Origin of the sequence: Bacillus sp. SG20033 (assembly GCF_044570195.1) — a bacterium.
Classification (GTDB): Bacteria; Bacillota; Bacilli; order Bacillales; family Bacillaceae; genus Bacillus; species Bacillus subtilis.
This window is the reverse complement of the sequence record NZ_CP172606.1, coordinates 2,530,880-2,587,481: the sequence shown is the minus strand read 5'-3', so window position 1 is coordinate 2,587,481 and position 56,602 is coordinate 2,530,880. Positions and strand designations below refer to the sequence as shown.

The window sequence follows — 56,602 nt, the reverse complement described above, 5'->3', positions numbered from 1 at the left end:
GTATTGGATGCTCGGCATACCGATTCCTTTATATACGCCGATCTTTTTCAGCGCGAGAACGTCCGGTTTATGCGCCCATGTGATCGAACAGCATGCCAATAATCGGCTCTTCCGTCCCCGTGTCAGTTACATGGGCCCGCGATATCAAACAAAACCATGAAAGGAACTGGTAGAATGCCGAAAACAAATCGTGTTATCGAAGAAATCACAGACTATGTGCTTGAGAAAGAGATTACTAGTGCCGAAGCGTATACAACAGCGGGGCATGTATTGCTGGATACCCTGGGCTGCGGGATCTTGGCGCTACGGTATCCGGAATGCACAAAGCTGCTTGGCCCGATTGTTCCAGGAACGACTGTGCCGAATGGAAGCAAAGTGCCGGGAACGTCATATGTTCTCGATCCTGTGAGGGCAGCGTTTAATATCGGCTGCATGATTCGCTGGCTCGATTACAACGATACGTGGCTGGCGGCGGAGTGGGGGCATCCATCCGATAACTTGGGAGGAATCCTTGCCGCTGCTGATTATGTATCAAGAGTCAGGCTGTCTGAAGGAAAAGAGCCGTTAACGGTACGCGACGTACTTGAGATGATGATCAAAGCACACGAGATCCAAGGTGTGCTGGCGTTAGAAAACAGCTTAAATCGAGTTGGCCTTGACCATGTGCTGTTTGTCAAAGTTGCGACAACCGCTGTTGCGGCAAAGCTTTTGGGCGGCGGAAGAGAAGAAATCAAAAATGCGCTTTCGAATGCATGGATTGACAATGCAGCATTGAGGACATACCGCCATTCACCAAATACAGGCTCGCGTAAATCATGGGCGGCAGGAGATGCAACGAGCAGAGGTGTTCATTTGGCGCTGATGTCGTTAAAAGGGGAAATGGGTTATCCGACAGCCTTGAGTGCACCGGGTTGGGGGTTCCAAGACGTTTTATTCAATAAGAAAGAGATCAAGCTTGCCCGTCCGCTCGACGCTTATGTCATGGAAAATGTGTTATTTAAAGTGTCTTATCCTGCGGAATTTCACGCCCAGACAGCGGCGGAGTGCGCCGTCATTCTTCACCCGCAGGTAAAGAACCGGATTGATGAGATTGACCGAGTTGTCATCAGAACGCATGAATCCGCTATCCGAATCATTGATAAAAAAGGCCCGCTCCACAATCCGGCAGACCGTGATCACTGCCTCCAATACATTACAGCAATTGGTTTGCTTTTTGGTGATATCACGGCACAGCATTATGAAGCTGAAACAGCGAGTGATCCGAGAATAGATAAACTTCGTGATAAAATGGAAGTGACTGAAAATAAAACATATACCGAGGATTATTTGAAACCTGATAAACGTTCCATCTCAAATGCAGTTCAGGTTCATTTTAAAGACGGAACGAGCACGGAAATGGTGGAATGTGAGTTTCCCCTCGGCCATCGTTTTCGAAGAGAGGAAGCAGTGCCGAAACTGCTGGAAAAGTTTTCTGACAATCTCAAAACCCATTTTCCTGATAAACAGCACAAACACATTTATGAGCGCTGTACCAGCTATGAGACATTACAAACGATGCGCGTAAATGAATTCGTAGACATGTTCTGCATGTAAAAGGGGGATTTGTTTCATGTCGTGGATCGTCAATAAGCAATCGTCACAAGAGGAGCTTGCCGGGCGTTTCCGCAAGCTGATGTCAGCACCGGACATTCTTCAAATTCCCGGCGCCCATGACGGGATGGCCGCTTTGCTTGCGAAAGAAGCCGGTTTTTCTGCTATTTATTTGTCCGGTGCTGCCTATACAGCCAGCAGGGGGCTGCCTGATTTAGGGATCATCACATCGGCAGAGATAGCTGAACGGGCCAAAGATCTTGTGCGTGCAGCTGATCTGCCTTTACTTGTGGATATCGATACGGGATTTGGCGGTGTCTTAAATGCCGCCCGAACAGCCCGGGAGATGCTTGAAGCCAGGGTAGCAGCCGTTCAAATAGAAGACCAGCAGCTCCCAAAAAAATGCGGACATTTAAATGGCAAACAGCTAGTTCCGATAAAGGAAATGGCGCAAAAAATAAAAGCCATTAAACAAGCGGCACCCTCCCTTATTGTTGTTGCCCGTACTGATGCCAGGGCGCAGGAAGGGCTTGATGCCGCAATAAAACGTTCAGAGGCTTACATTGAGGCGGGAGCGGACGCAATTTTCCCGGAAGCGCTACAGGCGGAGAATGAATTCCGCCAGTTTGCTGATCGTATCCCCGTTCCGCTCCTTGCGAATATGACTGAATTTGGGAAAACGCCATATTATCGTGCCGATGAATTCGAAGATATGGGGTTTCACATGGTGATATATCCTGTCACCTCGCTTCGAGCGGCGGCAAAAGCTTGTGAGCGGATGTTTGGTTTGATGAAGGAGCACGGCTCACAAAAAGAAGGACTTCATGATATGCAGACACGAAAAGAACTGTACGATACGATTTCTTATTATGATTATGAAGCGTTAGACAAAACGATTGCCAAGACCGTTTTGCCTGACGAATAGTGCAACAAAAAAAGCCGGAGCATTCTCCGGCTTTTTTGCAGCTATCGTTTTCTGAATCGCGGGCTGACTTGATTGCGTTTTCTGTCTCTGTATAAAATGAACCCGGCCAGCACATAGAGGCCGATCGCAAAAAAGATGAATCCTGACAACCCTTGGAGCCAAAGAGCTGAAAATGGCTTGATTGTATGGCCGAAAAGTGTATCTCTCATCAGTTTAATGCCTAAAGCAGAAATAGCCCCGGGGATGACTAATATTAAAAGCGCAAGAAGTCGGCTCATCTTCAGAAAACCCCTTTATCTTTTCATTTCCTTTATTGTCCAGCGGAAAAAATATTTTGTCAAGAGAAGAAAACGTGGTAACATAGGGTTGTGCAAATTATTGCAACGGAATAAATAGGTGTGCAAATTTTTTCATACAAAGGGGTATCGGGATGCAAAAGGTACTGATAGTAGGTGCCGGCAAAAGGGGAACGGCGTTATTACATATTCTGATTAAAACAGCCATCATAGATATCATTGCCGTAGTTGACAAAGACCCCGAGGCGCCGGGATTGAAAGAAGCAGAACAGTATGGGATTGCCGTATCATCTGATTGGAAACCTTACATACAACAAAAACCGGATATCGTCATTCATACCACCGGCGATCAAGCCGTGTTTGACGAGCTCCTTCAAAGAAAGCATGAAGATACCATTGTCATGCCGGGAAAAATGGCATACATCGTTTTTCAGCTGATGGAAGAAAAGCAGCACCTGATTCAAATGCTAAAAGAGCAAACCTATAAATATGACAGAATTTTTAATTCCACCCATGATGGAATGATTTTTATTGATATCAATGAAGAAATCATTCTCTTTAACCATATGGCCGAAAAAATGGTCGGAAAAAAACGTGAGGAAGTCATTGGGCGCCCAATAAAAGAAGTGATTCCGAGCACTAAGATGCCGCGGATTTTAAAAACAAGAGTGCCTGAATACAACCAGAAGCAACTGTTAGGCGATCATTTGCAAATTGTGACCACAAGACTGCCGATTATTGATGAAGGCGGACGTCTGCTCGGGGCTCTTTGTGTGTTTAAAGATATCACTGATGCGGTCGAGCTGGCAGAGGAAGTGACCAACTTAAAGCAGGTCCGTACGATGCTGGAGGCGATTATTCAATCCTCCGATGAGGCGATTTCTGTCGTTGATGAAAACGGCATCGGCCTGCTAATCAATAAAGCGTATACGAAAATGACGGGGCTTTCTGAAAAAGAAGTCATCGGCAAGCCTGCAAACACTGATATTTCCGAAGGCGAAAGCATGCATTTAAAGGTGCTTGAAACAAGACGTCCTGTCCGCGGTGTCAGAATGAAGGTCGGCCCGAATGAAAAAGAAGTGATCGTTAATGTAGCACCGGTGATTGTGGACGGGATTTTGAAAGGCAGCGTCGGCGTGATTCACGATGTTTCCGAAATTAAAATGCTGACAGCGGAGCTTAATCGCGCCAGACAAATTATTCGCACGCTTGAAGCGAAATACACGTTTGACGACATTATCGGCAAAAGCGAGCAAATGCTGGTTGCGCTTGAGCAGGCGAAGCTCGGTGCGAAAACACCGGCAACCATCTTGCTGCGCGGGGAATCAGGAACAGGAAAAGAACTGTTCGCCCATGCCATCCATAACGAAAGTGACCGGAAATACAATAAATTTATTCGCGTGAATTGTGCAGCCCTTTCTGAAAACCTGCTCGAATCAGAATTGTTCGGCTATGAGGATGGTGCGTTTTCAGGAGCGAAGCGCGGCGGTAAAAAGGGTTTATTTGAGGAAGCAAATAACGGCAGTATTTTCTTAGATGAAATCGGTGAGCTGACACAAAATATGCAGGCCAAATTGCTACGCGTCCTTCAAGAAAAGGAAATCGTCAGAGTGGGCGGCACGAAAGCGATCCCTGTCAACGTCAGAGTGATCGCGGCGACAAATGTAAATATTGAAAAGGCGATGGCGGACGGAACATTCCGGGAAGACCTGTATTACCGGATCAATCGCTATCCGATCTCCATCCCGCCTTTGCGGCAGCGGTTGGAGGACATTGAAGCATTGAGCGTCAGACTTATCCAAAAGATCAACCGGGATTACGGCAGGAATGTAAAAGGGCTCTCACAGCAAGCCTTGCGCGCCTTATCTGCCTACCATTGGCCTGGGAATGTCCGGGAGCTTGAAAATGTCCTTGGACGAGCCATGATTTTTCTGAATCCGCATATGGAATGGATTGAAAAAGATCACTTGCCTGTATTCGAACTTGAGCAAAAAGAAAATGACACAGACCAGGGAACAGGTTTTGACTTTCCGGATATTGAAGGCGAAAAGCTGTCTGTCGCAGTAGAAAAATTTGAAGCACATTTGATCCAGCAAACGCTTGAAAAGCATCATTTTAACCGGACAAAAACAGCAAAAGCTCTCGGTGTCAGCATTCGGAACTTATATTACAAAATGGATAAATATGGCCTTGCAAATGAAGGCATGCAATAATTTGCAGAATAAACGCAAACATCTGCACGAATGTTTCGATATATCTGGTATGACAGCACCCTTAAGAGCTGGCATGGAACTTGCATAATAAAAGGCGGAGTCGAAACAAGAAAGGTGGTAACAGATGAAGCTGAAAGATTTAATCGGCAAAGCGTCGATACACAAAAATAAGACCATTGCGGTTGCTCATGCTGAGGATGAGGAAGTGATCCGGGCTGTAAAGCTGGCAGCCGAGCACCTATCCGCCCGTTTCTTGTTAACGGGCGACAGCACAAAACTGAACGAGCTGACATCATCCATGCAAGGGCATCAAGTGGAAATCGTCCATGCTGATACTCCTGAGGAATCGGCGAAATTAGCGGTTCGTGCTGTGCATCATAAAACAGCGGACGTTTTAATGAAAGGCAATGTGCCGACTTCTGTTTTGCTTAAAGCGGTATTGAACAGACAGGAGGGGCTTCGATCAGCAAGTGTCCTTTCCCACGTGGCTGTCTTCGATATACCGGATTTTGACCGGCTGATGTTTGTGACAGATTCGGCAATGAATATTGCTCCTTCGCTGGAAGAGCTCCGGCAGATTTTGCAAAATGCCGTTCATGTGGCCCATGCAGTAGGGAACAATATGCCAAAAGCAGCTGCCCTTGCAGCGGTCGAAACGGTGAACCCAAAAATGGAAGCAACCGTGAATGCAGCTGCTCTAGCTCAAATGTACAAAAGGGGCCAGATCAAAGGCTGCATTGTTGATGGACCGCTTGCTTTGGATAACGCAGTTTCACAAATTGCCGCGGCCCAGAAAAAAATTTCGGGAGACGTAGCGGGCAACGCAGATATCCTTCTCGTCCCAACAATTGAGGCCGGTAATATTTTATATAAATCACTGATTTATTTTGCCAAGGCCAGCGTGGCGGCTGTCATTACAGGAGCAAAAGCACCGATTGCCTTAACAAGCAGAGCGGACTCTGCTGAAAATAAACTGTATTCCATTGCGCTGGCAATATGCGCATCTGAAGAATACACACATTAGGAGGAACGAACATGGAACTTTTTAAATATATGGAGAAATACGATTACGAACAATTGGTATTCTGCCAGGATGAACAATCTGGATTAAAAGCGATTATCGCCATTCATGATACAACGCTTGGTCCGGCGCTTGGCGGAACGAGAATGTGGACATATGAAAATGAAGAAGCGGCAATTGAAGATGCGCTCAGATTGGCTAGGGGCATGACCTATAAGAACGCGGCGGCCGGCTTAAACCTTGGCGGCGGAAAAACAGTCATTATCGGCGATCCGCGCAAAGACAAAAATGAAGAAATGTTCCGCGCGTTTGGCCGCTATATTCAAGGGCTGAACGGCAGATACATCACGGCTGAAGATGTGGGCACAACGGTCGAGGATATGGATATCATTCATGATGAGACAGACTATGTCACAGGGATTTCTCCTGCTTTCGGCTCTTCTGGAAATCCGTCCCCAGTCACAGCGTACGGGGTGTACAGAGGAATGAAGGCAGCAGCTAAAGCTGCTTTTGGAACCGACTCTCTTGAAGGAAAAACCATTGCTGTACAGGGTGTTGGGAACGTAGCCTATAACCTTTGCCGCCACCTGCATGAAGAAGGAGCAAACTTAATCGTTACGGATATCAACAAACAATCTGTACAGCGTGCAGTTGAAGATTTTGGCGCCCGTGCTGTAGATCCTGATGACATTTATTCACAAGACTGCGATATTTATGCGCCGTGTGCCCTTGGTGCAACTATTAACGACGACACCATTAAACAGCTGAAGGCGAAAGTGATCGCAGGTGCGGCTAACAACCAATTAAAAGAGACACGCCATGGTGATCAAATTCACGAAATGGGCATCGTTTATGCACCGGATTACGTGATTAACGCGGGCGGTGTTATCAACGTGGCAGATGAGCTTTACGGCTATAATGCAGAACGTGCATTGAAAAAAGTTGAAGGCATTTACGGCAATATCGAGCGTGTACTAGAGATTTCTCAGCGTGACGGCATTCCTGCATATTTAGCGGCTGACCGCTTGGCAGAGGAACGAATTGAACGCATGCGCCGCTCAAGAAGCCAGTTTTTGCAAAACGGCCACAGTGTATTAAGCAGACGTTAAGAAATTGATCTGGAGGTTATGAAAGTGCTACATGACGAAAAACGCATTCTCACAATTAATCCAGGCTCAACTTCAACGAAAATCGGTGTTTTTCATAACGAAAGAAGCATTTTTGAAAAAACATTGAGACACAACATAGAAGAGCTGCAGCGATTTGACCGAATTATTGATCAGTATGAATTTCGTAAAAACCATATTCTCGAAACGCTTCATGAACAGGGAATCAATATCTCAAAGTTTGATGCAGTCTGCGCAAGAGGCGGCCTTCTCCGGCCAATTGAAGGCGGGACCTACGTGGTGAATGATGAGATGATTGAGGATTTGAAAAGCGGCTACGCCGGTCAGCATGCTTCTAATCTCGGCGGCATTATCGCGCGGGAAATCGCTGATGGCCTGAATATCCCTTCGTATATCGTCGACCCTGTTGTCGTAGACGAAATGTCAGTGCTTGCGAAAGTTTCAGGCATGCCTGAAATTGAACGGAAAAGCATTTTCCATGCGTTAAACCAAAAAGCTGTCGCTCGTAAAGCGGCAGCCTCTCTTGGCAAACGATATGAGAACATGAAAATGATTATTACCCATATGGGCGGAGGTATTACAATTGGCGTCCATGACCGCGGGCGAGTGGTAGATGTCAATAACGGCCTGCACGGCGAGGGACCATTCAGTCCTGAACGAGCAGGAACAGTGCCTGCGGGAGATCTTGTTGATCTATGTTTTTCAGGGGAATATACAAAAGAAGAAATCATGAAAAAGCTTGTTGGCACCGGCGGACTTTTAGGCTATCTCGGTACAAATGATGCAGTAAAAGTAGAACAGATGATTCAAGGGGGCGATGAAAAAGCCCGCTTCATTTATGATGCCATGGCATATCAGGTAGCAAAGGAAATCGGGGCAGCCAGCGCGGCGTTAAAAGGCGAAGTTGAAGCGATTGTGCTGACGGGAGGCCTTGCGTACGGCAAAAGCTTTGTTTCTGCTATCAGATCATACATAGATTGGATTTCAGACGTTTTAGTCTATCCGGGTGAAAATGAACTGCAGTCTCTTGCCCAAGGGGCGCTCAGAGTATTGCAGGGCGAAGAGCAATCCAAACAATATCGTATTGAATAGACAGACAGGAGTGAGTCACCATGGCAACTGAGTATGACGTAGTCATTCTGGGCGGCGGTACCGGCGGTTATGTTGCGGCCATCAGAGCCGCTCAGCTCGGCTTAAAAACAGCCGTTGTGGAAAAGGAAAAACTCGGAGGAACATGTCTGCATAAAGGCTGTATCCCGAGTAAAGCGCTGCTTAGAAGCGCAGAGGTATACCGGACAGCTCGTGAAGCCGATCAATTCGGGGTGGAAACGGCTGGCGTGTCCCTCAACTTTGAAAAAGTGCAGCAGCGTAAGCAAGCCGTTGTTGATAAGCTTGCAGCGGGTGTAAATCATTTAATGAAAAAAGGAAAAATTGACGTGTACACCGGATATGGACGTATCCTTGGACCGTCAATCTTCTCTCCGCTGCCGGGAACAATTTCTGTTGAGCGGGGAAATGGCGAAGAAAATGACATGCTGATCCCGAAACAAGTGATCATTGCAACAGGATCAAGACCGAGAATGCTTCCGGGTCTTGAAGCGGACGGTAAGTCTGTACTGACTTCAGATGAGGCGCTCCAAATGGAGGAGCTGCCACAATCAATCATCATTGTCGGCGGAGGGGTTATCGGTATCGAATGGGCGTCTATGCTTCATGATTTTGGTGTGAAGGTAACGGTTATTGAATACGCGGATCGCATATTGCCGACTGAAGATCTAGAGATTTCAAAAGAAATGGAAAGTCTTCTTAAGAAAAAAGGCATCCAGTTCATAACAGGGGCAAAAGTGCTGCCTGACACAATGACAAAAACATCAGATGATATCAGCATACAAGCGGAAAAAGACGGAGAAACCGTTACCTACTCTGCTGAGAAAATGCTTGTTTCCATCGGCAGACAGGCAAATATCGAAGGCATTGGCCTAGAGAACACCGATATTGTTACTGAAAATGGCATGATTTCAGTCAATGAAAGCTGCCAAACGAAGGAATCTCATATTTATGCAATTGGAGACGTAATCGGTGGCCTGCAGTTAGCTCACGTTGCTTCACATGAGGGAATTATTGCTGTTGAGCATTTTGCAGGTCTCAATCCGCATCCGCTTGATCCGACGCTTGTGCCGAAGTGCATTTACTCAAGCCCTGAAGCTGCCAGTGTCGGCTTAACCGAAGACGAAGCAAAGGCGAACGGGCATAATGTCAAAATCGGCAAGTTCCCATTTATGGCGATTGGAAAAGCGCTTGTATACGGTGAAAGCGACGGTTTTGTCAAAATCGTAGCGGACCGAGATACAGATGATATTCTCGGCGTTCATATGATCGGCCCGCATGTCACCGACATGATTTCTGAAGCGGGTCTTGCCAAAGTGCTGGACGCAACGCCGTGGGAGATCGGGCAAACGATTCACCCGCATCCAACGCTTTCTGAAGCAATTGGGGAAGCAGCGCTTGCCGCAGATGGCAAAGCCATTCATTTTTAAAAGCATAAAGGAGGGGCTTGAATGAGTACAAACCGACATCAAGCACTAGGGCTGACTGATCAGGAAGCCGTTGATATGTATAGAACCATGCTGTTAGCAAGAAAAATCGATGAAAGAATGTGGCTGTTAAACCGTTCTGGCAAAATTCCATTTGTAATCTCTTGTCAAGGACAGGAAGCAGCACAGGTAGGAGCGGCTTTCGCACTTGACCGTGAAATGGATTATGTATTGCCGTACTACAGAGACATGGGTGTCGTGCTCGCGTTTGGCATGACAGCAAAGGACTTAATGATGTCCGGGTTTGCAAAAGCAGCAGATCCGAACTCAGGAGGCCGCCAGATGCCGGGACATTTCGGACAAAAGAAAAACCGCATTGTGACGGGATCATCTCCGGTTACAACGCAAGTGCCGCACGCAGTCGGTATTGCGCTTGCGGGACGTATGGAGAAAAAGGATATCGCAGCCTTTGTTACATTCGGGGAAGGGTCTTCAAACCAAGGCGATTTCCACGAAGGGGCAAACTTTGCCGCTGTCCATAAGCTGCCGGTTATTTTCATGTGTGAAAACAACAAATACGCAATCTCAGTGCCTTACGATAAGCAAGTCGCATGTGAGAACATTTCCGACCGTGCCATAGGCTATGGGATGCCTGGCGTAACTGTGAATGGAAATGATCCGCTGGAAGTTTATCAAGCGGTCAAAGAAGCGCGCGAAAGGGCACGCAGAGGAGAAGGCCCGACATTAATTGAAACGATTTCTTACCGCCTTACACCACATTCCAGTGATGACGATGACAGCAGCTACAGAGGCCGTGAAGAAGTAGAGGAAGCGAAAAAAAGTGATCCTATGCTTACTTATCAAGCTTACTTAAAGGAAACAGGCCTGCTGTCCGATGAGATAGAACAAACCATGCTGGATGAAATTATGGCAATCGTAAATGAAGCGACGGATGAAGCGGAGAACGCCCCTTATGCAGCTCCTGAGTCAGCGCTTGATTATGTGTATGCGAAGTAGGGAGGAAGAACAAATGTCAGTAATGTCATATATTGATGCAATCAATTTGGCGATGAAAGAAGAAATGGAACGAGATTCTCGCGTTTTCGTCCTTGGGGAAGATGTAGGAAGAAAAGGCGGTGTGTTTAAAGCGACAGCCGGACTCTATGAACAATTTGGGGAAGAGCGCGTTATGGATACGCCGCTTGCTGAATCTGCGATCGCAGGAGTCGGTATCGGAGCGGCAATGTACGGAATGAGACCGATTGCTGAAATGCAGTTTGCTGATTTCATTATGCCGGCAGTCAACCAAATTATTTCTGAAGCAGCTAAAATCCGCTACCGCAGCAACAATGACTGGAGCTGTCCGATTGTCGTCAGAGCGCCATACGGCGGAGGCGTGCACGGAGCCCTGTATCATTCTCAATCAGTCGAAGCAATTTTCGCCAACCAGCCCGGACTGAAAATTGTCATGCCATCAACACCATATGACGCCAAGGGTCTATTAAAAGCCGCAGTTCGTGACGAAGACCCAGTGCTGTTTTTTGAGCACAAGCGGGCGTACCGTCTGATAAAGGGAGAGGTTCCGGCTGATGATTATGTACTGCCAATCGGCAAGGCGGACGTAAAACGGGAAGGCGACGACATCACAGTGATCACATACGGCCTGTGTGTCCACTTCGCCTTACAAGCTGCAGAACGTCTCGAAAAAGATGGCATTTCAGCGCATGTGGTGGATTTAAGAACAGTTTACCCGCTTGATAAAGAAGCCATCATCGAAGCTGCGTCCAAAACTGGAAAGGTTCTTTTGGTCACAGAAGATACAAAAGAAGGCAGCATCATGAGCGAAGTAGCCGCAATTATATCCGAGCATTGTCTGTTCGACTTAGACGCGCCAATCAAACGGCTTGCAGGTCCTGATATTCCGGCTATGCCTTATGCGCCGACAATGGAAAAATACTTTATGGTCAACCCTGATAAAGTGGAAGCGGCGATGAGAGAATTAGCGGAGTTTTAAAGACGTAAGGGAGGATACAATCATGGCAATTGAACAAATGACGATGCCGCAGCTTGGAGAAAGCGTAACAGAGGGGACGATCAGCAAATGGCTTGTCGCCCCCGGTGATAAAGTGAACAAATACGATCCGATCGCGGAAGTCATGACAGATAAGGTAAATGCAGAGGTTCCGTCTTCTTTTACTGGTACGATAACAGAGCTTGTGGGAGAAGAAGGCCAAACCCTGCAAGTCGGAGAAGTGATTTGCAAAATTGAAACAGAAGGCGCGAATCCGGCTGAACAAAAACAAGAACAGCCAGCTGCTTCAAAAGCCACTGAGACGCCTGCTGCAAAAAGTGCCGAAGCAGCTGATCAGCCCAATAAAAAGCGCTACTCGCCAGCTGTACTCCGTTTGGCCGGAGAGCACGGCATTGATGTTGAACAAGTAACAGGAACAGGTGCCGGCGGGCGTATCACACGAAAAGATATTCAGCGCTTAATTGAAACAGGCGGCGTACAAGAACAGAAGGCTGAGGAGCCGAAAACAGCAGCTCCTGCACCGAAGTCTGCATCAAAACCTGAGCCAAAAGAAGAGACGTCATATCCTGCGTCTGCAGCTGGTGATAAAGAAATTCCTGTCACCGGTGTAAGAAAAGCAATTGCTTCCAATATGAAGCGAAGCAAAACAGAAATTCCGCATGCTTGGACGATGATGGAAGTCGACGTCACAAATATGGTTGCATATCGCAACAGTATAAAAGATTCCTTTAAGAAGACAGAAGGCTTTAATTTAACGTTCTTCGCCTTTTTTGTAAAAGCGGTCGCTCAGGCGTTAAAAGAATTCCCGCAAATGAATAGCATGTGGGCGGGGGACAAAATTATTCAGAAAAAGGATATCAATATTTCAATTGCAGTTGCCACAGAGGATTCTTTATTTGTTCCGGTGATTAAAAACGCTGATGAAAAAACAATTAAAGGCATTGCGAAAGAAATTACCGGCCTAGCTAAAAAAGTAAGAGACGGAAAACTCACTGCAGATGACATGCAGGGAGGCACGTTTACCGTCAACAACACAGGTTCGTTCGGCTCTGTTCAGTCGATGGGCATTATCAACTACCCTCAGGCTGCGATACTTCAAGTAGAATCCATCGTCAAACGCCCGGTTGTCATGGACAATGGCATGATTGCTGTCAGAGACATGGTTAATCTGTGTCTGTCCTTAGATCACAGAGTGCTTGACGGTCTCGTGTGCGGACGATTCCTGGGACGTGTGAAACAAATTTTAGAATCGATTGACGAGAAGACATCTGTTTACTAAATAAGCAAAAAGAGCATTTTTTGAAGTTTTGTTTCAAAAAATGCTCTTTTTCTATTATTCAGCGATTCGTATTTTCATTTCGACACGATATTCTTCTTGTTTTTTCGGGGAGTAATGAATCGGTATGATTAACTCGTATACATCACTGACAACTGTTAATTGGCGGTCTGCGATATACTTGATAAGCTTCTGTAAGTTGAGAAAATAATGTTCAGGCGAAAAATTATACGCGATACACGCATACCTCCCTTTAGGGATTGTTGTGATTTCCATATCCGGCGTAATTGATGAAATCTGTTTATTCGTCAATACAGGCGTGAAAATATGACGGTAAGTCATTTCATCAATGCTGTTGTAGGGCTGAAAAGAGAAAGTAGCGCCGTAGCTATTGTTCGTAAATCCATCTGCTGACTCGATAAATTTTTTTAATTTGCTGTAGGAGGCGTTGAGCACGTTTTCAGGCCCGATTCCTTCTGCCTCTGTCTGAATAATCCGTATTTCTTCTTCATCTAAAACAAAAACCTCACCGAGCGCGGGATATTCCATCTGCCGTTTCATCCGCTTTTTCACCAATGAAATGGTTTGCTCCAGTGCTGATAAAAAGTCTAATTTCTCCCTGATTTGCCTCTCCTGCTCTGTATAAAAAGCAAACAGTTCTTCCATCTCTAAGTCCTGTGCTTTTTTCATCTCTTCTAAAGGTGTGCCGATATATTTCAATGATTTGATCAAATCCAGATGAATGAGCTGAGAATCTGTATAATAGCGGTAGCTGGTATCCGGGTCGACGTAGGCGGGTTTAAATAAATCAATTTTATCGTAATAACGGAGCGCTTTAATCGATACATTTGCCAGTTTTGAAACTTCCCCAATTGAGTAATACGATTCCTTCATGCCATCACTCCTTCTATCATCAGTATAAAGAAGAAGCGCATTCTTTACAGTACACAAAGAATACGCTTCTTATCACGTGCTGGCTTTAAGATGTGCAGGCGCTTTCCAAGCAATGGTCAGTGCAATCCCTATAGCCAAGGTGACCGTTGCAAAGTAGAAAGGATAGTTTACATCTATATCGAACAGCATTCCGCCGATAATAGGCCCGAATACATTGCCGATACTTGTAAACATTGAATTCATACCGCCGGCAAACCCCTGTTCATTTCCCGCAATCTTTGACAGGTAAGTCGTTACCGCAGGCCGCATGAGATCAAATCCGACAAATACGGTGACTGTCACCAGCAGAATCGCAACATATGAATGTACCGTTGTCAGCAAGAATACCAGACTCGTCGAGAGAATTAAGCTGTACCGAATTAAATGGATTTCACCAAACCATCTTGTGAAGCGGTCGAATAAGACGACTTGCGTAATGGCGCCAACAATCGCTCCTCCTGTAATCATAATGGCAATGTCGCTGGCCGTAAATCCGAATTTATGATCTACGAATAATGCAAATAAAGATTCAAATGATGCTAAACCAAAAGACGAAATTAAGATAATGAGAAAAGCTATGAAATACATGGGGGCAAAAATTCGTTTAAAGCCTGTCTTCTGCCCTTTTATTTCCTGATTTTCAGGGTTTCGTTCCGGCTCGCGCAGCGTGAGGATTGATAAAATGGCTGCTAACAGTGCAAAAGCTGCCGCAAAGAAAAAAGGCAGCCGGGAATGGACTTCTGCTAAAAATCCCCCGATGCCAGGGCCGATAATAAATCCTGTTGAAATAGCGGCTGACATATAACCGAGCGCTTTTGGCCGTGTTTTAATGGTCGTGATATCTGCGATAAAAGCCGTGACCCCAGGCATAATGAAGGCTGCGCTGATACCGCCCAGCATACGGGAGATAAATAACATCTCAACTGTTTTTCCAATGCCGAATAAAAACTCCGACACACTAAAGAACAATAGGCCGATCACGATCATGATCTTGCGTCCGAAGCGATCAACCCATCGTCCGGCTATTGGTGAGACAATGAGCTGTGTAATAGCGAAGCAGGCAACCATATAGCCGACCGCAGTCCCTGATAAATGCAATTCATTCATAATGGTCGGCGTTACTGGAATCACAAGCCCGATCCCCAAAAAAGCAATAAATAAATTGGTTAATAATATCGTTAAGGTAATATTTTTCTTCTCCATATGACTTCCCCTTTTTCAAGTGTGTATCCCTTATACTGTAAGACCTCCTCCTAGGGGAGAGTCAACGGATTTGCAAAATCTTTCTAAAGCCTTATGACAGTTATTCATTTGCGGGAACAAGCATGTCGATATGCTGCGGCAGGACCTGAATGACTGCGGGTGTATGTGTATAAACTTCTCCATCCATATCCGCCTTTTTGGCAGTGTCTGTTTCAATCTCGATACGGGAGGCCTGGACATAGGACAACTCTCCGGTAAAACGATCAATTGAGCCTTGTTCCATGCTCATCAGCTCCCGCAACGCGGTGAGGTTGGTGTTGCGGCATATGAGAACATCAAGTAAGCCGTCTTCAATACTGGCATCGGGGAGAGGAATTCGATTCGTTCCAATATATTGACCATTCATCACAAGCAGCATAACGGCTTCTTCTTTAATTTCTTCTCCATCAATTTTTAATGTCATCGGAAACGATGCAGCGGATGAGACGGTTCGCAAGGCACTTGTAAAATAGCTGATTTTTCCCAATAATGCTTTTTCCGTTTCGTTGATTTGATTCGACGTTTCTGCAATTAAGCCGATCCCCCAGAAATTCAAAAAATAACGGTCATTCATCTGACATACGTCTACGCTGGTTTTTTTTCCTGACATAAGTGCTTCCGCTGCCTTTGCAAGATTTTGAGGGATGCCAAGCACTCTTGAAAAGTCATTGCACGTGCCTCCGGGCAAAATTCCGACCGCGGGTTTTCTTTCTAGAGCGCTGATAGCATTTATGCATTGATGGATCGTGCCGTCGCCGCCGAGAATGAAGACGGTGTCGACAGAATCATCAATGGATCGGCAAAAATGATACGCATCATCCTTTTTCTTTGTCTGTTTAATAATCACCTCATCTAAATGGTGAGATAAAACCGGCACGACAGCACCAAGTGCTTTTTCTATATTTTTGTTGCCGGCATTTCCGTTATGAATCAGTAACGCTTTCCGGTGGCTCATATACAACTGCTCCTTTATTTTACTTCTGGTTATATAATCCCCTTTTTCTGTAAGCAGTAAACGAAGAGCAAAAAAAGTGCACGGCGAAGCAAAGTCATTTGCCGATATGGACGTTTCCTTGCTATCATAAGAACAGATGATGAAAAAGGAGAGGTCTTCATTGAATATGGACTTTAATTTATTTATGAATGATATTGTCCGCCAAGCGAGACAAGAAATAACAGCTGCCGGATACACTGAGCTGAAAACAGCTGAAGAGGTGGATGAGGCACTTACGAAAAAAGGAACGACGCTTGTCATGGTAAACTCTGTTTGCGGATGCGCCGGAGGAATTGCAAGACCGGCAGCCTACCATTCCGTTCACTATGATAAAAGACCTGATCAGCTCGTCACCGTTTTTGCCGGACAGGATAAAGAAGCGACAGCGCGTGCGCGTGACTATTTTGAAGGTTATCCGCCATCTTCTCCGTCCTTTGCGATTTTGAAAGACGGAAAGATCATGAAAATGGTAGAGCGTCATGAAATTGAAGGCCATGAGCCGATGGCCGTAGTGGCAAAGCTGCAGGAAGCCTTTGAAGAATATTGTGAAGAAGTATAAGACGAACAACCCGGATGCTCAAAGCGGCCCGGGTTTTTTTGTGCATAAATTTCCAAGAGTATATGAATAAATATTAAGGGATTATTCAATCGGATTGTACAGTGATTTTATTTTTATCTAGTAATATCAAAAAGAGATCACTGGAAAGATAAGCTTGAAGATAATTTTTAAAAATAGTATTGCATAAAAATAAGAAACTGTTTAAAATACAAATTAACGAATAAATATTCAAATACACCAAAAGTAATGAATATGGGGGAAATGGATCATGAAAAAATGGCTCTTATTACTTGTAGCTGCCTGCATTACCTTTGCATTATCTGCTTGCGGCTCAAGCAATTCAGGTTCAGAAGGTGGCAAGAAAAAATTAATTATGGGTACTTCGGCGGATTACAAACCGTTTGAATATAAAGAAGGCGATAATATTGTCGGCTTTGATGTAGAGCTGGCAAAAGCTCTGGCGAAGAAGGCAGGCTATGAAATTGAAGTGCAGGATATGGACTTCAACAGCTTAATTACAGCGCTTAAATCAAAACAGGTGGATCTCGTTCTGTCAGGAATGACACCAACGCCTGAGCGTAAAAAACAAGTTGATTTTTCAGATGTGTATTACACAGCGAACCATATGATTGTCAGCAAAAAAGACAGCGGCATTCAATCTTTGAAAGACCTGAAAGGAAAAACAGTTGGCGTTCAGCTTGGCTCTATTCAGGAAGAGAAGGGGAAAGAGCTTTCTCCGGAATATGGTTTTAAAACAGAAGACCGCAACAGAATTTCTGATTTGGTGCAGGAAATCAAATCTGACCGCTTCGATGCCGCGATTATTGAAGACATTGTTGCAGAAGGGTATTTCAAATCAAATGATGACCTGCAAGGCTTTGTGATTCCTGATGCGAAAGCGGAAGAAGCCGGTTCAGCAATTGCTTTCAGAAAGGACAGTGAACTGACAGACAAATTCAATAAAGCGCTCAAGGAAATGGAAGATAACGGAGAGCTTGAGAAATTGAAGAAAAAATGGTTCACTGGCGAGAAGTAAAAAAAGCGGCTCAACTTTTTCGTTGAGCCTTTTTATTGAATAGGAAACTTTTTTCCTGTAAGAAAAGGAGACAAAGGCTATGAATTTGGATTTTTCAGCAACGATCCCCCAAATTCCTTTTATATTAGAAGGCTTGGCAATTACATTAAAAATTGTTGTTGTATCTGCTATTATCGGACTTATACTCGGTATTGTGCTAAGCTTATGCAAGATCAGCACATTCCGCCCGTTTATCTGGATCGCTGATTTTTATACATCAGTGTTCCGAGGCACGCCTTTAGTGCTGCAGCTTATGATTGTCTATTTTGGCCTTCCTCAGCTGCTCGGATTTCAAATTGACCAGTTTTGGGCTGCGGTTGTCGCATTGTCTTTGAATTCCGCCGCTTATGTATCGGAAATTATTAGAGCCGGAATCAATGCCATTGATAAAGGGCAAAAAGAAGCTGCTGTTGCACTCGGTGTCCCGTATGGAAAAATGATGAAGGATCTGCTGCTGCCGCAGGCCTTCAAAAATATATCACCTGCAATTGTGAATGAATTAATTACGTTAACAAAAGAATCGGCGATCGTTACCGTCATCGGGCTTGGTGATGTCATGAGACGCGCATATCAAGCTGGCGCCGCCACTTACAATTACCTTGAGCCGCTCATTATCGCGGGATTGATTTATTATGTGCTTGTCCTGATTTTAACGTTTATCGGCAAGGCTGTAGAAAGGAAGCTGAAATCCAATGATTAAGGTTGAAAAGCTGTCAAAATCATTTGGGAAACACGAAGTATTAAAAAACATTTCAACAACAATCGCTGAGGGTGAGGTTGTTGCCGTGATCGGTCCTTCAGGCTCAGGCAAATCAACGTTCTTACGCTGTTTAAACCTGTTGGAAAAGCCTAACGGCGGAACCATTACAATAAAAGACACAGAGATTACGAAGCCAAAAACCAACACATTAAAGGTCCGGGAAAACATCGGGATGGTTTTTCAGCATTTTCATCTCTTTCCGCACAAAACGGTTCTCGAAAACATCATGTACGCGCCTGTCAATGTAAAAAAAGAAACAAAACAGGCTGCACAGGAGAAAGCTGAGGACCTGCTCCGCAAAGTCGGTTTGTTTGAAAAGCGAAATGACTATCCAAACCGTTTGTCTGGCGGACAAAAACAGCGTGTCGCGATTGCCAGGGCTCTTGCGATGAATCCGGACATCATGCTGTTTGACGAGCCGACCTCCGCCCTTGATCCAGAGATGGTTAAAGAAGTGCTACAGGTGATGAAAGAGCTGGTCGAAACCGGCATGACCATGGTGATTGTCACACATGAAATGGGCTTCGCAAAAGAAGTGGCAGACCGTGTGCTGTTTATGGACCAAGGAATGATTGTCGAAGACGGCAATCCGAAGGAATTTTTTATGTCGCCAAAATCCAAAAGAGCGCAGGACTTTTTAGAGAAAATATTATAGAATATAAAAAAGAAGAAGGCTGGCCGCCTCTTCTTTTTTATTGAAGAAACAAATAGAAATGGAGTCCGACATGTTTAAAATTGGTTATCGCACAATAAAGACCGCGCTAGGAACAGCTTTGGCTATTTATATAAGCCAGTTATTGCATTTGCAAAACTTCGCATCAGCAGGAATCATCACCATTTTGTGCATACAAATCACACAAAAACGGTCGCTTCAGGCCTCATGGGCCCGCTTTGCGGCATGTTGTCTGGCAATTGTTTTTTCTTATCTCTTTTTCGAGCTTATTGGCTACCACCCGTTTGTGATCGGAGCGCTTCTTTTGATATTCATTCCGATAACGGTTCTGTTAAAAATTAACGAGGGTATCGTCACCAGTTCCGTTATTATCCTTCATTTATACATGTCCGGCGGCATTACGCTTGCTTTCATCTGGAATGAAGTTCAGCTGATTACGGTTGGCATCGGCGTCGCTCTATTGATGAACTTGTATATGCCTAGTCTTGACCGGAAACTGATTGCTTACCGCAAAAAGATAGAGGATAACTTTGCTGTCATTTTTGCAGAAATCGAACGGTATTTGTTAACTGGTGAGCAAGATTGGTCAGGAAAAGAAATTCCGGAAACGCACCAGCTCATTACGGAGGCTAAAAACCTGGCATATCGAGATGTGCAAAACCACATTTTGCGTTATGAAAATCTGCATTATCATTATTTTAAAATGAGAGAAAAGCAATTTGAAATTATCGAACGCCTTCTCCCTAAAGTGACATCGATCTCCATTACGGTAGATCAGGGAAAAATGATCGCTGAATTTATTCATGATTTGCGGGAGGCGATACACCCTGGGAATACAGCGTACAAATTTCTGAAAAGACTTGCTGACATGAGAAAAGAATTTGAGGAGATGCCGCTTCCTGCGACTAGAGAGGAATTTGAAGCGAGGGCCGCTCTCTTCCATCTTCTCGGCGAAATGGAACAATATTTAGTGATTAAAAGTTATTTTAAAGGAATAAAAGCGCAAAAATCACTCGGATGATTCGCATGAGCTCTTCCTTCATTGGTCAACCTAATGAAAAAGGAGGAGCTTATGCGTTTTTTCTTATGTTCGATTTTTATGATGATTTCACCGATTTGGCCGCTCGGCGAAAATCCGCTGCCGGGTGATCCGTATATTATTGTCAACAAGCGAACAAATGAACTTGCTGTTATCCTCGACAACAAAGTAGAAGGCGTGTATAGTGTGGCGACTGGAAAAACAGATGATTTGACGCCTGAAGGAGAGTTTTCGGTAACGGTAAAAGCGGAAAATCCTTACTACAGAAAGAAAAATATTGAAGGGGGATCTCCTGATAACCCGCTTGGGGCAAGATGGATCGGATTTGACGCGAAAGGAACGGACGGGCGGATTTATGGAATTCATGGGACAAACCGAGAGAAATCAGTAGGAAAATTTGTGTCTAACGGCTGTATACGTATGCATAACGATGAGGTTGTTCATTTGTTTCAAACGATACCAGTAGGAACGAGAGTGCTGATCACGGACGACAACCGCTCTTTTGAGGAGATTGCCATCGAGCATAAAGCTCTGATAAAAAAGCAGGATATTCCCATTGAATAAGGCGCCTGCTTTTTTATCGTTATAGAAACATGACGATTCCTGAGAGTACAGTTGAAAGAATAAAAACTCCCAAAATCACGATCAAAACGCTTTTCATCAGTTTTTGAGACATGATTTTCACTCCTTAAACAATCTGTCTATATTTTAGCGTGTTTTGAATGGGCGGACAAGCGATATCTATTAGCGAAAGCAGGGATGAAAATGAACAGGCTTGACCATATCGGGATAGCCGTTTTTTCGATAAAAGATGCAAGAAGCTTTTATGAAAATGTATTGGGGCTTGCATTTCTTCATCAAGAAACGGTTGAAGAGCAAAAGGTGAATGTTGCTTTTTTTCAAGCTGGTAGCGTCAAACTTGAGCTGATAGAGCCGTTGACAGCTGACAGCCCCGTCCATTTATTTTTGGAGAAGAAAGGGCAGGGACTGCATCATATTGCGTTTTTGTGCAACTGCCTATCTGAACAGCTTCAAGCATTGTCTGACCAGCATGTTCAATTGATTGACAGGTTTCCAAGACAGGGAGCGAACGGGAAAAAGATCGCGTTTATTTCCCCTCGGGAAACAAACGGTGTTCTTGTAGAGCTTTGTGAACCGAAAGGAGACCAACACAATGAGCATGAATGAGCACATGGATCATTTATACACGAAACGCAAGCAGGCAGAAGAAGGCGGAGGACGGGAAAAGCTGGCTCAGCAGCGGCAAAAGGGCAAGCTCACTGCTCGGGAAAGGATCATATTTCTTCTAGATCAGGACAGCTTTATCGAATTACACCCCTTCATGGAAAGTCAAGTGTTAACAAGAGAACAGCGCATGTTAGGGGATGGGGTCGTGACAGGGTACGGCACAATTGACGGCCGCTCAGTTTATGTATTTGCGCAAGACTTCACAGTGTACGGAGGGGCGCTTGGCGAAACCCATGCCAGGAAAATCTGCGCTTTGATGGATCTGGCAGCAAAAAATAAGGCGCCGATTATCGGGCTGAATGACTCAGGTGGTGCGAGAATTCAAGAGGGTGTGTTATCATTAGATGGATACGGTCACATATTTTACCGAAACGTCTTATATTCCGGAGTCATTCCGCAAATATCGGTTATTTTAGGGCCGTGCGCTGGAGGCGCTGTATATTCTCCGGCACTCACAGATTTTATATTTATGGCTGAACAGACCGGCCGGATGTTTATTACCGGCCCGAAGGTGATTGAAAAAGTGACAGGGGAACAGGTTGATGCGGAGAGCTTAGGCGGAGCGGGGATACATAATGCCGTCAGCGGAAACGCCCACTTTTCCGGGCATACGGAGAAGGAGGTTCTGACAGGGGTGAGAAAACTGCTGTCTTATTTGCCGCTGAATGGCCGGACAACAGAGCCAAAGCCAGAGAAAGAGGCGTCCAGACCGTTATTAAACCGTCTTGTCCCTGCTGATACGACAAAGCCATATGATGTTCGGAAGGTAATCAGGGAGCTGGCTGACCCGCAGTCTTTTTTTGAGATTCAGCCATTTTTTGCGAAGAACATTGTCATTGGGTTTGCAAGGCTGGGTGAAAAAGCAATCGGCATCGTGGCGAGCCAGCCGAAGCATCTGGCGGGAAGCCTGACGATTGACGCTGCTGATAAAGCAGCAAGGTTCATCCGTTTTTGTGACGCATTTGATATCCCGCTATTGACTGTCGAAGATGTCCCGGGGTTTCTGCCGGGTATTCAGCAAGAGCACAATGGAATCATCAGGCATGGAGCAAAATTATTGTTTGCTTATGCTGAAGCGACTGTCCCAAAAGTCACACTCATCATTAGAAAAGCGTACGGCGGCGCCTATGTGGCCATGAACAGCAAAGCGATCGGAGCGGACCTTGTGTTTGCATGGCCGAATGCTGAAATCGCAGTGATGGGTCCAGAAGGTGCGGCATCGATTTTGTATGAAAAGGAAATCAAAGCTTCAGCTGACCCGCAAAAGACGAAACGCGAAAAAACAGCTGAATACAAAAAGCAAAACGCCGGCCCATACAAAGCGGCCGCTTGTGGAATGGTCGATGACATCATTTTGCCGGAAGAATCAAGGGGAAAACTGATTCAAGCTTTTCATATGCTTGCACATAAGACAGAAGAGAGACCGAAAAAAAAGCACGGTAACATACCGCTTTAATATGGAGGGACTTACAAATGGTGAATGAAAAACGCCTGCTGGAAGAATTTTTAGAGCTTGTCCAAATTGACTCAGAAACAAAGCACGAAGCTGAAATCTGCAAAGTGCTGAAACGAAAATTTTCTGATTTAGGTGTGGACGTTAAAGAAGACGATACAATGGATATCACGGGCCACGGAGCCGGTAACCTGATTTGCACGCTAAAAGGGACAAAACAAACAGATACGATCTATTTTACATCTCATATGGACACAGTTGTACCCGGAAACGGCGTAAAACCAGTTGTAGAGAACGGTTACGTCAAAACTGACGGCACGACGATTTTAGGCGCTGATGATAAAGCGGGATTGGCTGCAATGTTTGAGGCGATTAAGGTGCTGAAAGAAGAAAACATTGAACACGGCACGATTGAATTCATCATCACAGTAGGGGAAGAATCAGGTCTGATCGGAGCGAAGGCTCTTGACCGTTCTATGATCACTGCATCCTACGGCTATGCCCTTGATTCAGACGGAAAAGTCGGAAATATCATTGTGGCCGCGCCGACACAGGCGAAGGTAAGAGCGGCAATTTTCGGGAAAACCGCTCACGCCGGGGTTGAACCTGAAAAAGGCATTTCAGCGATTACAATCGCTAGCAAAGCCATTTCAAAAATGCCATTGGGCCGTATCGATGAAGAAACAACAGCTAATATCGGCCGGTTTGAAGGCGGCACACAAACAAATATTGTGTGCGACGAAGTTCATATTCTTGCTGAAGCGCGCTCTTTAGTTCCTGAGAAAATGGAAGCTCAGGTTCAAAAAATGAAAGCTGCTTTTGAAGAGGCAGCTGCTGATATGGGCGGACGCGCAGAAGTCGAAATTGAGGTTATGTATCCGGGCTTTAAATATCAAGACGGCGACCAAGTTGTTGAAATCGCGAAAAAAGCGGCTGCTAAAATCGGACGTCCAAGCGAGCTGCAAACGAGCGGCGGCGGAAGCGACGCGAACGTAATCGCTGGTCATGGCATCCCGACGGTCAATCTTGCTGTCGGTTATGAGCAAATCCATACAAAAAATGAAAAAATGCCGATCGAAGAGCTCGTTAAAACGGCAGAAATGGTTGTTGCCATTATTGAAGAGGCGGCAAAATAAAAAAAGAAAACCCGAGTGCGATTTCCCGCATCGGGTTTTTTTAGCTCCATTTCCTAAGCGGCCAAAATAACACATCCTGTTTTTTAGCATAATGAAGCAAGGGGTCTGACTCCGGCAATGTAATACCGTGAGCATCAGTCACCGTATTGACTGAAATTTCTGCTTCGGCGTTTTGCAGCAGCCACGGATGATGATGGATGTCTTCGTAATAAAGCTTATTGCGATAAGTGGTGTAGAGCCTGTATCGTTCTGTCAGCCAGTAATCGAGCGAATCCTTTTCTGCTGTAAAAGGCGCTGAAATGGGCCGGTATGCGGCGTGGAATGCTGCTTCTTTGTCATTTTTCCGCTTGCTGACATAGTCAATGGCATCACCGTTTTTTTCGGCTTTCATATCCGCGTAAAAATAAGGCAGATGAAAGAATGTGCGAGCGCCAAGGACCGCCAGCCGATGATCGGCATCTAAGCTAAAAAAATAAATGCCGGGCTTGCCTTTATACGTGACATAGGTGCGGAGGTTAAGCTCAGGAAATGCACGCGCACCGGGAATGGCAGGAAGGTAACGCGCCCTTAGGTTCGTGAGCATAAAGGGAAGCATGCTGATCCAAGCTTGCCCGTTATATGTATCTAATTCTAAAGCGGACGGTACCAAAACGCGAAGGATAGAAACATCAACAGGCCAGTGAGCAAATAAGACATCATTCCAGGTTTGTCTCATGATCCAGATTCCATCAGGTACAGAAATATTTTTTTGCTGAAAGCGTTCCGTCAACGTATATGCTCCTTTCGGTTGGAGGTGAGTAAAGGTATTCCCGATTTCCTTCTTTTTAAACGGTACGGCTATTTTTTAGGATGGCCATTTCTGCTTCAGCCATGATAAACAAGACTGTTTGGCGCGGTATGCTTTGCAAGTAACAAAAAAACAACCCCGGCTTTTCGCGCGGGGTTGCTTTTTTATTTCACCGACTTAGTAAGAGCGGCTGTTTTTTTACTTTTATGATGCGTCATCTGAAGGACGATGTTTTGCACTGTCAAAAACAGTCCGCTTGTAAACCAGTACAGCGGAAGGGCTGCCGGAACATTAAGCGAGAAAATCGTCATCATCACAGGGAAGATGAACACCATCAATTTTGCGGATTGCTGCGCCGCAGGGTTTTGCGGGACAGCGGAATATTTCGCGCTCAGTTTTTGAGCGATATAGGCTTGGACAAAATACATAATCCCTGCACTAAGGGACATGAGAATATCAGATTGCCCTAAACTGAACCATAGAAACGAGTGTGACGCAATTTCAGGTGTTGAGCGAATCGCGTAATAAAGCCCAATCATAATCGGAGACTGAATCAGCATTGGAAGACAGCCCATCGCAAGCGGGTTGATATTATGCTCCTGATACAGCTTCATCATTTCCATTTGCAGTTCTTTTTGCTTTTCCGGGTCCTTCGTCTTTTTCAATTTAACCTGGATACTGTCAACCTGAGGTTTAATAACGGCCATTTTCTCTTGGAAGATGCGCTGTTTTTTGAACTGATTGACAAACAAAGGCAATACAACTATACGCACAATAATGGTTACGAGGATAATAGAGAGTCCGTATTCTCCGTGAAACAGCCCGGCAACACCCTTAAGCAGAGCGGAAAACGGTTCGATTAAATAATCGTGGAAAAAACCTACGTTGCTGAGGCCTCCCACCTGATTAGTCGCTGCAAATGCAGCATTGCCCGAGCATAATACGATCAAAAAGATACCCATAGCCAAAAGTTTTTGATATGTTTTTAACAATTTTGTTCTCCTCCTTTTTATAAATGCGGTTTATAAAAGAAGAGAACCGGCGTCTTCCTCATCGTTCACAGGCGAATTCATGCGGAAGACTTTACGTATCCAAGTTGTAATGCGATGATATATAATAATAAGAAAGTCTGTTCGGTTAATGTGAAAGACCGTCTGATGTTCATCTGTTCGTTTTGATTTCCATTGCTCGCCCGCACGGCACTCCCGTAAGAGAAATGCAATCCCGATTGCCGTTAGAGCAGGAAGAATAATTGTGAAAAAATCGACTAAGAATAAAACGTCATTTATCGATTCCACAAACATTGTCATCACATCCATTCAATAGCTTCATTTTACTATATGTACAAGCTGTTGTCTAATGACCGAAAAGGAGATTTGTTTATGCCGGGAAAGAGCCGAATTATTTTCCATATTGATATGAATAGCTTTTATGCGTCGGTTGAAATGGCATATGATCCGGCTCTCCGGGGAAAGCCGGTCGCAGTTGCCGGAAACGTAAAAGAGCGAAAGGGCATTGTGGTAACATGCAGCTATGAAGCAAGAGCGCGCGGCGTCAAAACAACGATGCCGGTTTGGCAAGCGAAGCGCCATTGTCCTGAGCTCATCGTTCTTCCGCCGAACTTTGACCGCTATAGAAACTCTTCACGAGCGATGTTTACCATTCTTCGTGAATATACTGACCTGGTGGAGCCTGTCTCCATCGACGAAGGCTATATGGACATGACCGATACACCATACAGCAGCCGCGCTCTGGAGACGGCAAAAGAAATCCAAAGCAGGCTGCAAAAAGAGCTGCTGCTCCCGTCAAGCATAGGGATTGCGCCGAATAAATTTCTCGCTAAGATGGCGTCTGATATGAAAAAACCGCTTGGAATTACGATCTTAAGAAAGAGACAAGTGCCTGATATCCTGTGGCCGCTTCCTGTTGGAGAGATGCACGGAGTCGGCAAAAAGACAGCGGAAAAACTGAAGGGACTCGGCATCCATACAATCGGAGAGCTAGCTGCAGCTGATGAACACTCGCTGAAGCGCCTGCTTGGCATCAACGGTCCGCGCCTTAAAAATAAAGCAAATGGCATTCACCATGCGCCGGTTGACCCGGAGCGCATTTATGAATTTAAAAGCGTCGGCAACTCATCGACACTTTCCCATGATTCCAGTGATGAAGAAGAGCTGTTAGGCGTCTTTAGAAAGCTTGCCGCTTCTGTGAGTGACCGTTTACAGCGCAAGGAAGTCATGGCTTCGAAGCTTTTTATTATGATTAGATATGCGGATTGGAAAACCATCACAAGAAGCACTACGCTGAGAAACCCGATTGATCAAAAAAATGACATTTTGAAAGAAGCGGAGCACCTCTTTTTTAAACATTGGAATAAAAATCCTGTCAGGCTGCTTGGCATTACCGGAACGGATTTAGTAGAAAAAGAGCAGGCCTATAAACAGCTCGATTTGTTCAGCTTTAATGAAGATGCGAAGGATGAGCCCATTCAGCAGATGATGGAAAAGCTGAATAAAAAGTACGGTACCAAACTGATCAGAAAAGGGGCAACGTTAAAAAAAGAGGAGAGCAAAACAAAGGGAACAAGCTTTAATAAAGATTTTTTTCAAGATGAAAAGAAAAGCTGAATCGCTTGAAAAAAAGGGTGAATGTATGGTAATTTCTTTATTATAAATATCATTTTATTTTAATTTAAATTTTAAAATGATTAAACGTTTGCAGAAGGGACGTTAGAATATGTCAAAACAACAAATCGGCGTTATCGGACTTGCGGTCATGGGTAAAAATCTGGCTTTAAATATCGAAAGCCGGGGATTTTCTGTTTCTGTTTACAACAGATCAAGCAGTAAAACTGAGGAGTTTTTACAGGAGGCAAAAGGAAAAAATGTTGTTGGCACTTACAGCATTGAAGAATTTGTCCAATCCTTGGAAACACCGCGCAAAATCTTATTAATGGTTAAAGCGGGAACTGCAACAGATGCGACAATTCAATCTCTTCTTCCTCATCTAGAGAAGGATGATATTTTAATTGACGGCGGTAATACATACTATAAAGATACACAGCGCCGTAACAAAGAACTCGCTGAAAGCGGCATTCATTTTATCGGAACAGGCGTTTCCGGCGGAGAAGAAGGGGCGCTTAAAGGACCTTCTATCATGCCTGGCGGACAAAAAGAAGCACATGAGCTTGTAAAACCGATTCTTGAAGCCATTTCTGCAAAAGTTGACGGAGAACCTTGTACGACATATATCGGTCCGGACGGCGCCGGCCATTACGTAAAAATGGTGCACAACGGAATTGAATACGGAGATATGCAGCTGATCTCTGAATCATATTTCATTCTGAAACAGGTGCTGGGCCTTTCTGCTGATGAGCTTCATGAAGTTTTCGCTGAATGGAATAAAGGTGAGCTTGATAGCTACCTGATTGAGATTACGGCTGACATCTTCACAAAAAAAGACGAAGAGACAGGCAAACCGCTTGTTGATGTGATTCTTGATAAAGCAGGCCAAAAAGGAACAGGAAAATGGACAAGCCAAAGCGCACTTGACTTAGGCGTTCCGCTTCCGATTATTACTGAATCTGTATTCGCACGCTTTATCTCAGCTATGAAGGAAGAGCGTGTAAAAGCGAGCGGACTTCTTTCAGGACCAGAAGTGAAGCCTGTTACAGAAAATAAAGAAGAGCTGATTGAAGCGGTCAGAAAAGCGTTGTTCATGAGTAAAATCTGTTCATACGCGCAAGGATTTGCCCAAATGAAAGCTGCTTCTGAAGAATACAACTGGGATCTGAAATATGGTGAAATCGCTATGATCTTCCGCGGTGGTTGCATCATTCGCGCGGCATTCCTTCAGAAGATCAAAGAAGCTTACGATCGCGAGCCTGAGCTTGACAACCTGCTTCTTGACAGCTATTTCAAGAATATTGTAGAAAGCTATCAAGGAGCGCTTCGCCAAGTGATTTCACTTGCAGTTGCCCAAGGTGTGCCGGTGCCATCATTCTCAAGCGCATTAGCCTACTATGACAGCTACCGCACAGCCGTACTGCCTGCAAACTTAATCCAAGCACAGCGCGACTACTTTGGCGCTCATACTTATGAGCGTACTGACAAAGAAGGCATCTTCCATACTGAATGGATGAAGTAATCAATAGAAACCCCCAAAGCTATAGAGCTTCGGGGGTTTTGTTATTAATGAGAGTGCTATACCTCTGTGACAGCTGCAAAAAAGCCGAAAATGCTTGTAAACATTTTCGGCTTTTTTCTTCTTATTATATATTCCACCAGTGTAAGCCGTCTTTCGCCAAAAGATCATCAGATACTTTCGGTCCCATTGAGCCTGATTCGTAGTTAGGAGATAAGGTTTTGTTTGCTGCCCATGTTTCAGAAATAGAGTCGACAAAGCTCCAAGAAAGGGCAACTTCATCCCAGTGTGCAAAGTTTGTTGCATCGCCAAGAAGACAGTCGTGAATTAGTTTTTCATATGCTTCAGGGGTGTTCAACTCGTCATTGCAATTGCTGCAATAATCGAGTTTGATTGGCTGTGCGTGTGCTGCTCCGCCAAGCTTTTTAGCATTTAAGTAAAGCGTAATGCCTTCGTCAGGCTGGATATGAATGACAAGCAAGTTCGGATTCATGTTGTTTTCATTACCGTAGTACAGGTTCATCGGAATGTCCTTAAATTGAACGACAATTTTTGTGGACTTTTCTTTCATTCGTTTTCCGGTTCTGATGTAGAATGGAACACCAGCCCATCTGAAGTTGTCGATCAGGAGCTTGCCGGCAACAAAGGTTTCTGTATTGGAGTCAGGAGCGACATTATCTTCATCTGTATAAGCAGGAACCGGTACACCGTCAATTTCACCAGCTTGATATTGTCCGCGCACAAAGTATTCATCCACTTCGTCTTTTGCAATAGGACGAAGTGCTCTCAGCACCTTCACTTTTTCGCTGCGGATTTCTTCTGTGTTCAATTTGATAGGCGGCTCCATTGCAAGAAGGGCAACCATCTGCATAATATGGTTTTGCACCATGTCGCGAAGGGCGCCTGATTTTTCGTAATATCTTGCGCGGTCTTCAACGCCTAGTGATTCGCTAGATGTGATTTGAATGTTTGAAATGTAGCGGTTTGTCCAAAGCGGTTCGAAAATCGCATTGGCAAATCGAATCACTTCAATGTTCTGAACCATTTGTTTGCCTAGATAATGGTCGATTCTGTAAATTTGATCTTCCGTAAATGCTTCGCGGATTTCTTTATTCAATGCCTGTGCGCTTGGCAGATCATGGCCGAACGGTTTTTCGATGACAAGGCGGGACCAGCCGGTTGTAGCTGTTACACCCTCTGATTTTAATGTTTTTGCAATCGTTCCAAAGAATTCAGGAGCCATTGCCAAGTAGAACATTCTGTTGTTAGGAATTTGATATGTATCTTCCAGCTGGTTAAGCAATACGTTAAGCTCTTGATAAGAACCAGGGTTTGTCACGTCAAACGGGTGATAGTAAAAATGAGACGTGAAATCATCTATATGCTTATCTGCAGATGAGGAAATGGATGTTTTAACAGTTTGGCGAAGATCCTCATTAGACCAAGGTCTTCTTCCAACTCCTACCACTGCAAACTCTTCTCCGATTTGTCCGTTTTGATATAAACGGTGAATAGACGGATACAATTTTCGTTTTGCTAAATCTCCAGTTGCACCGAATATAACAATTACTGCTTTTGGTTGTTGGTTTGTTTTCACTAAAAGTACCTCACTTTATTCGAAGCTTTATTTTAGTACACCCCGTATATTTCCTTCATTTTAAATCTAAAATTCAACGAAAGCAAACATTTAAGCCCTTTTTTAAGCAGAATGCTGAAAAAATGTTTCTAGCACGAAAGGATTGTTCTTTTCAGAGGCAAGATTCACATTTTGCGCTTGATCCTGTATTCTTGTAGGTATCTGGTTCTAGTAGGAGGAAGGAAACGTGGAATTACTTTTTTTAGGGACGGGAGCCGGCATTCCCGCCAAGGCGAGAAACGTCACCTCTGTAGCATTAAAATTGCTTGAAGAAAGGCGTTCGGTATGGCTTTTTGACTGCGGGGAAGCCACACAGCATCAAATTTTACATACAACGATTAAACCTCGTAAAATAGAGAAAATCTTTATTACACACATGCACGGCGATCATGTATACGGACTTCCGGGGCTTCTGGGGAGCCGTTCTTTTCAAGGCGGAGAGGACGAGCTGACAGTGTACGGACCTAAAGGGATCAAGGCGTTTATTGAAACAAGCCTTGCCGTCACGAAGACCCATTTGACATACCCGCTTGCGATCCAGGAAATTGAAGAAGGAATCGTGTTTGAGGACGATCAGTTTATTGTCACAGCGGTATCTGTTATTCATGGAGTGGAAGCTTTCGGGTACCGTGTGCAGGAAAAAGACGTACCGGGTTCCTTGAAGGCTGATGTATTAAAAGAAATGAACATCCCGCCCGGACCTGTATATCAGAAAATCAAAAAAGGCGAAACGGTAACGCTTGAAGACGGACGAATCATCAATGGGAATGATTTTCTGGAGCCTCCCAAAAAGGGAAGATCTGTTGTGTTCTCCGGTGATACGAGAGTAAGTGACAAACTAAAAGAGCTTGCGAGGGATTGTGATGTGCTTGTTCATGAAACAACCTTTGCTAAGGAAGACCGTAAACTTGCTTATGATTATTATCACAGTACAACGGAACAAGCGGCTGTAACAGCGAAAGAAGCAAGAGCGAAGCAGCTCATTTTAACCCATATCAGCGCAAGATACCAGGGAGATGCTTCTTTGGAGCTTCAAAAAGAAGCGGTTGACGTTTTCCCCAATAGCGTGGCGGCATATGATTTCTTAGAGGTAAACGTCCCGCGAGGCTGAAGGCGGAGCTCTTATTTGACAATTTGTGATGACGTTGTATAATAAAACGTAATCATTACGCTTTATAAGGAGATGTTAATTATGAGAGTAAATGTTACTTTAGCCTGCACTGAAACGGGAGACCGAAATTACATCACAACAAAAAATAAACGCACCAATCCAGACCGTTTGGAGCTGAAAAAATATTCACCGCGTTTAAAGAAATATACCCTTCACCGTGAAACAAAATAATATAAAAGACCGGGAATCCCTTACGGCCCGGTCTTTTTTTACGTTAATTGACTGCCTGGTAAAGAGGAGCGGCCTGCTGGCACGCTGCGCACCATACGTCATAAATAGCCAAGTGAACGATATGAGGTTCATCATGATGGATGTTGTGGGAGCTGTTTTTAGCTTGAATCCAGCCGCTTTGGTTAGATAGAGACAATATGCTGCTGTGCAAGTTTTGCCACTCCTGTTCAGCAGCGAATTTCTCAGTCCGTTCTCCTGATGACAACACAAGGAGAGGCATGTTTCCTAAGTGGACTTGCCGCTTTTTGAGCTCCTGCAGACTTTTTGAAAACTCTGCATGTGTGCCCTCAAGCATCATTTTTCTCGTATGTGATTTGTGCATTTCTTCGGGTATAAAGGTAAAGCTGGCGCAATCGCCTAAAGCTGGGTCAAGAAGGACCATGCCGATAATATCATACTTGTTTCTGCAGGCCCATAAACCGGTGATGACAGCTCCGTATGAGTGTGAAACAGCCAAATAAGGAGGCTTTACATCAGCTGCTTTAAGCAAACTCTCCAATTCTTTCACTTGTTGTTCAGCTGTTCGTTTAGCTCTGCTTTGCCCGCTTTTTCCTATGCCTGCCCGATCATATGTGAAAATGCCAAATTCATCATCAATGTCCGCCATTAATGGTTTCCACGTCTCAGAAGAAGTACCATAGCCGGCCTCAAAGACAATCGTTACACCGCTTGATCCTTTCCGGTGCTGTGTATGAAACGCACATCCGTCAATTGTATATGTCTTTTCCATCCAAGCTGATTTCATTGGAGTCATCTCCTCTAATTGGTTCTACTAGGGAGACGGAGAACCTTAGCCGATCGTTTCTCTAAAAATAAAAAAAGAGATATCCTCTACAGGATATCTCTTATGGGCATTACCAGCCTCTTTCGTATTGGACAGGGGCCGGAATCTCTGTATTGAGCTGTTTCGCAGCAGTTCTTGCAAAGAATGGATCCCGCAAAAGCTCTCTGCCGATAAAGATGAGGTCAGCACGTCCGTTTTGCAGAATTTCTTCAGCCATTGAACCGTCTGTAATCATGCCGACGGCACCAGTAGCCATGTCCGCCTGTTCACGGATTTTCTCAGCGAAGCTGACCTGATAGCCAGGGAATACGTTAATGTCTGCGTGAACAAGGGCGCCTGAGCTGCAGTCAATTAAGTCAACACCCTGCTCCTTCATCCATTTTGCAAAACCGATGTGATCGGCAATGTCTAAGCCTTTATCAGTGTAGTCAGAAGCAGATACACGGACAAATAAAGGACCGTCCCATACTTGTTTGACTTCATCAATGATCTCTCTCAAGAAACGATAGCGGTTTTCAGGTGAGCCGCCATATTCATCTGTGCGATGGTTGGAAAGCGGAGATAAAAATTCGTGAATTAAATATCCGTGCGCCGCATGAATTTCAATCACATCAAAGCCGGCTTCTTTTGCGCGGGCAGCCGCTTGCTTGAACTCCTGAACTGTTTCTTTTACTTTTTCTGCTGACATTTCTACAGGTGTTGCTGATTGTTCGTCAAACGCAATCGCCGATGGAGCGAAGATATCTCCTTCAAGCTCAGCTTTACGTCCGGCATGGGCAAGCTGAATGCCGATTTTTGAACCTTGTTCTTTGACCTGCTCAGTCAGTTTGGCAAAGCCTTCAATATGCTCGTCGCTCCAAATGCCTAAGTCTTGGTCAGTGATTCGTCCTTGAGGGTTAACCGCTGACGCCTCTACAATAATCAGTCCGACCTGGCCGATTGCGCGCGATATGTAATGTGCCATGTGGAACGGTGTCAATTTTCCGTCCTTTTCATGAGAAGAATACATGCACATTGGCGACATGACAATGCGGTTTTTTAACGTCATATCTTTAATTGTAATCGGTGTGAATAATTTTCTGGCCATTTCTTTCGCCTCCCGTAAGGTTTTTAGAGATTGATTATATCAAGTCATTTCTTTCCCGTCATATAAACTGCTCAAAAGAACCGCTTTTGTCAAACATTTCTGTATAATAGACGAGAAATCAGTTTATTTTTCAGTATAGAAGCATTTTTATTCATAGGAGGGGCGAAATCAATGAATTGGCAGACGAAGGACGAATTGCTGGCACTTTTAACTTCTCTTGTGCAATACGAAAGCATCACCGGTTCAAAGGGCGAGGCAGCACTTGCAGAGTATCTTTATTTTATTTTGAAGGACAAGCCCTATTTTCAAAAGCACCCTGATGATGTAATACTTCATCCGATGGACGATGGCAGATCTTTTCTTACGGCTCTAGTCAAAAAGAAGAATGTCAAAAAGACAGTGCTTCTGCTGAGTCATTTTGATGTCGTTGACATAGAAGATTACGGCGAATTTAAACATATGGCTTGCAAGCCTGCTGAGCTTTTGAGCTCCTTTTTAGAGAAAAAAGAGCTGCTCCCGGAACGTGTGAGAAGAGATGCCGAAAGCGGAGACTGGCTGTTCGGAAGAGGGACGATGGATATGAAAGCGGGGCTTTGTGTTCAACTGTCGATGCTGGAGAGGGCAATGAACGGGCATTTTGAGGGCAATCTGCTGTTGATAACGGTTCCGGACGAGGAAGTGAATTCAAGAGGCATGATTGAAGCGGTTCCTGCATTGAAGGAAATGGAGAAAAAGCATGATATCACATTAACCGCTTGCCTGAATGCCGAACCGATGTTTGAAAAATTTCCCGGCGATCAGCAGCAATATTTTTATACAGGAAGCATTGGCAAGGTGCTTGCGGGTTTTTTCTGCAAGGGGATTGAGACACATGTTGGAGAGCCGTTTTCAGGCCTAAACGCAAATTTAATGGTATCTGAGATTAACCGTTTGCTTGAATTGAATGCTGATTATTGCGAAAAGGTTGATGGCGAGGTCACTCCGCCGCCGGTAAACTTAATGCAAAAGGACTTGAAAGAGGCATATTCAGTCCAGACACCGCATACAGCCGTCACATTATTTAATGTGCTGTCAATGAAACGCTCAGCTAGTGAGCTGCATCAGATGCTGCTTAAAACAGCAGAACAGGCGGCAGAGGAAATCATGTCGAACGTTCGGAAGAAAACACAGGATTTTCAACAATTTGAGCCATTTCAGCCGATTGAGCGGGACGTCACTGTTTTGACATTTGATGAGCTGGTCTCGCGTGCAAAAAAGCGTGCGGGGATCTCGGAAACAGAGCGGGCTCTAAATTATGCCTTTGCTAACAGGGGGGAGCTTGGAGACAGGGATTTTTCGACGAAAATTGTTTCTGAGCTTGCTTCGCTTTGTAAGGAGGATGCGCCGCTCATTGTGCTTTTTTACAGCCCGCCGTTGTATCCGGCTGTTTCTTCGAAGGATGATCAATTGATCAGGAATACAGCAGATCAGTTAAAGCATTATGCGGCTGAGCGATACGGCATTGCATTACGGGAGGTTCAGTACTTCCCCGGACTTTCGGACTTGAGTTATCTTCAGCTGGAAAAGCAGGAGGTTGATGCATACACAAGCAATATGCCGCTCTTTAACAGAGGATATTCATTGCCAAGCGGTAAAAATCAGGCTTTATATGTCCCGGTTTTAAATGTCGGTCCGGCTGGTAAAGACCCGCATAAATGGACGGAAAGATTGTATATGCCTTATTCCTTTGAAGTGCTTCCCGATTTGCTTTCATTTACGATCTCCGCGCTATTAAAGCAATCAGAATCTGCCGGCCAGCTGCTGCGGGAAACATAAAAAACAGAAGGCACTGTGCCTTCTGTTTTTGTCTTACATCTAAGAATGTCTCTCTAAGGCGGCACCGGCAAACTGTTCTTTGATTTCTGCGCTCCGTTTAGCTGTTTCTTCAATACAGTGAATAATTGCTTCTTCAAAGCGGGAGTCCTGTAAAGCGCGAAGACCTGCCTCTGTAGTGCCCCCAGGACTGGTGATTTCTTTACGCAGCTTTTCCGGCTGTTTGCCGCTTTGAAGGAGCATATCTGTTGCCCCTGCCATTGTCTGCAAAATGAGTGCTTTTGCCGTTTCTTTATCTAATCCTACTTTTTGTGCCGCTTTTTCCATCGCCTCAATATAACGATACACATAGGCCGGGCCGCTGCCTGCGATTGCAGTGACAGCGTCAAGATCTCGCTCCTCAACCAGTGTTGCATCACCGATTGTTTCCAATAGAGCTTTTGCGGCACTAATATCATTCTGGCTTGCTTCAGCGCTTACGGAAAATCCGGTTGCTGATTTTCTGATTGCCGCTGATGTATTCGGCATGACGCGAATGACCGGGAGCTTTCTGCCAAAATAATGCTGAATGGTTTCGATGGTAAGGCCTGCAAGTACTGAAATGACAAGCTGGTCCTTGATATACGGCCGGATGCTGTCGATGCTTTCCGCCGCGTCTTTCGGTTTGAAAGCGAGGATAATGATATCGGTGTGAGTGAAAAACTTATTTTTATCTCTGCATGGACGCACGCCGTACGTTTCCTTTAATTCAATCAGACGCTCGTCATTTGAGCGATTTGTAATATAGATATGTTCTGGTTTTGTGATGCCGCTTTGCAAAATGCCGTTGATCATTGCTTCTGCCATTGACCCGGCGCCGACAAATCCTATCTTTTTCATTGATATCCTCCTTCTATCAGAACAACAAAAAACCTTTTCATCACGTAAAGGACGAAAAGGTTCGCGGTACCACCCTCATTAGCACAAATTGTGCTCAGCTCAAATCCCGTAACGCGGGAAACGTTTAGGTTTTCCTAACCGCGACTTGAGGGCAGGTTCTACAAACAAGCGGGCCGCAACACCTTTCAGCCGGGGGTATCGCTCTCTTAGGCCATTGCCTTGTATACTATTCCTCGTCATAGCGTTCCAATGGTTCTCGTTTTAGTTTGTTGTTCATTATGCAATGGCGGATAAGCTAATGTCAATAGCTTTTTCAAAAAGGTTTGTTCTCATTCAGCAATAATGACACAAGACCGAGAAAAAGCTAAAATATGAATAATGAATGAAGACAAGGAGCGAAAGGATGACAACTGAAGATGTAATTACGATCCGCGTCCCGACGCCGTTTGCTGTCGGCGATGTTATCGTTTACCTCGTAAAAGGTGATGCACTGACACTTATTGATGCAGGGCCGAATACAAAAGAGGCTGCCAGAGCCTTACAAGAGCAGCTTGCCGCTGTAAATGTGAAATTGTCAGATATCGAGCAGGTTGTCCTGACTCACCATCATGCTGACCATGCAGGCTTGCTTGATGTCTTTTCAGATGAAATCGAAGTGATTGGGCATGCGTTCAACGAACCTTATATCAGCCGAAATCAAGCCTTTATGGATTGGCAAAAACGTTTTTTTCAAAAGCTGCTGCCTGAATTAGGCGTTCCATTTGATACGGGGAAGGCGGAAAAGCTGATTCGATCAGCGTACGCATTTTCCTGTACGAGATCTCTGACAAAATCAATCAGAGAAGGTATGGGCATAGATGGGCTTGAGGGCTGGTCTGTGTTGGAGATGCCTGGACATGCTGAATCGCATATCGTTCTGTTCCATGAAAAAAGCGGAAGGATGCTTGGCGGCGATCTACTGCTGGCAAACAGCTCGTCTAATCCGATTTTGGAAGCACCGAAAGCGGGAGACGTCAGGTCAAAGCCTTTAGTGGATTATCAGCGGTCATTGCGAAGGCTGTCTCAACTTGATCCAACAATCGTATTTCCTGGTCACGGCGAGCCTATCACCGGTGTACAAGCGCTGATTGAGAAGCGTTTTGACAAGCAGAGGAACAGGACGGAGGATGTGCGTCGCATGCTGGATGAAAAGCCGATGACCGCTTTTCAGGTCTGTCAGCAGCTTTTTCCTGCTGTATATGAAAAGGAATTGTTTTTAACGATGTCAGAAACGGCAGGTCACCTTGATGTGTTGGAGGCTGAAGAAGCCATCACGTCATATTGGGAAGGAAATACCGCATACTTTAAAACAATGAAGAGGTGAAATGGGTGAAACATATAGCGGGAAAAAGGATTTGGATAACCGGCGCTTCAGGAGGGCTTGGTGAAAGAATCGCATACTTATGCGCGGCTGAAGGAGCCCATGTCCTTCTGTCGGCTAGACGCGAGGATCGTTTGATAGAAATCAAAAGGAAAATAACCGAGGAATGGAGCGGACAGTGTGAGATTTTTCCTCTGGATGTCGGCCGCCTAGAGGATATCGCCCGGGTCCGCGATCAGATCGGCTCGGTTGATGTACTGATTAACAATGCGGGCTTCGGTATATTTGAAACGGTTTTAGACTCTACATTGGATGACATGAAAGCGATGTTTGATGTGAATGTCTTCGGCCTGATCGCCTGTACAAAAGCGGTGCTTCCGCAAATGCTTGAGCAAAAAAAGGGCCATATCATCAATATCGCCTCTCAAGCGGGGAAAATCGCAACACCGAAGTCGAGCCTGTATTCCGCGACCAAACATGCCGTGTTAGGTTACTCAAACGCTTTGCGGATGGAGCTTTCGGGAACCGGCATTTATGTGACAACAGTCAACCCGGGACCGATTCAGACGGACTTTTTTTCCATTGCTGATAAAGGCGGGGACTACGCCAAAAATGTCGGCCGCTGGATGCTTGATCCTGATGACGTGGCAGCTCAAATTACAGCTGCAATTTTTACGAAAAAGCGGGAGATCAATCTTCCGCGTTTAATGAATGCCGGCACTAAGCTGTATCAGCTGTTTCCAGCTCTTGTAGAAAAGCTGGCAGGACGCGCGCTCATGAAAAAATAATGATGGAACTGCCTGTGGTGGAGTGGCTTGTTTCTCACGAGGCAGTTTTTGATAGTGGAAGGGAGAGATTGTTGAATGTCAGTTCATTCAGAAGTCCTTCATGCTCTGCTTAAAGATCCGTTTATTCAGAAACTGATTGATGCAGAGCCTGTATTCTGGGCAAATTCAGGCAAGAAAGAGGGGCCAATACCCCGTGCAGATGAGTGGGCAACCGAGATAGCGGAAGCGGAAAAAAGAATGCGGCGGTTTGCACCTTACATTGCCGAGGTGTTTCCTGAGACGAAAGGCGCTAAAGGAATCATCGAGTCTCCGCTTTTTGAGGTTCAGCATATGAAGGGAAAGCTGGAAGCGGCATATCAGCAGCCATTTCCCGGAAGATGGCTTTTAAAGTGCGACCATGAGCTTCCGATTTCAGGATCGATTAAAGCGAGGGGCGGGATTTATGAAGTGTTAAAGCATGCTGAAAATCTCGCGCTTCAAGAAGGAATGCTTCAGGAAACCGATGATTACCGCATCTTACAGGAAGAGCGGTTTACCGGGTTTTTCTCCCGCTATTCGATTGCTGTCGGTTCGACAGGAAATCTAGGTTTAAGCATCGGCATCATCGGCGCGGCACTCGGCTTTCGCGTGACAGTGCATATGTCCGCCGATGCTAAGCAGTGGAAAAAGGATCTCCTCCGCCAAAAGGGAGTCACTGTTATGGAGTACGAAACAGATTACAGTGAAGCGGTGAACGAAGGGAGACGGCAGGCGGAACAAGATCCATTCTGTTATTTTATTGATGATGAACATTCTCGTCAGCTGTTCTTAGGATATGCTGTTGCTGCAAGCCGATTAAAAACACAGCTTGACTGTATGAATATAAAGCCAAGTCTTGAGACGCCCTTGTTTGTGTATCTGCCGTGCGGAGTCGGCGGAGGACCGGGCGGTGTAGCATTTGGGCTGAAGCTTTTATACGGAGATGATGTTCATGTGTTTTTCGCAGAACCAACTCATTCACCTTGTATGCTGTTAGGGCTTTATTCAGGACTTCACGAGAAGATCTCCGTCCAGGATATCGGCCTGGATAATCAGACGGCTGCTGACGGACTTGCCGTAGGGAGGCCGTCAGGATTTGTCGGCAAGCTGATTGAACCGCTTCTGAGCGGCTGTTATACGGTAGAGGACAATACGCTTTATACTTTGCTTCATATGCTGGCTGTATCTGAAGATAAATATTTAGAGCCCTCTGCTCTTGCCGGCATGTTCGGGCCGGTTCAGCTTTTTTCGACAGAAGAGGGAAGGCGCTATGCTCAGAAATATAAGATGGAACATGCCGTACATGTCGTCTGGGGAACGGGAGGAAGCATGGTTCCAAAAGATGAAATGGCTGCGTATAACCGAATCGGTGCTGATTTGCTAAAAAAACGAAATGAAAAATAAGCAGACAGTGAAAAGGTTTTCCGTTACAATCTTTGTAAGGGTTTTAACCTACAGAGAGTCAGGTGTAAACAGTGAAAAATAAAGAACTTAACCTACATACTTTATATACACAGCACAATCGGGAGTCTTGGTCTGGTTTTGGGGGGCATTTGTCGATTGCTGTATCTGAAGAAGAGGCAAAAGCTGTGGAAGGATTGAATGATTATCTATCTGTTGAAGAAGTGGAGACGATCTATATTCCGCTTGTTCGCTTGCTTCATTTACATGTCAAGTCTGCGGCTGAACGCAATAAGCATGTCAATGTTTTTTTGAAGCACCCACATTCAGCCAAAATTCCGTTTATTATCGGCATTGCCGGCAGTGTCGCAGTCGGAAAAAGCACGACGGCGCGGATCTTGCAGAAGCTGCTTTCGCGTTTGCCTGACCGTCCAAAAGTGAGCCTTATCACGACAGATGGTTTTTTATTTCCTACTGCCGAGCTGAAAAAGAAAAATATGATGTCAAGAAAAGGATTTCCTGAAAGCTATGATGTAAAGGCGCTGCTCGAATTTTTGAATGACTTAAAATCAGGAAAGGACAGCGTAAAGGCCCCGGTGTATTCCCATCTAACCTATGACCGCGAGGAAGGTGTGTTCGAGGTTGTAGAACAGGCGGATATTGTGATTATTGAAGGCATTAATGTTCTTCAGTCGCCCACCTTGGAGGATGACCGGGAAAACCCGCGTATTTTTGTTTCCGATTTCTTTGATTTTTCGATTTATGTGGATGCGGAGGAAAGCCGGATTTTCACTTGGTATTTAGAGCGTTTTCGCCTGCTTCGGGAAACAGCTTTTCAAAATCCTGATTCATATTTTCATAAATTTAAAGACTTGTCCGATCAGGAGGCTGACGAGATGGCAGCCTCGATTTGGGAGAGTGTCAACCGGCCGAATTTATATGAAAATATTTTGCCGACTAAATTCAGGTCAGATCTCATTTTGCGTAAGGGAGACGGGCATAAGGTCGAGGAAGTGCTGGTAAGGAGGGTATGAAATTGTGCATCATATTGAACTGTATGTCTCTGATTTGGAGGCGTCTAGGCGGTTTTGGGGCTGGTTCTTAAAAGAACTTGGTTATAAAGAGTATCAAAAATGGAGCTCAGGCATCAGCTGGAAGAAAGATCGTTTTTACCTAGTGATTGTGCAGGCGAAAGAGTCATTTCTAGAGCCGAAATACCATAGATGCCGAGTCGGTCTGAACCATCTCGCATTTCATGCTGAATCCAAGCTTCAAGTCGATCAGATGACTGAAAAATTGACGGCAAAAGGTTATCGTGTGTTGTACCGAGACAGGCATCCTTTTGCCGGAGGAGACGGGCATTATGCAGTCTTTTGTGAGGATCCAGACCGGATTAAGGTAGAGCTCGTTGCCCCAAGCTGTTAATCGTGATCTTCGGACAGGCTGTTCAGCTTTTTCTCAATGCGATCCAGCTGCGCTTTTCGGTTTTTCGCATACTTGAAGCCTGTAACAGCCGCAAAGACGACAGCGGCAAATATAATAAATACAAACAGCTGAAACATCACATCACCTATATTCATGTTCTTCACCTCATGTTTGCGGGAGAGATTCATTCTCTTCCGTTTTTTATGTAAAGCGGCTTTTCCAGACGGGAACGGTGTTTTGTGGTCTCCATTTTCATTTGCCGATAGGCGAACGCTAAAAATGGCAGGCCGAGCAGGGTAATGCCGCTCAGGACAGAAAAAATATAAATCGGCCGGCCAGCGCCAAACAGGTCTATACATATCCCCCCGACCCAAGGGCCGATGACGTTTCCGAGCTGTGAAAAACCGATTGCCCCGAAATAAGTGCCTTTTAATCCTGGTTTTGCAATCTGGTCTACATACAAATCCATCATAGAGAATAAAAGCACTTCGCCGATTGTAAATGTGATGACAATCATCACAATTGATGGAACACCGTGTGATACGGTGAAAATGGCCATGCTGATGCTAACCATCACATTACCGAGCATCAGAGAACAAAGCGGCGAAAACCGTTTTGCAAAATGGACAATGGGAAATTGCGTCGCCAACACAACGATTGCGTTTAATGTCAGCATCAGCCCATACAGCTTCGTTCCATTGCCGATCAAGGGGTTCTGCGCCATATACTGAGGGAATGTGGAACTGAATTGTGAGTAGCCGAAGGTGCATAGCGTAATGCCGACCAAAGCAATGGTAAAAAGATAATCCTTTTGCGTGACCATAAACGCTTCCCGCACGCTCATATTTCGGGACTGGGCTGGTGCTGATAAGGATGGATGTTTTTTAAATTGGAGGGCAAGCACAATTCCGTATAGTCCGTAAATGACTGCAGGCACCAAAAAGGGCGTAGTCGATTGCGATGAGCCGAAATATAGGCCAAGCACAGGTCCGAAGACAACGCCGATATTAATAGCCGCATAGCGTAAATTAAAAACTAGCAGTCTCGTTTTTTCTTCTGTCATATCAGACAGCAAGGCCTTTGAAGCGGGCTCAAACAGTGATTTGCAAAGACCGTTTAATGCGTTTACTACAAAAAACACCCAGAGATGAGATGCTGCCGCAAAGCCTGCAAATACCAGCATCCATCCGAAAATCGATACAAGCATCATGTTTTTTCTGCCGAATTTATCTGAGATATATCCGCCGTAAAAGCTTGCGAGGATGCCGACTGATGAGCTCGCGGCGATGACCAGCCCTGCATAGGAAGCTGATGCGCCTTGGACGGCTGTCAAATAAATCGCTAAAAAAGGAATGCTCATCGATGTTGCCATTCTGCCGAAAATGGTTCCGATTATAATTGTCCAGCTGATCGGGTGGATATCTTTCCATTTCTTCATGAATTATATTCTCTCCTGTATGTATGATCTTTCTCTATCATATATGAAAAAATTTCCTTCTCCAATAGATCGTTCAAAATATTTCGTTATTGACATGTAGTATGCCTGATTGTATGGATGGCAATATACTATGCGTTGAGGATGCGTGTGGCTGACGGAGTTTACATTTTGAAATTGAAGGTGATGACAGAAGGAAAATGACGGGATGTCCGATGAAAAGCAAAGCGATTGGTCAGTGAGAGTGTGTTAGTTTAAGCCGCCAGGACGTGGATCATATCGGCAGTGAAACCGGCTATGAGATCAAGATGTAAGCTGAAAACCGGCATGGGCCCCATGACAGAACAAGAGAGCACATCTCTTCGAAAAAGTGTATACGCGTGATCATGGACAGCTTATTCCGTTTTGCGCGAGCACTGAGGGGAATTTTATGCCAGGCCATATGAATCTATGGAGCGTGAGAAAATCCTGCTTTTTTCTGTGAGCCTGAAACTGTTTATTTGTTTCGGGCGGTGTTTTCAAAGGGAAGCCGCATCAGCGGCTGAACGAACTGACAGTCATGCGTTTAAGAGAACAGGCCTTGGTTTGTGACATAGTCATAAATGATATCTTCTATATGCGCATGCAGATCCTCATCCGGTTCTTCATTCCGTCTCTCTTGTAGAGCCGCTTTCAGGCTTTGTTTTTCATACGGGCTTAACGGATCTATAGCAACGTTTCTGCCGTATTGACGCAATGCCTGTCCCAGCATTTTTTCGACAAATTTCTCCATCATGACTCTCCTATCCTTATGCTTCGCTTTTATTCTACTAAATGTTTTTCTTCTCTCAAACCCTTGGATCATATTTTCTGTCAGACAAGAATCATTTACCAGTATAAAACGAACATACTTTCGCATATAATGAAAAACGAACATAAGTTCTTTTTAGAGGTGTGTATGATGAAAGAAAAAGTGATTTTTCTCGTTGACATGCAATCGTTTTATGCATCTGTAGAGAAAGCGGAAAATCCACATTTGAAAAATAAGCCTGTCATTGTTTCGGGTGACCCTGAAAAAAGGGGCGGAGTGGTATTGGCTGCCTGCCCGCTGGCGAAACAAAAAGGTGTGGTGAATGCTTCACGGCTGTGGGAGGCGCAGGAAAAGTGTCCTGAGGCTGTTGTGCTCCGGCCGCGTATGCAACGGTATATTGATGTATCACTGCAAATTACGGCCATTCTCGAGGAGTATACAGACCTTGTGGAGCCTTATTCTATCGATGAACAGTTCATGGACATTACAGGCAGCCAGAAGCTGTTTGGGACGCCGATGGAGATCGCGAAAAGCATTCAGGGCAGAATCATGCGGGAGATCGGCGTTTATGCGCGGGTCGGAATCGGCCCTAACAAAGCGCTGGCCAAAATTGCGTGTGACAATTTTGCCAAAAAGAATAAGAACGGTATTTTTACCTTAACGAAAGAAAATATGAAAACCGAAATGTGGACGCTCCCGGTGGGCAGCATGTTTGGCGTCGGGAGCCGCATGAAGCATCATTTAAATCGAATGGGCATCAGCACGATCGGCGGGCTCGCGGCTTTTCCGCTCGATCTTTTAAAAAAGAAATGGGGCATTAACGGCCACGTGCTGTGGATGACGGCAAACGGAATCGACTATTCCCCTGTGTCAACTTCGTCTCTGGACGGGCAAAAGGCGATAGGCCATGGAATGACTCTCCCGAGAGACTACGAACACTTTGACAAAGAAATCAAGGTCGTATTGCTTGAGCTGAGTGAAGAAGTGTGCAGGCGAAGCCGAAACGCCGGGGTCATGGGGCAGACGGTGTCAGTGAGCTGCCGGGGTGCTGATTTTGATTGGCCGACGGGCTTCAACCGGCAAGTGAAGCTGGCAGAGCCGACTAATTCTACGCAGGATGTATATGAGGCTGTACGCCGGCTGTTTCTTACATTTTGGGACGGGAAACCTGTCCGCCGTCTCGGTGTCAATCTGTCTCAGCTCTCATCTGATGACATATGGCAGCTCAATTTATTTCAGGATTATGCAAAGAAAATGAGCCTAGGCTATGTGATGGATGGCATTAAAAATCGATTCGGCGATACAGCAATCATCAGGGCGGCGTCACTGACAGCGGCAGGCCAGGCATTTGAACGTGCGGCTAAAATAGGGGGGCATTATAAATGAACGACCATTTAAAAAGGGGCAACCTGCTGTGGGAAGGGAGCAGGATGTTTCTGCCGGAACATAAGCAAAACCTGCTGGAGAGAAAGCGGCTTAAACAAAAGCTGCAGAAGCCGATCCTTGATCCCGATAAGCTGGAAGAGATGAATCAAACGCTTTGCGCCGCGATGGAGTTCGCTCAGGATATCACTGTGAGCTGCTTTCAGGACGGTGAAATTGTCCGCTGCACCGGGAAAATCTGCCGGTATGAAGAGTTTGAAAAAGCAGTATGGATAAAAGGAGACGAGGATCAGCTTTATAAGCTGAAACTTGATCAAGTGCTTGATATTGTGCTGTAAAGTCTCTCCTCCTGTTTGGGGGAGAAATAGGCGTAAAATGATCAAACATTGTTCCCTCGGCAGTCTGGAAACGTATGATACAGGAAAGAAGGCATTTACAATTCCAGCCAAGCAAAATATAATTTTTATATTGTGAGAAAAAGAGCTGACATTCGTTTTGCCAGACGGAGGGAGATCAAATCGTAATGGATATTCGAACAATCACGTCTTCAGATTATGAAATGGTAACGTCTGTACTGAATGAATGGTGGGGCGGCAGACAGCTGAAAGAAAAATTGCCGAGACTATTTTTTGAGCATTTTCAGGACACAAGCTTTATTACATCCGAACATAACAGCATGACGGGATTTTTAATCGGATTTCAATCGCAATCCGATCCTGAAACGGCGTACATTCATTTTTCCGGTGTGCATCCGGATTTCAGAAAAATGCAAATTGGGAAACAATTGTATGATGTATTTATCGAAACAGTAAAACAAAGGGGCTGCACCCGGGTAAAGTGCGTCACTTCACCTGTGAATAAGGTATCAATCGCATATCACACAAAATTGGGGTTTGATATTGAAAAGGGCACCAAAACGGTAAATGGCATCTCAGTGTTTGCAAACTATGATGGCCCGGGCCAAGACAGGGTACTGTTTGTCAAAAACATATGAGGGGGAAATATGATGGATTTTTTATCAAAAACACCTGAGCCTCCTTACTATGCAGTCATTTTTTCTTCTGTCAAAAGCGAAAATGACACAGGATATGGAGAAACAGCGGAGCGGATGGTATCGCTTGCGGCGGATCAGCCTGGATTTTTAGGCGTGGAAAGCGTACGTGAAGCGGATGGAAGGGGCATCACAGTTTCCTATTGGGACAGTATGGACGCAATTAACCATTGGAAGCATCACACTGAACATCAAGCGGCAAAAGAAAAAGGAAAAAGCCTTTGGTACGAGTCGTATGCAGTCCGCGTCGCAAAAGTCGACAGACAGCGGCTGTTTCAGGAGGAACACGAATGATTGAATTTCTCCAGCATAAGGAAGACACTATAGCGCGTGAGATTTTAGCCGTACAGATCCCCGCCTACATAAAGGAAACAGAGATTATCGGTTTTGACGGTATTCCCGCTTTACAAGAGAAGGTGAAGGATATTCAAGCATCCCATGAGCGGTTTGCGGGATATCGGAAAAACGGCAAGCTGATCGGTGTCATTTCATATGAGAAAAACATGCATTATCTCACCATTTGCAGGCTTGTTGTGCATCCTGACGGTTTCAGAAAAGGAATTGGACGAGCGCTTCTGCAATTTGTCATTGATCATAATAAAGACGCTGAGAAAATCGAAGTAGTCACAGCCGAGAACAATACCCCGGCTGTGTCACTCTATACACAGGCCGGATTCCAAAAGGCAGAAACCGTCAAAGCAGCGCAGGGTCTATTGCTGTCGGTCTTTCATTTGTATCCGAAAAGAAAAGTTGAGATCATTCTCTACAACGAAAAATGGGCAGAATGTTTCGATGAAGAAAAAGAACGGCTGAAACTTGTGTTCGGGCCGGAGATTATCGCTATTCATCACATCGGAAGCACATCAATACCTAACATGGCAGCGAAGCCAATCATTGATATGTTAATTGAAGTCAGAAGCATTGAAGCCGTGAGCCAATTTGATGAACAAATGAAGGCCAACGGCTATACACCAAAAGGTGAGAACGGTATAGCGGGCAGGCGTTATTTCCAAAAGGGCGGAAATAAACGCACTCATCATGTCCATATGTACGAACAGGGAAACCCTGCTATTGAAAGGCATCTGTTATTCAGAGATTATCTCAGAGCTCATCCAAACATAGCGAAAGAATACGCCGTTCTCAAAAAACAGCTGGCGGCCCAGCACCCTGACAGCATCAATCAGTATATACAAGGGAAAGATGAGTGGATCAAGACTGCAGAAGAAAATGCGAAGCGGTGGAAAAAAGGCAGAAACAATGCGAATGGCAGTGTTGTATGCTACAATAGCGAAAATGATGAAAACGGGGGTTTCACCTTATGAACATACATGTGACAGATGCAGCAAAACAGGCACTGCAGCAGGCGTTTGACGCCAACCCGGGAAAAAAAGCCCAGCTTCGTTACGATGCAGAAGGATGCGGCTGCGCGGTAAGCGGTGTCCCGACAATCTGGCTGGCAGAAGAATTAACGGGACAGTGCGAGCAGCTGGAAACGAACGGCATTCCGCTGTATATCCAATCGTCGCAAAAAGTGTTTTTTGACGATCAAATGACGATCGATTACAATGAAAAAGCCAAAACATTGGCGCTGAAAAGCCCGGCTGAAATGCTCAGCCCCAGAATGAGCATATTAGTAAAGTAGGAGACGCGAAACGTGGAACAAAAGCTGAAGGCAATGAAGAACACAGCACAAAATAAAACGTGGGTATCCTTCCTGAATCAAAACCATCCTTATACCTTGCTTCACTGGTCAATCGGAGGAGCAGAGTCCATCAAGAAAGATGTCTGGCTATTGCAGGATGAAATGACCTTCGAGACGCAGGAGTTTACAACGATAGATCTTGCGATTGAATGGATCAGAGAAAATATGGATGGCATTACCGACGTTCTGTAACATAAAAAAGCGAAAGAGCCGAAGAGGCCTTTCGCTTTTTTATTCTGTTGAATCATTCATGTTGTCTAAAAACTCCTGCACTGTTTTTCGGTACGTATCCCGATTTTTGGTATATGACATGGCGTGTTCACCGTTCTCGGCAATGTACAGCGCTTTTGGACCGCGTTTCTTTTCATAAAGCCGCTCGGTTGAAGAAACAGGAATGTAGTCATCATCCTTACTGTGAATAAAGAGGACCGGCTTTTCAATTTTATCAATGACAGCAAGCGGAGATACTTCGCGTGCGCGATAGCCGCCCCTCAGCTTCAAAAAGAAGTCGGTGATAGGGAGCAGGGGCCAAGACGGGAGCCTGTATTCCGCTCTCAGCCGGTAGGCAAGCTGTTCATCAAAACAAGCGAACGGACAATCGGCAATATAAAAATCAGCGCCATCGCAGCAGTGTGCACCAGCATAAAGCAGGGCGGTCACAGCCCCCATCGACTCACCATGAATTCCGATCAATCCGCGATGATTTGTTTTGTTTTTGAGCCAGCTGACAACCTTATTGAGATCATCCTTTTCGTAAAACCCGTAGCTGGTCGTCTTTCCGCCGCTTTGGCCATGCCGGCGGTGGTCATAAATGAGCACATTCCAGCCGAGATCAAGAAATAAATGCATATACTTAAGAGAATTCAGCACATTCATGGTTACCCCGTGGCAGATGATGATGGTATTTGGTGTGTCATGCGGTGCGACATGGTATCCTTTTATGTCGTACCCGTAAGCGGAGGGTATCACAAAAGCGGTTTTCTCCATTTGCTCAAATGATTCAAACACATCATGTCCGTTGTCTGTCTCTCTTTTGATAATGTCTTCATCCGTTTTTTTCTTGATGAATAGAATCATATTTGAAAAAACAATTCCGATTGCGATGACAGCTGTTACGAGAGCGCCAATGGCCAAAAGGATTTTCTTCAAAAGTCACAGCACCTTTCAACTAAATATAGGTAATTCGTGTTTAAAATCATTATACCTAAACACCGCTCCGCTGAGAAAGTGATCAGAAGAGAGTCTGCTTGTTCAGTGTATATGCTCCGTGATAAACTGTCTTCAAAACAAAACATGGGGGAAGTCTGAATGAAAAAACAAAAATCCGCTGACAAACACCAGCTAAAAGACGGCCTTCAATCCGATATCAAAGCAAAGCTTATGGAGATGAAGAGCCAATTGAAGGAAGAGGATGAAAAGAGGCAGGAAAGAGAAAAAGCAGAACAGATCAGAAAGAAAAAAGAGATCGAAAAAAATAAGAGCTTTGAAGAACTCCTAAATGAAAGCCAAATGGATTGGCATCAATATAAATAAACCAGCACCCGTACAGGTGCTGGTTTTTCTGCTATGAGCGATGAGCTTTGTAAATGTCTTGTTTCGTATGAGATTGGAGCGCTTTGATTTCCTCTTCGGTTAAACGCCGTGCATTTGCTGCCTGAATATTTTCCCGTAACTGCTCAATCTTACTGGCGCCTGTAATCACTGAAGCGACACCCGGCTGTGCTAGCAGATACTGCAGCGACTTTTCTGTCATGGAAAGATCGGGAGCCACTTCCTCCATTGCCTTGCGGGCATTTGTCAGTTCCTCGAATGAATAGGACAAGTACCCGTTTTGTTTCATACTGTCTGAAGCTTGATCAAGCGGTTTTTCAGTTAAGAGCCCTTTGGCAACAGGACCTCTGGCGACTACGCTGATTTGATGTTCCTCTAAAAGCGGGAGCCATTCCTCAGGGCGTCTGTCAAACAGGCTGAATTGCATCATAATGCTGACGATGTTTGATTTTTTTACATATTCTTTAATCACATTCGGGCGGATGGAAGAAATGCCGTAGTAGCGGATGACACCTTCTTGTTTTAATTCCTCAAACGCTTCGATCGTTTCATCAATGTTGTCCTCTATCGTGCCGCCGTGAAGCTGATAAAGGTCGATATAATCTGTTTTCAGCCGTGTAAGGCTCTTTTTTACAGCCTCTTTTATGTAAGCTTTTGAAGGGTCCCAATACCAGCCCTCGCTTCCGTCATCCCAACGGTTTCCCGCTTTTGTTGCCAGTATAATATCCTGGCGTCTGTTTTGGATCGCATCACCGACAATTTCTTCGTTGCGTCCCCGGTCATACAAATCCGCTGTATCCAAATAGTTGATGCCAAGCTCGATCGCTTCATCCAGAATGGACAATGCTTTGTTTTTTTCAGTTCCAAGAGACATACAGCCGAGTCCGACTTCACTAATGTCTAAATCAGATGTACCCAATTTGCGCTTTTTCATGTGCACACTCCTTTTTTAGGCTTTGTATTGACCGTAATATAAAGGAGCTAAAGTTTCAACTTTTATGGCTTTGAGATCCAATCTTTCACATATTGAAATGTGCGTCCATACTCTTTTAACTTCGCCCGAATTTCCCATGCTTTTCCGACTAAGACAACACCTTTTGGCATGCGGTGCACTTTCACGAAGAAGCCCCCTTTTGCTCTAGTATGATAAAATGTATGGGGCATCATATAGAGACAGAACGGGAGATGAAGAAATGAAATCATTAGAAGAAAAAACAATTGCCAAAGAACAGATCTTTTCGGGTAAAGTCATTGATCTTTATGTCGAGGATGTAGAGCTGCCAAACGGCAAAGCCAGTAAACGTGAAATTGTGAAACACCCTGGAGCTGTAGCGGTACTAGCCGTCACAGATGAAGGGAAAATCATCATGGTCAAACAATTCCGTAAGCCGCTTGAGCGGACGATCGTTGAAATTCCGGCCGGTAAGCTTGAAAAAGGTGAGGAGCCGGAGTATACGGCACTTCGGGAACTTGAAGAGGAAACCGGTTATACAGCAAAAAAACTGACAAAAATAACTGCGTTTTATACATCACCCGGATTTGCAGATGAAATCGTTCACGTTTTTCTTGCTGAGGAGCTTTCTGTGCTTGAAGAAAAACGGGAGCTTGATGAGGACGAGTTTGTTGAAGTGATGGAGGTGACGCTTGAAGATGCGCTAAAGCTGGTTGAATCGCGTGAAGTATACGATGCTAAAACAGCCTACGCCATTCAGTATCTTCAGCTGAAAGAAGCGCTCCAAGCACAAAAATGAAAAAGATTTACGCGGATTTACATATTCATATCGGCCGGACCTTTACAGGAAGGGCTGTCAAAATAACAGGTGCCAAAACATTAACGCTGGACAGAATATTGGTTGAAGCCAGTGAACATAAAGGAATTGAACTCCTCGGCATTATCGACTGTCATTCTCCGGAAGTCATTCTAGAGCTTGAGGAAGGCATTTCATCTGGAAAATATCGCGAGCTTGACGGGGGAGGAATTCGTTATCGCAGCACGACTCTTTTATTGGGGAGCGAGCTGGAGATTTATGATGAAGCCTGCAGCGGACCGATCCATGTGCTCGTATTTATGCCGACGCTGGCTGATATGAAACAGTTTTCAAACTGGCTGTCAGCCCGGCTGAAAAATATTCATTTAAGCTCGCAGCGGATTTATGAAACGGGCTTAAACCTGCAAAAAAAAGTGCAGGATATGGGCGGCTTGTTTATCCCCGCCCATATCTTTACGCCGCATAAAAGCTTATATGGAAAAGGGGTTAAATCAAGCTTAACTGAGGTTTTTGATCCATCTATGATAGACGCGGTGGAGCTTGGATTAAGCTGTGATACAGACATGGCATCACAGGTATCTGAATTGAATCCGTATCCTTTTTTAACAAATTCTGATGCGCATTCGTTGGGGAAAATCGGCAGAGAATATAATGAACTATATGTGCAGTCAGCTGATTTTACTGAATTTGCTCTTGCATTAAAGGGACAAGATGACAGGAAAATTATCGCAAATTATGGCTTGGACCCGTTATTGGGGAAATATTATCAGACGGCTTGCGAAGCGTGCGGAGAGCCTGCTGTAAGCGGGGAAACAGCATGCGCGAATTGCGGAAAAGCCAGATTTACCAAGGGAGTCAGCGATAGATTGCGTGAATTGAGTGATCAGCTTGAAGTTCGCGTCCCGCGTCCGCGATATGTACATCAGATCCCGCTGCAATTTGTTCCGGGTGTAGGCCCGAAAACGCTGGACAAACTAAAAAAAGCCTTCGGAACAGAAATGGCTGTTCTTCATGAGGCTGCAGAAGAAGATTTGGCTCGCGTTGTCCCGCCGAAAACCGCGGCGCTTATCGTAAAAGCGAGATCCGGAAAACTGGAATTGAAAGCCGGAGGAGGAGGAACCTACGGTAAAATTAAACCGTGAGTTAAAGATTAACTCAGTTCCTCCTGTACTTTTCTTTTTGTGCGTATAAAGGTAATCAGCTGGATGATTTCATCTTCACTCAGCGGCTGGCCATCAACAGAAATGGTAAAGTCAAGGCTGCTCCACGTGGCCAATTCTATGGCCTGAGGAGCAGTCTGCTTTTGTTTCTCGCGGCCTAAAAGTTCATCGCAGGTTGTGTCAAAGAGGTCAGCCAGCATGGCAAGCGCTTCAAGTGAAGGCCGTCGGTAGCCTGACTCGTAGCCGGCATATGTGCTTTTTGCGATACCGAGAAGGTCAGCTGTATATTGAAGCGACCAATTTTTCTTTTTTCTCAATTCAGTTAAACGATCTAGATTCATGAACTTCCGCTCCTTTTTCACCTTGAGCTGATTATATCATATAGGTATTAGGAAGTGTACGCGAATTGAATAATAATGTCTTGCGTATTTTATTTTCCGTGTCTATAATTGCATTAAAAGTATGCGAAAAGCGAATACCTTCTCGCAACCCATCTTTAGATACAGTGAAGAGGTGCATGGTATGAAAAAATTATTGATGTTGACAACTGGGGGAACGATTGCTTCAGTTGAAGGGGAAAATGGGCTGGCTCCCGGAGTCAAGGCTGATGAATTATTAAGTTACGTATCAAAACTTGATAACGATTACACAATGGAAACTCAGTCGCTTATGAATATAGACAGCACCAATATGCAGCCTGAATACTGGGTGGAAATAGCGGAAGCCGTTAAGGAAAATTATGATGCCTATGACGGGTTTGTTATTACTCACGGTACAGATACAATGGCCTATACATCTGCCGCACTATCGTATATGCTGCAGCATGCCAAAAAGCCGATTGTCATCACCGGCTCGCAGATTCCGATCACGTTCCAAAAAACCGATGCCAAAAAAAATATTACAGATGCCATTCGATTTGCCTGTGAAGGCGTGGGCGGCGTTTATGTTGTGTTTGACGGCAGAGTCATTCAGGGAACGCGTGCGATCAAATTAAGAACGAAAAGCTACGACGCATTTGAAAGCATCAATTACCCATATATCGCTTTTATCAATGAAGACGGGATCGAATACAACAAACAAGTAACGGAACCTGAGAACGACACCTTCACAGTTGACACTTCACTATGTACAGATGTATGTCTGCTGAAGCTGCATCCAGGCTTAAAGCCCGAAATGTTTGATGCCCTGAAAAGCATGTACAAAGGAATTGTCATTGAGAGTTATGGCAGCGGAGGGGTGCCGTTTGAAGGCAGAGACATTTTGTCAAAAGTGAATGAGCTGATCGAAAGCGGCATTGTCGTGGTCATTACGACTCAATGTCTTGAAGAAGGCGAAGACATGAGCATTTACGAAGTTGGCCGCAGAGTCAACCAAGACTTAATTATCCGATCAAGAAATATGAACACAGAAGCAATTGTGCCAAAATTGATGTGGGCACTAGGTCAGTCTTCGGATCTTCCTGTCGTCAAGAGAATTATGGAAACGCCGATAGCTGATGACGTTGTCCTGTAAAATGTAAAAACGATAACCAGCAAAGAGAAAGAAGGTTAAAGATTATGTTAAACGGCCAAAAAGAATATCGCGTAGAAAAAGACTTCCTTGGGGAAAAACAAATTGAAGCAGATGTTTATTACGGAATTCAGACGCTCCGTGCTTCTGAAAATTTCCCGATCACAGGATACAAAATCCATGAGGAAATGATTAACGCACTGGCGATTGTGAAAAAAGCTGCGGCTCTTGCCAACATGGACGTGAAACGGCTGTATGAAGGAATTGGCCAAGCTATCGTACAAGCCGCTGACGAGATTCTCGAAGGCAAGTGGCACAATCAGTTTATCGTCGATCCGATTCAGGGCGGTGCCGGAACTTCTATGAACATGAACGCGAATGAGGTTATCGGAAACCGGGCGCTTGAAATCATGGGACATAAAAAGGGAGATTATATCCATTTAAGTCCAAACACACATGTGAACATGTCACAGTCTACGAACGATGTGTTTCCGACTGCTATTCATATTTCCACATTGAAGCTCTTAGAAAAACTGCTGAAAACAATGGAAGATATGCATAGCGTGTTTAAGCAAAAAGCACAGGAGTTTGACTCTGTTATTAAAATGGGCCGGACACACCTTCAAGATGCGGTTCCGATCCGTCTTGGCCAGGAATTCGAAGCTTACAGCCGTGTTCTCGAGCGTGATATCAAACGAATCAAGCAATCGCGCCAGCACCTATATGAAGTCAACATGGGCGCAACTGCTGTTGGTACAGGGCTGAACGCTGATCCTGAATATATCAAACAGGTAGTAAAGCACCTTGCTGATATTAGCGGGCTTCCTCTTGTCGGCGCTGATCATCTTGTTGATGCGACACAAAATACAGATGCCTATACAGAGGTATCAGCTTCATTAAAAGTCTGCATGATGAACATGTCTAAGATCGCAAACGACCTGCGCTTAATGGCGTCGGGACCGCGCGCCGGACTTGCGGAAATTTCTCTGCCTGCACGTCAGCCGGGTTCATCTATTATGCCGGGGAAAGTCAATCCGGTTATGGCGGAGCTGATCAACCAAATTGCGTTCCAGGTTATCGGAAACGACAATACAATCTGCCTTGCTTCAGAAGCCGGCCAGCTTGAGTTGAACGTCATGGAGCCCGTGCTTGTCTTTAATTTGCTTCAATCCATCAGCATCATGAACAACGGCTTCCGTTCGTTCACTGATCATTGCTTAAAAGGCATCGAAGCCAACGAAAAGCGGTTGAAGCAATATGTAGAAAAAAGCGCTGGAGTGATTACTGCTGTCAATCCGCATCTTGGATATGAAGCGGCTGCCAGAATTGCCAGGGAAGCGATTATGACAGGCCAATCAGTCCGTGACCTTTGCCTGCAGCATGATGTGCTGACAGAAGAAGAATTGGATATTATTTTAAACCCATATGAGATGACCAAACCAGGTATCGCAGGGAAAGAACTATTAGAAAAATAAAATTTGTACAAAATACAGCTTATTCATCTCCGAATAGTCGGATGAATAAGCTGTTTACAACATAGGGATGAGGAAGTATAGTATACGTGTTGCACTATATATTGAAAGCGTTTTAGCTTTTACATGAAGGGGGACTTCTTTTGAAGGATGTAAGATTGCCAACACTATTTGAAATTATTATTGTACTAGGAGTATTTTTAGCACTTGTTCTATCGTTTACAGTCTTTCTCGACTTGCCGATACAGCTGGCGCTTTTTGTTTCATGGTTTATTGCAATGCTTTTAGGTATAAGACTCGGTTATTCTTATAAAGATTTACAAAATGCGATTGTACATGGGATATCAAATGGCCTTGAAGCCGTACTGATTCTCGTTTCAGTTGGGGCGCTCATCGGAACATGGATTGCCGGAGGCGTTGTGCCGACTTTGATTTATTACGGACTGGAATTTATTCACCCAAGTATCTTTTTACTGGCAACGTTAATTATTTGTTCCATTATGTCTGTGGCAACAGGAACGTCATGGGGAACAGTCGGAACTGCCGGCATTGCCATGATCGCAATTGGAGAGGGTTTAGGCATTCCGCTTCCTCTAGTAGCGGGAGCTATTCTTTCAGGTGCTTATTTTGGGGACAAGCTGTCTCCGCTGTCTGACAGTACAGTTCTAGCTTCTTCACTATCAAAAGTCGATGTATTGGCTCACGTGAGAGCAATGCTTTATTTATCAATACCTGCTTATGTCATTACAGCTATACTCTTTACAGTTGTTGGATTTATGTACGGCGGGAAAAATATTGATCTTGATAAAGTTGAATTCTTAAAATCATCTTTGCAAAACACGTTTGACATTCATATTTGGATGCTGATCCCGGCAGTTCTCGTCATAGTCTTATTGGCGATGAAAAAGCCATCTATGCCGGTTATCGTAATTGGCGCTTTACTCGGTGCAATCTGGGCTGTTGTTTTCCAAGGAATGGATATTGCCCATGCGATTGCAACTGCGTACAACGGCTTCTCTATTAAAACGGATGTTGAATTTTTGAACGGCTTGTTAAACCGCGGTGGAATTGTCGGTATGCTTGATTCTCTCGTCGTCATCATCTTTGGCCTTGGTTTTGGCGGTCTGCTTGA

General features: G+C 44.9%; 61 protein-coding genes and 1 pseudogene (2 of these 62 cut by a window edge). 43 read left to right on the top strand and 19 right to left on the bottom strand.

Features of this window, described 5'->3' with window-relative positions; genetic code table 11:
- The 3 genes in view from mmgD to prpB are tightly spaced (at most 16 nt apart) and all read left to right on the top strand, a layout consistent with a single transcriptional unit that may run on beyond the window.
- A protein-coding gene (gene mmgD, locus ACFVP7_RS13615) for a citrate synthase (protein ID WP_069703869.1) crosses the window boundary here: on the top strand, positions 1-160 show its 3' end. The gene continues 959 nt to the left of window position 1, outside the view; the window shows 160 of its 1,119 coding nt (coding positions 960-1,119); its start codon lies beyond the left edge, outside the window; it ends in the stop codon at positions 158-160.
- 14 nt (positions 161-174) lie between these two features.
- On the top strand, positions 175-1,593 hold the full coding sequence (locus ACFVP7_RS13610) for a bifunctional 2-methylcitrate dehydratase/aconitate hydratase (protein WP_396582291.1): 1,419 nt from the start codon (positions 175-177) through the stop codon (positions 1,591-1,593).
- Between the two features lie 16 nt (positions 1,594-1,609).
- On the top strand, positions 1,610-2,515 hold the full coding sequence (prpB, locus tag ACFVP7_RS13605) for a methylisocitrate lyase (protein WP_338730566.1): 906 nt from the start codon (positions 1,610-1,612) through the stop codon (positions 2,513-2,515).
- A 41-nt stretch (positions 2,516-2,556) separates the two neighbouring features.
- Here the strand turns inward: prpB and ACFVP7_RS13600 are convergent, their stop codons facing one another.
- Positions 2,557-2,793, bottom strand: a complete 237-nt coding sequence (locus ACFVP7_RS13600) for a DUF2627 domain-containing protein (protein WP_003230304.1) — start codon at positions 2,791-2,793, stop codon at positions 2,557-2,559.
- A gap of 152 nt (positions 2,794-2,945) precedes the next feature.
- Between ACFVP7_RS13600 and ACFVP7_RS13595 the strand changes: the two genes are divergently transcribed.
- From ACFVP7_RS13595 to bfmBB, 8 genes are all read left to right on the top strand, one after another.
- Positions 2,946-5,024 (top strand): sigma-54-dependent Fis family transcriptional regulator, encoded by a 2,079-nt coding sequence (locus ACFVP7_RS13595; protein ID WP_004398669.1) that lies wholly within the window; start codon positions 2,946-2,948, stop codon positions 5,022-5,024.
- Positions 5,025-5,148: 124 nt separating this feature from the next.
- Complete coding sequence (gene yqiS / locus ACFVP7_RS13590) at positions 5,149-6,048, top strand: phosphate butyryltransferase (RefSeq protein ID WP_017696446.1); 900 nt, start codon at positions 5,149-5,151, stop codon at positions 6,046-6,048.
- Between the two features lie 11 nt (positions 6,049-6,059).
- Positions 6,060-7,154: a branched-chain amino acid dehydrogenase gene (gene bcd / locus ACFVP7_RS13585; protein ID WP_003230309.1), complete on the top strand. Its 1,095-nt coding sequence runs from the start codon at positions 6,060-6,062 to the stop codon at positions 7,152-7,154.
- 18 nt (positions 7,155-7,172) lie between these two features.
- Positions 7,173-8,264, top strand: a complete 1,092-nt coding sequence (buk, locus tag ACFVP7_RS13580) for a butyrate kinase (RefSeq protein WP_003230311.1) — start codon at positions 7,173-7,175, stop codon at positions 8,262-8,264.
- Positions 8,265-8,284: 20 nt separating this feature from the next.
- A complete protein-coding gene (gene lpdA / locus ACFVP7_RS13575) occupies positions 8,285-9,709 on the top strand; it encodes a dihydrolipoyl dehydrogenase (protein ID WP_014480214.1) in 1,425 nt (474 codons plus the stop codon).
- Positions 9,710-9,730: 21 nt separating this feature from the next.
- On the top strand, positions 9,731-10,723 hold the full coding sequence (bfmBAA, locus tag ACFVP7_RS13570; RefSeq protein WP_283933547.1) for a 3-methyl-2-oxobutanoate dehydrogenase subunit alpha: 993 nt from the start codon (positions 9,731-9,733) through the stop codon (positions 10,721-10,723).
- A 13-nt stretch (positions 10,724-10,736) separates the two neighbouring features.
- Positions 10,737-11,720, top strand: coding sequence for a 3-methyl-2-oxobutanoate dehydrogenase subunit beta (gene bfmBAB / locus ACFVP7_RS13565; RefSeq protein WP_004398638.1), 984 nt, complete (start codon positions 10,737-10,739; stop codon positions 11,718-11,720).
- Between the two features lie 22 nt (positions 11,721-11,742).
- Positions 11,743-13,017 (top strand): branched-chain alpha-keto dehydrogenase complex dihydrolipoyllysine-residue (2-methylpropanoyl)transferase, encoded by a 1,275-nt coding sequence (gene bfmBB, locus ACFVP7_RS13560; RefSeq protein WP_396582287.1) that lies wholly within the window; start codon positions 11,743-11,745, stop codon positions 13,015-13,017.
- A gap of 54 nt (positions 13,018-13,071) precedes the next feature.
- On the opposite strand, the gene bmrR is transcribed toward bfmBB, so the two are convergent.
- The 3 genes from bmrR to ACFVP7_RS13545 all read right to left on the bottom strand — a co-directional run bounded on the left by bmrR (position 13,072) and on the right by ACFVP7_RS13545 (position 16,144).
- Positions 13,072-13,908 (bottom strand): multidrug efflux transcriptional regulator BmrR, encoded by an 837-nt coding sequence (gene bmrR / locus ACFVP7_RS13555; RefSeq protein WP_230488250.1) that lies wholly within the window; start codon positions 13,906-13,908, stop codon positions 13,072-13,074.
- A gap of 72 nt (positions 13,909-13,980) precedes the next feature.
- Positions 13,981-15,150: a multidrug efflux MFS transporter Bmr gene (bmr, locus tag ACFVP7_RS13550; RefSeq protein ID WP_003230328.1), complete on the bottom strand. Its 1,170-nt coding sequence runs from the start codon at positions 15,148-15,150 to the stop codon at positions 13,981-13,983.
- 100 nt (positions 15,151-15,250) lie between these two features.
- A complete protein-coding gene (locus tag ACFVP7_RS13545; protein ID WP_015251752.1) occupies positions 15,251-16,144 on the bottom strand; it encodes a diacylglycerol kinase family lipid kinase in 894 nt (297 codons plus the stop codon).
- Between the two features lie 160 nt (positions 16,145-16,304).
- Between ACFVP7_RS13545 and brxB the strand changes: the two genes are divergently transcribed.
- The 6 genes from brxB to ACFVP7_RS13515 all read left to right on the top strand — a co-directional run bounded on the left by brxB (position 16,305) and on the right by ACFVP7_RS13515 (position 20,853).
- Complete coding sequence (brxB, locus tag ACFVP7_RS13540) at positions 16,305-16,742, top strand: bacilliredoxin BrxB (RefSeq protein WP_003226477.1); 438 nt, start codon at positions 16,305-16,307, stop codon at positions 16,740-16,742.
- Between the two features lie 268 nt (positions 16,743-17,010).
- Positions 17,011-17,778 (top strand): arginine ABC transporter substrate-binding protein ArtP, encoded by a 768-nt coding sequence (gene artP / locus ACFVP7_RS13535; RefSeq protein ID WP_003230337.1) that lies wholly within the window; start codon positions 17,011-17,013, stop codon positions 17,776-17,778.
- Positions 17,779-17,857: 79 nt separating this feature from the next.
- Entirely contained in the window at positions 17,858-18,517 is a 660-nt protein-coding gene (gene artQ, locus ACFVP7_RS13530) for an arginine ABC transporter permease ArtQ (RefSeq protein ID WP_003230340.1), read from the top strand.
- Positions 18,510-19,232 carry an arginine ABC transporter ATP-binding protein ArtR gene (artR, locus tag ACFVP7_RS13525; RefSeq protein WP_003230342.1) on the top strand — a complete coding sequence of 241 codons (723 nt, stop codon included), beginning with the start codon at positions 18,510-18,512 and terminating at the stop codon, positions 19,230-19,232. Before artQ ends, artR begins: the two co-directional genes overlap by 8 nt.
- A gap of 70 nt (positions 19,233-19,302) precedes the next feature.
- Positions 19,303-20,271 carry an aromatic acid exporter family protein gene (locus ACFVP7_RS13520; RefSeq protein ID WP_014480207.1) on the top strand — a complete coding sequence of 323 codons (969 nt, stop codon included), beginning with the start codon at positions 19,303-19,305 and terminating at the stop codon, positions 20,269-20,271.
- Positions 20,272-20,322: 51 nt separating this feature from the next.
- Positions 20,323-20,853, top strand: coding sequence for a L,D-transpeptidase (locus ACFVP7_RS13515; protein ID WP_396582283.1), 531 nt, complete (start codon positions 20,323-20,325; stop codon positions 20,851-20,853).
- Positions 20,854-20,872: 19 nt separating this feature from the next.
- On the opposite strand, the gene prli42 is transcribed toward ACFVP7_RS13515, so the two are convergent.
- Positions 20,873-20,965 carry a stressosome-associated protein Prli42 gene (prli42, locus tag ACFVP7_RS13510; RefSeq protein WP_003226489.1) on the bottom strand — a complete coding sequence of 31 codons (93 nt, stop codon included), beginning with the start codon at positions 20,963-20,965 and terminating at the stop codon, positions 20,873-20,875.
- 89 nt (positions 20,966-21,054) lie between these two features.
- Between prli42 and mce the strand changes: the two genes are divergently transcribed.
- Genes mce through ACFVP7_RS13495 form a run of 3 tightly spaced genes read left to right on the top strand, consistent with a single transcriptional unit; the run spans position 21,055 to position 24,126 of the window.
- Positions 21,055-21,477 (top strand): methylmalonyl-CoA epimerase, encoded by a 423-nt coding sequence (gene mce / locus ACFVP7_RS13505; protein WP_004399095.1) that lies wholly within the window; start codon positions 21,055-21,057, stop codon positions 21,475-21,477.
- Positions 21,470-22,993, top strand: coding sequence for an acyl-CoA carboxylase subunit beta (locus ACFVP7_RS13500; RefSeq protein WP_074794484.1), 1,524 nt, complete (start codon positions 21,470-21,472; stop codon positions 22,991-22,993). The genes mce and ACFVP7_RS13500 overlap by 8 nt, the downstream gene beginning before the upstream one ends.
- 17 nt (positions 22,994-23,010) lie before the next feature.
- Complete coding sequence (locus ACFVP7_RS13495) at positions 23,011-24,126, top strand: tripeptidase T (RefSeq protein ID WP_003230352.1); 1,116 nt, start codon at positions 23,011-23,013, stop codon at positions 24,124-24,126.
- Between the two features lie 40 nt (positions 24,127-24,166).
- Here the strand turns inward: ACFVP7_RS13495 and ACFVP7_RS13490 are convergent, their stop codons facing one another.
- The 3 genes from ACFVP7_RS13490 to mifM form a co-directional block, all read right to left on the bottom strand.
- On the bottom strand, positions 24,167-24,895 hold the full coding sequence (locus ACFVP7_RS13490) for a DUF2071 domain-containing protein (RefSeq protein ID WP_338730557.1): 729 nt from the start codon (positions 24,893-24,895) through the stop codon (positions 24,167-24,169).
- 182 nt (positions 24,896-25,077) lie between these two features.
- On the bottom strand, positions 25,078-25,905 hold the full coding sequence (locus ACFVP7_RS13485) for a membrane protein insertase YidC (RefSeq protein WP_396582280.1): 828 nt from the start codon (positions 25,903-25,905) through the stop codon (positions 25,078-25,080).
- A 30-nt stretch (positions 25,906-25,935) separates the two neighbouring features.
- Positions 25,936-26,223, bottom strand: coding sequence for a membrane protein insertion/folding monitor MifM (gene mifM, locus ACFVP7_RS13480; protein WP_010886563.1), 288 nt, complete (start codon positions 26,221-26,223; stop codon positions 25,936-25,938).
- A 72-nt stretch (positions 26,224-26,295) separates the two neighbouring features.
- Between mifM and ACFVP7_RS13475 the strand changes: the two genes are divergently transcribed.
- Positions 26,296-27,540, top strand: coding sequence for a DNA polymerase IV (locus ACFVP7_RS13475; protein ID WP_015251756.1), 1,245 nt, complete (start codon positions 26,296-26,298; stop codon positions 27,538-27,540).
- A gap of 109 nt (positions 27,541-27,649) precedes the next feature.
- A complete protein-coding gene (gene gndA / locus ACFVP7_RS13470; RefSeq protein WP_003230365.1) occupies positions 27,650-29,059 on the top strand; it encodes an NADP-dependent phosphogluconate dehydrogenase in 1,410 nt (469 codons plus the stop codon).
- A gap of 124 nt (positions 29,060-29,183) precedes the next feature.
- Here the strand turns inward: gndA and zwf are convergent, their stop codons facing one another.
- Positions 29,184-30,653: a glucose-6-phosphate dehydrogenase gene (gene zwf / locus ACFVP7_RS13465; protein WP_014480196.1), complete on the bottom strand. Its 1,470-nt coding sequence runs from the start codon at positions 30,651-30,653 to the stop codon at positions 29,184-29,186.
- A 226-nt stretch (positions 30,654-30,879) separates the two neighbouring features.
- Here zwf and rnz point away from each other — a divergent pair, with 226 nt between their 5' ends.
- The gene (gene rnz / locus ACFVP7_RS13460; protein ID WP_396582278.1) at positions 30,880-31,803 is read left to right on the top strand and encodes a ribonuclease Z; all 924 of its coding nucleotides are present in this window, start codon (positions 30,880-30,882) and stop codon (positions 31,801-31,803) included.
- 81 nt (positions 31,804-31,884) lie between these two features.
- Positions 31,885-32,034, top strand: coding sequence for a 50S ribosomal protein L33 (gene rpmG / locus ACFVP7_RS13455; protein WP_003226511.1), 150 nt, complete (start codon positions 31,885-31,887; stop codon positions 32,032-32,034).
- A gap of 43 nt (positions 32,035-32,077) precedes the next feature.
- Here rpmG and ACFVP7_RS13450 read toward each other — a convergent pair whose 3' ends face one another.
- Positions 32,078-32,839 (bottom strand): alpha/beta fold hydrolase, encoded by a 762-nt coding sequence (locus ACFVP7_RS13450; RefSeq protein ID WP_124058556.1) that lies wholly within the window; start codon positions 32,837-32,839, stop codon positions 32,078-32,080.
- A gap of 109 nt (positions 32,840-32,948) precedes the next feature.
- Positions 32,949-33,965 carry an NADPH dehydrogenase NamA gene (gene namA / locus ACFVP7_RS13445; RefSeq protein ID WP_003230377.1) on the bottom strand — a complete coding sequence of 339 codons (1,017 nt, stop codon included), beginning with the start codon at positions 33,963-33,965 and terminating at the stop codon, positions 32,949-32,951.
- A 171-nt stretch (positions 33,966-34,136) separates the two neighbouring features.
- Here namA and ACFVP7_RS13440 point away from each other — a divergent pair, with 171 nt between their 5' ends.
- Positions 34,137-35,780, top strand: coding sequence for a M20/M25/M40 family metallo-hydrolase (locus ACFVP7_RS13440; protein ID WP_396582276.1), 1,644 nt, complete (start codon positions 34,137-34,139; stop codon positions 35,778-35,780).
- Between the two features lie 39 nt (positions 35,781-35,819).
- Here the strand turns inward: ACFVP7_RS13440 and proC are convergent, their stop codons facing one another.
- Complete coding sequence (proC, locus tag ACFVP7_RS13435; protein WP_116316562.1) at positions 35,820-36,656, bottom strand: pyrroline-5-carboxylate reductase; 837 nt, start codon at positions 36,654-36,656, stop codon at positions 35,820-35,822.
- Between the two features lie 403 nt (positions 36,657-37,059).
- Here proC and ACFVP7_RS13430 point away from each other — a divergent pair, with 403 nt between their 5' ends.
- The 5 genes from ACFVP7_RS13430 to ACFVP7_RS13410 all read left to right on the top strand — a co-directional run bounded on the left by ACFVP7_RS13430 (position 37,060) and on the right by ACFVP7_RS13410 (position 41,648).
- Positions 37,060-38,019 carry an MBL fold metallo-hydrolase gene (locus ACFVP7_RS13430; RefSeq protein ID WP_375059936.1) on the top strand — a complete coding sequence of 320 codons (960 nt, stop codon included), beginning with the start codon at positions 37,060-37,062 and terminating at the stop codon, positions 38,017-38,019.
- Between the two features lie 5 nt (positions 38,020-38,024).
- Positions 38,025-38,804, top strand: a complete 780-nt coding sequence (locus ACFVP7_RS13425) for an SDR family oxidoreductase (RefSeq protein WP_015483409.1) — start codon at positions 38,025-38,027, stop codon at positions 38,802-38,804.
- Between the two features lie 75 nt (positions 38,805-38,879).
- Positions 38,880-40,226 carry a D-serine ammonia-lyase gene (gene dsdA, locus ACFVP7_RS13420; protein ID WP_375059937.1) on the top strand — a complete coding sequence of 449 codons (1,347 nt, stop codon included), beginning with the start codon at positions 38,880-38,882 and terminating at the stop codon, positions 40,224-40,226.
- Positions 40,227-40,297: 71 nt separating this feature from the next.
- Positions 40,298-41,257, top strand: a complete 960-nt coding sequence (gene coaA, locus ACFVP7_RS13415) for a type I pantothenate kinase (protein WP_003245966.1) — start codon at positions 40,298-40,300, stop codon at positions 41,255-41,257.
- 4 nt (positions 41,258-41,261) lie between these two features.
- Entirely contained in the window at positions 41,262-41,648 is a 387-nt protein-coding gene (locus ACFVP7_RS13410; RefSeq protein ID WP_003230391.1) for a VOC family protein, read from the top strand.
- Here ACFVP7_RS13410 and ACFVP7_RS13405 read toward each other — a convergent pair.
- The 3 genes from ACFVP7_RS13405 to ACFVP7_RS13395 form a co-directional block, all read right to left on the bottom strand.
- Positions 41,645-41,803: a hypothetical protein gene (locus tag ACFVP7_RS13405; protein WP_004398585.1), complete on the bottom strand. Its 159-nt coding sequence runs from the start codon at positions 41,801-41,803 to the stop codon at positions 41,645-41,647. The genes ACFVP7_RS13410 and ACFVP7_RS13405 overlap by 4 nt on opposite strands.
- A 29-nt stretch (positions 41,804-41,832) precedes the next feature.
- Entirely contained in the window at positions 41,833-43,086 is a 1,254-nt protein-coding gene (locus ACFVP7_RS13400; protein ID WP_122894919.1) for an MFS transporter, read from the bottom strand.
- Positions 43,087-43,648: 562 nt separating this feature from the next.
- Positions 43,649-43,855 carry a YqzH family protein gene (locus ACFVP7_RS13395; RefSeq protein ID WP_004398642.1) on the bottom strand — a complete coding sequence of 69 codons (207 nt, stop codon included), beginning with the start codon at positions 43,853-43,855 and terminating at the stop codon, positions 43,649-43,651.
- A 165-nt stretch (positions 43,856-44,020) separates the two neighbouring features.
- On the opposite strand from ACFVP7_RS13395, the gene ACFVP7_RS13390 reads away from it, so the two are divergent.
- From ACFVP7_RS13390 to ACFVP7_RS13360, 7 genes and pseudogenes are all read left to right on the top strand, one after another.
- A complete protein-coding gene (locus ACFVP7_RS13390; RefSeq protein WP_080019516.1) occupies positions 44,021-45,259 on the top strand; it encodes a DNA polymerase IV in 1,239 nt (412 codons plus the stop codon).
- A complete protein-coding gene (locus ACFVP7_RS13385) occupies positions 45,256-45,594 on the top strand; it encodes a YolD-like family protein (RefSeq protein WP_375059938.1) in 339 nt (112 codons plus the stop codon). The genes ACFVP7_RS13390 and ACFVP7_RS13385 overlap by 4 nt, the downstream gene beginning before the upstream one ends.
- 185 nt (positions 45,595-45,779) lie before the next feature.
- The gene (locus ACFVP7_RS13380; protein ID WP_004398668.1) at positions 45,780-46,250 is read left to right on the top strand and encodes a GNAT family N-acetyltransferase; all 471 of its coding nucleotides are present in this window, start codon (positions 45,780-45,782) and stop codon (positions 46,248-46,250) included.
- A gap of 9 nt (positions 46,251-46,259) precedes the next feature.
- Positions 46,260-46,605 (top strand): annotated as a pseudogene (locus ACFVP7_RS13375) (antibiotic biosynthesis monooxygenase family protein).
- Positions 46,598-47,629, top strand: a complete 1,032-nt coding sequence (locus tag ACFVP7_RS13370) for a bifunctional GNAT family N-acetyltransferase/GrpB family protein (RefSeq protein WP_326248290.1) — start codon at positions 46,598-46,600, stop codon at positions 47,627-47,629. The pseudogene ACFVP7_RS13375 and the gene ACFVP7_RS13370 overlap by 8 nt, the downstream one beginning before the upstream one ends.
- On the top strand, positions 47,626-47,949 hold the full coding sequence (locus ACFVP7_RS13365; RefSeq protein WP_003226552.1) for an iron-sulfur cluster biosynthesis family protein: 324 nt from the start codon (positions 47,626-47,628) through the stop codon (positions 47,947-47,949). Before ACFVP7_RS13370 ends, ACFVP7_RS13365 begins: the two co-directional genes overlap by 4 nt.
- A 12-nt stretch (positions 47,950-47,961) precedes the next feature.
- Positions 47,962-48,201, top strand: a complete 240-nt coding sequence (locus ACFVP7_RS13360; RefSeq protein WP_003230411.1) for a YqkC family protein — start codon at positions 47,962-47,964, stop codon at positions 48,199-48,201.
- Between the two features lie 39 nt (positions 48,202-48,240).
- Here the strand turns inward: ACFVP7_RS13360 and ACFVP7_RS13355 are convergent, their stop codons facing one another.
- Positions 48,241-49,158 carry an alpha/beta hydrolase gene (locus ACFVP7_RS13355; RefSeq protein ID WP_375059939.1) on the bottom strand — a complete coding sequence of 306 codons (918 nt, stop codon included), beginning with the start codon at positions 49,156-49,158 and terminating at the stop codon, positions 48,241-48,243.
- Positions 49,159-49,317: 159 nt separating this feature from the next.
- Here ACFVP7_RS13355 and ACFVP7_RS13350 point away from each other — a divergent pair, with 159 nt between their 5' ends.
- A complete protein-coding gene (locus ACFVP7_RS13350; protein WP_003230416.1) occupies positions 49,318-49,542 on the top strand; it encodes a YqkE family protein in 225 nt (74 codons plus the stop codon).
- 31 nt (positions 49,543-49,573) lie between these two features.
- Here the strand turns inward: ACFVP7_RS13350 and ACFVP7_RS13345 are convergent, their stop codons facing one another.
- Positions 49,574-50,494, bottom strand: a complete 921-nt coding sequence (locus ACFVP7_RS13345) for an aldo/keto reductase (RefSeq protein WP_375059940.1) — start codon at positions 50,492-50,494, stop codon at positions 49,574-49,576.
- Between the two features lie 62 nt (positions 50,495-50,556).
- Positions 50,557-50,679, bottom strand: coding sequence for a Z-ring formation inhibitor MciZ (gene mciZ, locus ACFVP7_RS13340; protein ID WP_003230420.1), 123 nt, complete (start codon positions 50,677-50,679; stop codon positions 50,557-50,559).
- A gap of 74 nt (positions 50,680-50,753) precedes the next feature.
- Here mciZ and nudF point away from each other — a divergent pair, with 74 nt between their 5' ends.
- Both nudF and ACFVP7_RS13330 read left to right on the top strand, forming a co-directional pair.
- A complete protein-coding gene (nudF, locus tag ACFVP7_RS13335; RefSeq protein ID WP_004398600.1) occupies positions 50,754-51,311 on the top strand; it encodes an ADP-ribose pyrophosphatase in 558 nt (185 codons plus the stop codon).
- The gene (locus ACFVP7_RS13330) at positions 51,308-52,471 is read left to right on the top strand and encodes a TIGR00375 family protein (protein ID WP_396582270.1); all 1,164 of its coding nucleotides are present in this window, start codon (positions 51,308-51,310) and stop codon (positions 52,469-52,471) included. Before nudF ends, ACFVP7_RS13330 begins: the two co-directional genes overlap by 4 nt.
- A gap of 8 nt (positions 52,472-52,479) precedes the next feature.
- Here the strand turns inward: ACFVP7_RS13330 and ansR are convergent, their stop codons facing one another.
- Entirely contained in the window at positions 52,480-52,830 is a 351-nt protein-coding gene (ansR, locus tag ACFVP7_RS13325; RefSeq protein WP_004399024.1) for an HTH-type transcriptional regulator AnsR, read from the bottom strand.
- Positions 52,831-53,011: 181 nt separating this feature from the next.
- Here ansR and ansA point away from each other — a divergent pair, with 181 nt between their 5' ends.
- The 3 genes from ansA to mleN all read left to right on the top strand — a co-directional run.
- Entirely contained in the window at positions 53,012-54,001 is a 990-nt protein-coding gene (gene ansA, locus ACFVP7_RS13320) for an asparaginase (protein WP_004399032.1), read from the top strand.
- Positions 54,002-54,045: 44 nt separating this feature from the next.
- Positions 54,046-55,473, top strand: a complete 1,428-nt coding sequence (aspA, locus tag ACFVP7_RS13315) for an aspartate ammonia-lyase (RefSeq protein WP_396582268.1) — start codon at positions 54,046-54,048, stop codon at positions 55,471-55,473.
- 140 nt (positions 55,474-55,613) lie between these two features.
- Positions 55,614-56,602, top strand: partial view of a malate-H+/Na+-lactate antiporter MleN gene (gene mleN, locus ACFVP7_RS13310; protein ID WP_003230432.1) — the 5' portion only. Its footprint extends 418 nt past the window's final position; the window shows 989 of its 1,407 coding nt (coding positions 1-989); it begins with the start codon at positions 55,614-55,616; its stop codon lies off the right edge, out of view.

Bases quoted from the DNA above. Each gene is read 5' to 3' on its own strand.
- ACFVP7_RS13610 (WP_396582291.1), top strand. From the start codon at position 175: ATGCCGAAAACAAATCGTGTTATCGAAGAAATCACAGACTATGTGCTT.
- prpB (WP_338730566.1), top strand. From the start codon at position 1,610: ATGTCGTGGATCGTCAATAAGCAATCGTCACAAGAGGAGCTTGCCGGG.
- ACFVP7_RS13600 (WP_003230304.1), bottom strand. From the start codon at position 2,793: ATGAGCCGACTTCTTGCGCTTTTAATATTAGTCATCCCCGGGGCTATT.
- ACFVP7_RS13595 (WP_004398669.1), top strand. From the start codon at position 2,946: ATGCAAAAGGTACTGATAGTAGGTGCCGGCAAAAGGGGAACGGCGTTA.
- yqiS (WP_017696446.1), top strand. From the start codon at position 5,149: ATGAAGCTGAAAGATTTAATCGGCAAAGCGTCGATACACAAAAATAAG.
- bcd (WP_003230309.1), top strand. From the start codon at position 6,060: ATGGAACTTTTTAAATATATGGAGAAATACGATTACGAACAATTGGTA.
- buk (WP_003230311.1), top strand. From the start codon at position 7,173: ATGAAAGTGCTACATGACGAAAAACGCATTCTCACAATTAATCCAGGC.
- lpdA (WP_014480214.1), top strand. From the start codon at position 8,285: ATGGCAACTGAGTATGACGTAGTCATTCTGGGCGGCGGTACCGGCGGT.
- bfmBAA (WP_283933547.1), top strand. From the start codon at position 9,731: ATGAGTACAAACCGACATCAAGCACTAGGGCTGACTGATCAGGAAGCC.
- bfmBAB (WP_004398638.1), top strand. From the start codon at position 10,737: ATGTCAGTAATGTCATATATTGATGCAATCAATTTGGCGATGAAAGAA.
- bfmBB (WP_396582287.1), top strand. From the start codon at position 11,743: ATGGCAATTGAACAAATGACGATGCCGCAGCTTGGAGAAAGCGTAACA.
- bmrR (WP_230488250.1), bottom strand. From the start codon at position 13,908: ATGAAGGAATCGTATTACTCAATTGGGGAAGTTTCAAAACTGGCAAAT.
- bmr (WP_003230328.1), bottom strand. From the start codon at position 15,150: ATGGAGAAGAAAAATATTACCTTAACGATATTATTAACCAATTTATTT.
- ACFVP7_RS13545 (WP_015251752.1), bottom strand. From the start codon at position 16,144: ATGAGCCACCGGAAAGCGTTACTGATTCATAACGGAAATGCCGGCAAC.
- artP (WP_003230337.1), top strand. From the start codon at position 17,011: ATGAAAAAATGGCTCTTATTACTTGTAGCTGCCTGCATTACCTTTGCA.
- artQ (WP_003230340.1), top strand. From the start codon at position 17,858: ATGAATTTGGATTTTTCAGCAACGATCCCCCAAATTCCTTTTATATTA.
- artR (WP_003230342.1), top strand. From the start codon at position 18,510: ATGATTAAGGTTGAAAAGCTGTCAAAATCATTTGGGAAACACGAAGTA.
- ACFVP7_RS13520 (WP_014480207.1), top strand. From the start codon at position 19,303: ATGTTTAAAATTGGTTATCGCACAATAAAGACCGCGCTAGGAACAGCT.
- ACFVP7_RS13515 (WP_396582283.1), top strand. From the start codon at position 20,323: ATGCGTTTTTTCTTATGTTCGATTTTTATGATGATTTCACCGATTTGG.
- prli42 (WP_003226489.1), bottom strand. From the start codon at position 20,965: ATGTCTCAAAAACTGATGAAAAGCGTTTTGATCGTGATTTTGGGAGTT.
- mce (WP_004399095.1), top strand. From the start codon at position 21,055: ATGAACAGGCTTGACCATATCGGGATAGCCGTTTTTTCGATAAAAGAT.
- ACFVP7_RS13500 (WP_074794484.1), top strand. From the start codon at position 21,470: ATGAATGAGCACATGGATCATTTATACACGAAACGCAAGCAGGCAGAA.
- ACFVP7_RS13495 (WP_003230352.1), top strand. From the start codon at position 23,011: ATGGTGAATGAAAAACGCCTGCTGGAAGAATTTTTAGAGCTTGTCCAA.
- mifM (WP_010886563.1), bottom strand. From the start codon at position 26,223: ATGACAATGTTTGTGGAATCGATAAATGACGTTTTATTCTTAGTCGAT.
- ACFVP7_RS13475 (WP_015251756.1), top strand. From the start codon at position 26,296: ATGCCGGGAAAGAGCCGAATTATTTTCCATATTGATATGAATAGCTTT.
- gndA (WP_003230365.1), top strand. From the start codon at position 27,650: ATGTCAAAACAACAAATCGGCGTTATCGGACTTGCGGTCATGGGTAAA.
- rpmG (WP_003226511.1), top strand. From the start codon at position 31,885: ATGAGAGTAAATGTTACTTTAGCCTGCACTGAAACGGGAGACCGAAAT.
- ACFVP7_RS13450 (WP_124058556.1), bottom strand. From the start codon at position 32,839: ATGAAATCAGCTTGGATGGAAAAGACATATACAATTGACGGATGTGCG.
- namA (WP_003230377.1), bottom strand. From the start codon at position 33,965: ATGGCCAGAAAATTATTCACACCGATTACAATTAAAGATATGACGTTA.
- ACFVP7_RS13440 (WP_396582276.1), top strand. From the start codon at position 34,137: ATGAATTGGCAGACGAAGGACGAATTGCTGGCACTTTTAACTTCTCTT.
- proC (WP_116316562.1), bottom strand. From the start codon at position 36,656: ATGAAAAAGATAGGATTTGTCGGCGCCGGGTCAATGGCAGAAGCAATG.
- ACFVP7_RS13430 (WP_375059936.1), top strand. From the start codon at position 37,060: ATGACAACTGAAGATGTAATTACGATCCGCGTCCCGACGCCGTTTGCT.
- dsdA (WP_375059937.1), top strand. From the start codon at position 38,880: ATGTCAGTTCATTCAGAAGTCCTTCATGCTCTGCTTAAAGATCCGTTT.
- ACFVP7_RS13405 (WP_004398585.1), bottom strand. From the start codon at position 41,803: ATGAATATAGGTGATGTGATGTTTCAGCTGTTTGTATTTATTATATTT.
- ACFVP7_RS13400 (WP_122894919.1), bottom strand. From the start codon at position 43,086: ATGAAGAAATGGAAAGATATCCACCCGATCAGCTGGACAATTATAATC.
- ACFVP7_RS13395 (WP_004398642.1), bottom strand. From the start codon at position 43,855: ATGGAGAAATTTGTCGAAAAAATGCTGGGACAGGCATTGCGTCAATAC.
- ACFVP7_RS13390 (WP_080019516.1), top strand. From the start codon at position 44,021: ATGATGAAAGAAAAAGTGATTTTTCTCGTTGACATGCAATCGTTTTAT.
- ACFVP7_RS13385 (WP_375059938.1), top strand. From the start codon at position 45,256: ATGAACGACCATTTAAAAAGGGGCAACCTGCTGTGGGAAGGGAGCAGG.
- ACFVP7_RS13380 (WP_004398668.1), top strand. From the start codon at position 45,780: ATGGATATTCGAACAATCACGTCTTCAGATTATGAAATGGTAACGTCT.
- ACFVP7_RS13370 (WP_326248290.1), top strand. From the start codon at position 46,598: ATGATTGAATTTCTCCAGCATAAGGAAGACACTATAGCGCGTGAGATT.
- ACFVP7_RS13365 (WP_003226552.1), top strand. From the start codon at position 47,626: ATGAACATACATGTGACAGATGCAGCAAAACAGGCACTGCAGCAGGCG.
- ACFVP7_RS13350 (WP_003230416.1), top strand. From the start codon at position 49,318: ATGAAAAAACAAAAATCCGCTGACAAACACCAGCTAAAAGACGGCCTT.
- ACFVP7_RS13345 (WP_375059940.1), bottom strand. From the start codon at position 50,494: ATGAAAAAGCGCAAATTGGGTACATCTGATTTAGACATTAGTGAAGTC.
- nudF (WP_004398600.1), top strand. From the start codon at position 50,754: ATGAAATCATTAGAAGAAAAAACAATTGCCAAAGAACAGATCTTTTCG.
- ACFVP7_RS13330 (WP_396582270.1), top strand. From the start codon at position 51,308: ATGAAAAAGATTTACGCGGATTTACATATTCATATCGGCCGGACCTTT.
- ansR (WP_004399024.1), bottom strand. From the start codon at position 52,830: ATGAATCTAGATCGTTTAACTGAATTGAGAAAAAAGAAAAATTGGTCG.
- ansA (WP_004399032.1), top strand. From the start codon at position 53,012: ATGAAAAAATTATTGATGTTGACAACTGGGGGAACGATTGCTTCAGTT.
- aspA (WP_396582268.1), top strand. From the start codon at position 54,046: ATGTTAAACGGCCAAAAAGAATATCGCGTAGAAAAAGACTTCCTTGGG.